The organism is Stenotrophomonas sp. 704A1, from assembly GCF_030549525.1.
Lineage (GTDB): Bacteria > Pseudomonadota > Gammaproteobacteria > Xanthomonadales > Xanthomonadaceae > Stenotrophomonas > Stenotrophomonas tuberculopleuritidis.
In genome coordinates this window covers 3,656,410-3,713,094 of sequence record NZ_CP130831.1, presented here as the reverse complement: position 1 = coordinate 3,713,094, position 56,685 = coordinate 3,656,410, and the positions used below count along the sequence as shown (strand labels likewise).

At 67.9% G+C, this 56,685-nt stretch carries 47 protein-coding genes (2 of these 47 cut by a window edge); 29 read left to right on the top strand and 18 right to left on the bottom strand.

Annotation, left to right across the window (positions count from 1 at the left end; translation table 11 throughout):
- Together Q5Z10_RS17030 and pilB are read left to right on the top strand one after the other, a co-directional pair.
- Window positions 1-1,475, top strand: the 3' portion of a protein-coding gene (locus Q5Z10_RS17030) for a sulfatase-like hydrolase/transferase (protein WP_303636557.1). Its footprint begins 640 nt before the window's first position; 1,475 of the gene's 2,115 nt are visible here — the last part of the coding sequence; its start codon lies beyond the left edge, outside the window; the stop codon is at window positions 1,473-1,475.
- 64 nt (window positions 1,476-1,539) lie between these two features.
- Complete coding sequence (gene pilB, locus Q5Z10_RS17025) at window positions 1,540-3,267, top strand: type IV-A pilus assembly ATPase PilB (protein ID WP_303636556.1); 1,728 nt, start codon at window positions 1,540-1,542, stop codon at window positions 3,265-3,267.
- Between the two features lie 69 nt (window positions 3,268-3,336).
- Here pilB and Q5Z10_RS17020 read toward each other — a convergent pair whose 3' ends face one another.
- Window positions 3,337-4,710: a sigma-54-dependent transcriptional regulator gene (locus Q5Z10_RS17020; protein ID WP_303636555.1), complete on the bottom strand. Its 1,374-nt coding sequence runs from the start codon at window positions 4,708-4,710 to the stop codon at window positions 3,337-3,339.
- A 54-nt stretch (window positions 4,711-4,764) separates the two neighbouring features.
- Window positions 4,765-6,378 (bottom strand): sensor histidine kinase, encoded by a 1,614-nt coding sequence (locus Q5Z10_RS17015; RefSeq protein ID WP_303636554.1) that lies wholly within the window; start codon window positions 6,376-6,378, stop codon window positions 4,765-4,767.
- Window positions 6,379-6,774: 396 nt separating this feature from the next.
- On the opposite strand from Q5Z10_RS17015, the gene sucC reads away from it, so the two are divergent.
- The 3 genes from sucC (at window position 6,775) to Q5Z10_RS17000 (ending at window position 10,689) form a co-directional block, all read left to right on the top strand.
- Window positions 6,775-7,944 carry an ADP-forming succinate--CoA ligase subunit beta gene (gene sucC / locus Q5Z10_RS17010; RefSeq protein ID WP_004154430.1) on the top strand — a complete coding sequence of 390 codons (1,170 nt, stop codon included), beginning with the start codon at window positions 6,775-6,777 and terminating at the stop codon, window positions 7,942-7,944.
- A gap of 20 nt (window positions 7,945-7,964) precedes the next feature.
- Window positions 7,965-8,840, top strand: a complete 876-nt coding sequence (gene sucD, locus Q5Z10_RS17005; RefSeq protein WP_005410793.1) for a succinate--CoA ligase subunit alpha — start codon at window positions 7,965-7,967, stop codon at window positions 8,838-8,840.
- A 214-nt stretch (window positions 8,841-9,054) separates the two neighbouring features.
- Entirely contained in the window at window positions 9,055-10,689 is a 1,635-nt protein-coding gene (locus Q5Z10_RS17000) for an NAD+ synthase (RefSeq protein ID WP_303636553.1), read from the top strand.
- A gap of 64 nt (window positions 10,690-10,753) precedes the next feature.
- Here the strand turns inward: Q5Z10_RS17000 and Q5Z10_RS16995 are convergent, their stop codons facing one another.
- Window positions 10,754-11,956, bottom strand: coding sequence for a lipase family protein (locus Q5Z10_RS16995; RefSeq protein WP_303636552.1), 1,203 nt, complete (start codon window positions 11,954-11,956; stop codon window positions 10,754-10,756).
- Window positions 11,957-12,144: 188 nt separating this feature from the next.
- Window positions 12,145-13,029 (bottom strand): outer membrane protein assembly factor BamD, encoded by an 885-nt coding sequence (locus Q5Z10_RS16990; protein WP_303636551.1) that lies wholly within the window; start codon window positions 13,027-13,029, stop codon window positions 12,145-12,147.
- A gap of 113 nt (window positions 13,030-13,142) precedes the next feature.
- Here Q5Z10_RS16990 and rluD point away from each other — a divergent pair, with 113 nt between their 5' ends.
- Genes rluD through Q5Z10_RS16975 form a run of 3 tightly spaced genes read left to right on the top strand, consistent with a single transcriptional unit; the run spans window position 13,143 to window position 15,303 of the window.
- Window positions 13,143-14,132 (top strand): 23S rRNA pseudouridine(1911/1915/1917) synthase RluD, encoded by a 990-nt coding sequence (gene rluD, locus Q5Z10_RS16985; protein ID WP_303636550.1) that lies wholly within the window; start codon window positions 13,143-13,145, stop codon window positions 14,130-14,132.
- Window positions 14,132-14,899, top strand: coding sequence for a peptidoglycan editing factor PgeF (gene pgeF / locus Q5Z10_RS16980; RefSeq protein WP_303636549.1), 768 nt, complete (start codon window positions 14,132-14,134; stop codon window positions 14,897-14,899). Before rluD ends, pgeF begins: the two co-directional genes overlap by 1 nt.
- Window positions 14,896-15,303, top strand: a complete 408-nt coding sequence (locus tag Q5Z10_RS16975; protein WP_303636548.1) for a thiol-disulfide oxidoreductase DCC family protein — start codon at window positions 14,896-14,898, stop codon at window positions 15,301-15,303. The genes pgeF and Q5Z10_RS16975 overlap by 4 nt, the downstream gene beginning before the upstream one ends.
- Window positions 15,304-15,338: 35 nt before the next feature.
- On the opposite strand, the gene otsA is transcribed toward Q5Z10_RS16975, so the two are convergent.
- The 4 genes from otsA to Q5Z10_RS16955 form a co-directional block, all read right to left on the bottom strand.
- Complete coding sequence (otsA, locus tag Q5Z10_RS16970) at window positions 15,339-16,703, bottom strand: alpha,alpha-trehalose-phosphate synthase (UDP-forming) (RefSeq protein ID WP_303636547.1); 1,365 nt, start codon at window positions 16,701-16,703, stop codon at window positions 15,339-15,341.
- Window positions 16,700-18,481, bottom strand: a complete 1,782-nt coding sequence (locus Q5Z10_RS16965) for a glycoside hydrolase family 15 protein (RefSeq protein WP_303636546.1) — start codon at window positions 18,479-18,481, stop codon at window positions 16,700-16,702. The genes otsA and Q5Z10_RS16965 overlap by 4 nt, the downstream gene beginning before the upstream one ends.
- A 41-nt stretch (window positions 18,482-18,522) precedes the next feature.
- The gene (gene otsB / locus Q5Z10_RS16960; RefSeq protein WP_303636545.1) at window positions 18,523-19,281 is read right to left on the bottom strand and encodes a trehalose-phosphatase; all 759 of its coding nucleotides are present in this window, start codon (window positions 19,279-19,281) and stop codon (window positions 18,523-18,525) included.
- Between the two features lie 151 nt (window positions 19,282-19,432).
- Complete coding sequence (locus Q5Z10_RS16955; RefSeq protein WP_303636544.1) at window positions 19,433-21,868, bottom strand: TonB-dependent receptor plug domain-containing protein; 2,436 nt, start codon at window positions 21,866-21,868, stop codon at window positions 19,433-19,435.
- 216 nt (window positions 21,869-22,084) lie between these two features.
- On the opposite strand from Q5Z10_RS16955, the gene Q5Z10_RS16950 reads away from it, so the two are divergent.
- Together Q5Z10_RS16950 and Q5Z10_RS16945 are read left to right on the top strand one after the other, a co-directional pair.
- Window positions 22,085-22,561 (top strand): DUF3574 domain-containing protein, encoded by a 477-nt coding sequence (locus Q5Z10_RS16950; protein ID WP_303636543.1) that lies wholly within the window; start codon window positions 22,085-22,087, stop codon window positions 22,559-22,561.
- A 36-nt stretch (window positions 22,562-22,597) separates the two neighbouring features.
- Window positions 22,598-23,467 (top strand): SH3 domain-containing protein, encoded by an 870-nt coding sequence (locus Q5Z10_RS16945; RefSeq protein WP_303636542.1) that lies wholly within the window; start codon window positions 22,598-22,600, stop codon window positions 23,465-23,467.
- A 10-nt stretch (window positions 23,468-23,477) separates the two neighbouring features.
- Here the strand turns inward: Q5Z10_RS16945 and Q5Z10_RS16940 are convergent, their stop codons facing one another.
- Window positions 23,478-23,810, bottom strand: a complete 333-nt coding sequence (locus tag Q5Z10_RS16940) for a hypothetical protein (RefSeq protein ID WP_303636541.1) — start codon at window positions 23,808-23,810, stop codon at window positions 23,478-23,480.
- Window positions 23,807-24,094, bottom strand: a complete 288-nt coding sequence (locus Q5Z10_RS16935; protein WP_303636540.1) for a hypothetical protein — start codon at window positions 24,092-24,094, stop codon at window positions 23,807-23,809. Before Q5Z10_RS16935 ends, Q5Z10_RS16940 begins: the two co-directional genes overlap by 4 nt.
- 113 nt (window positions 24,095-24,207) lie before the next feature.
- On the opposite strand from Q5Z10_RS16935, the gene Q5Z10_RS16930 reads away from it, so the two are divergent.
- Together Q5Z10_RS16930 and Q5Z10_RS16925 are read left to right on the top strand one after the other, a co-directional pair.
- Entirely contained in the window at window positions 24,208-25,926 is a 1,719-nt protein-coding gene (locus tag Q5Z10_RS16930; protein WP_303636539.1) for a thiamine pyrophosphate-dependent enzyme, read from the top strand.
- A gap of 298 nt (window positions 25,927-26,224) precedes the next feature.
- On the top strand, window positions 26,225-27,835 hold the full coding sequence (locus Q5Z10_RS16925) for a SulP family inorganic anion transporter (protein ID WP_303636538.1): 1,611 nt from the start codon (window positions 26,225-26,227) through the stop codon (window positions 27,833-27,835).
- Window positions 27,836-27,861: 26 nt separating this feature from the next.
- On the opposite strand, the gene Q5Z10_RS16920 is transcribed toward Q5Z10_RS16925, so the two are convergent.
- Window positions 27,862-28,572 carry a glutathione S-transferase gene (locus Q5Z10_RS16920; protein WP_303636537.1) on the bottom strand — a complete coding sequence of 237 codons (711 nt, stop codon included), beginning with the start codon at window positions 28,570-28,572 and terminating at the stop codon, window positions 27,862-27,864.
- A gap of 162 nt (window positions 28,573-28,734) precedes the next feature.
- On the opposite strand from Q5Z10_RS16920, the gene Q5Z10_RS16915 reads away from it, so the two are divergent.
- The 3 genes from Q5Z10_RS16915 to Q5Z10_RS16905 all read left to right on the top strand — a co-directional run bounded on the left by Q5Z10_RS16915 (window position 28,735) and on the right by Q5Z10_RS16905 (window position 32,963).
- Entirely contained in the window at window positions 28,735-29,556 is an 822-nt protein-coding gene (locus tag Q5Z10_RS16915) for a DUF3014 domain-containing protein (RefSeq protein ID WP_303636536.1), read from the top strand.
- 181 nt (window positions 29,557-29,737) lie between these two features.
- The gene (gene clpB / locus Q5Z10_RS16910) at window positions 29,738-32,323 is read left to right on the top strand and encodes an ATP-dependent chaperone ClpB (protein ID WP_303636535.1); all 2,586 of its coding nucleotides are present in this window, start codon (window positions 29,738-29,740) and stop codon (window positions 32,321-32,323) included.
- A 94-nt stretch (window positions 32,324-32,417) separates the two neighbouring features.
- Complete coding sequence (locus Q5Z10_RS16905; RefSeq protein WP_303636534.1) at window positions 32,418-32,963, top strand: hypothetical protein; 546 nt, start codon at window positions 32,418-32,420, stop codon at window positions 32,961-32,963.
- Window positions 32,964-33,003: 40 nt separating this feature from the next.
- On the opposite strand, the gene Q5Z10_RS16900 is transcribed toward Q5Z10_RS16905, so the two are convergent.
- The 3 genes from Q5Z10_RS16900 to Q5Z10_RS16890 all read right to left on the bottom strand — a co-directional run bounded on the left by Q5Z10_RS16900 (window position 33,004) and on the right by Q5Z10_RS16890 (window position 35,974).
- Window positions 33,004-33,804, bottom strand: a complete 801-nt coding sequence (locus Q5Z10_RS16900) for a MipA/OmpV family protein (protein WP_303636533.1) — start codon at window positions 33,802-33,804, stop codon at window positions 33,004-33,006.
- Between the two features lie 140 nt (window positions 33,805-33,944).
- On the bottom strand, window positions 33,945-35,240 hold the full coding sequence (locus Q5Z10_RS16895) for an ATP-binding protein (RefSeq protein WP_303636532.1): 1,296 nt from the start codon (window positions 35,238-35,240) through the stop codon (window positions 33,945-33,947).
- Window positions 35,237-35,974, bottom strand: a complete 738-nt coding sequence (locus tag Q5Z10_RS16890) for a winged helix-turn-helix domain-containing protein (RefSeq protein WP_303636531.1) — start codon at window positions 35,972-35,974, stop codon at window positions 35,237-35,239. The genes Q5Z10_RS16895 and Q5Z10_RS16890 overlap by 4 nt, the downstream gene beginning before the upstream one ends.
- A 175-nt stretch (window positions 35,975-36,149) precedes the next feature.
- Between Q5Z10_RS16890 and Q5Z10_RS16885 the strand changes: the two genes are divergently transcribed.
- Window positions 36,150-37,436: an O-acetylhomoserine aminocarboxypropyltransferase/cysteine synthase family protein gene (locus Q5Z10_RS16885; protein WP_303636530.1), complete on the top strand. Its 1,287-nt coding sequence runs from the start codon at window positions 36,150-36,152 to the stop codon at window positions 37,434-37,436.
- A gap of 198 nt (window positions 37,437-37,634) precedes the next feature.
- On the opposite strand, the gene ybaL is transcribed toward Q5Z10_RS16885, so the two are convergent.
- Window positions 37,635-39,335 (bottom strand): YbaL family putative K(+) efflux transporter, encoded by a 1,701-nt coding sequence (gene ybaL, locus Q5Z10_RS16880; protein WP_303636529.1) that lies wholly within the window; start codon window positions 39,333-39,335, stop codon window positions 37,635-37,637.
- 178 nt (window positions 39,336-39,513) lie between these two features.
- Window positions 39,514-41,901 carry a TonB-dependent receptor plug domain-containing protein gene (locus tag Q5Z10_RS16875; RefSeq protein ID WP_303636528.1) on the bottom strand — a complete coding sequence of 796 codons (2,388 nt, stop codon included), beginning with the start codon at window positions 41,899-41,901 and terminating at the stop codon, window positions 39,514-39,516.
- Between the two features lie 333 nt (window positions 41,902-42,234).
- On the opposite strand from Q5Z10_RS16875, the gene Q5Z10_RS16870 reads away from it, so the two are divergent.
- Window positions 42,235-44,100, top strand: coding sequence for an ABC-F family ATP-binding cassette domain-containing protein (locus Q5Z10_RS16870; RefSeq protein ID WP_303636527.1), 1,866 nt, complete (start codon window positions 42,235-42,237; stop codon window positions 44,098-44,100).
- Window positions 44,101-44,160: 60 nt separating this feature from the next.
- Here Q5Z10_RS16870 and ampR read toward each other — a convergent pair whose 3' ends face one another.
- Complete coding sequence (gene ampR / locus Q5Z10_RS16865) at window positions 44,161-45,033, bottom strand: LysR family transcriptional regulator AmpR (RefSeq protein WP_303636526.1); 873 nt, start codon at window positions 45,031-45,033, stop codon at window positions 44,161-44,163.
- A 175-nt stretch (window positions 45,034-45,208) separates the two neighbouring features.
- On the opposite strand from ampR, the gene blaL2 reads away from it, so the two are divergent.
- The 4 genes from blaL2 to Q5Z10_RS16845 all read left to right on the top strand — a co-directional run bounded on the left by blaL2 (window position 45,209) and on the right by Q5Z10_RS16845 (window position 49,774).
- Window positions 45,209-46,114: a L2 family extended-spectrum class A beta-lactamase gene (blaL2, locus tag Q5Z10_RS16860; protein ID WP_303636525.1), complete on the top strand. Its 906-nt coding sequence runs from the start codon at window positions 45,209-45,211 to the stop codon at window positions 46,112-46,114.
- An 83-nt stretch (window positions 46,115-46,197) separates the two neighbouring features.
- Window positions 46,198-47,421: a cation:proton antiporter gene (locus Q5Z10_RS16855; RefSeq protein ID WP_303636524.1), complete on the top strand. Its 1,224-nt coding sequence runs from the start codon at window positions 46,198-46,200 to the stop codon at window positions 47,419-47,421.
- A gap of 105 nt (window positions 47,422-47,526) precedes the next feature.
- On the top strand, window positions 47,527-49,071 hold the full coding sequence (locus Q5Z10_RS16850) for an ArnT family glycosyltransferase (protein ID WP_303639208.1): 1,545 nt from the start codon (window positions 47,527-47,529) through the stop codon (window positions 49,069-49,071).
- 61 nt (window positions 49,072-49,132) lie between these two features.
- Window positions 49,133-49,774 (top strand): hypothetical protein, encoded by a 642-nt coding sequence (locus tag Q5Z10_RS16845; protein ID WP_303636523.1) that lies wholly within the window; start codon window positions 49,133-49,135, stop codon window positions 49,772-49,774.
- Between the two features lie 102 nt (window positions 49,775-49,876).
- On the opposite strand, the gene Q5Z10_RS16840 is transcribed toward Q5Z10_RS16845, so the two are convergent.
- Window positions 49,877-50,608, bottom strand: a complete 732-nt coding sequence (locus Q5Z10_RS16840; RefSeq protein WP_303636522.1) for a DUF3011 domain-containing protein — start codon at window positions 50,606-50,608, stop codon at window positions 49,877-49,879.
- Between the two features lie 158 nt (window positions 50,609-50,766).
- Between Q5Z10_RS16840 and aspS the strand changes: the two genes are divergently transcribed.
- The 8 genes from aspS to Q5Z10_RS16800 form a co-directional block, all read left to right on the top strand.
- The gene (gene aspS / locus Q5Z10_RS16835) at window positions 50,767-52,518 is read left to right on the top strand and encodes an aspartate--tRNA ligase (RefSeq protein ID WP_303636521.1); all 1,752 of its coding nucleotides are present in this window, start codon (window positions 50,767-50,769) and stop codon (window positions 52,516-52,518) included.
- A gap of 16 nt (window positions 52,519-52,534) precedes the next feature.
- Window positions 52,535-52,861, top strand: coding sequence for a DNA primase (locus tag Q5Z10_RS16830; protein WP_303636520.1), 327 nt, complete (start codon window positions 52,535-52,537; stop codon window positions 52,859-52,861).
- 31 nt (window positions 52,862-52,892) lie between these two features.
- Window positions 52,893-53,414 carry a GNAT family N-acetyltransferase gene (locus Q5Z10_RS16825; protein ID WP_303636519.1) on the top strand — a complete coding sequence of 174 codons (522 nt, stop codon included), beginning with the start codon at window positions 52,893-52,895 and terminating at the stop codon, window positions 53,412-53,414.
- Window positions 53,415-53,493: 79 nt separating this feature from the next.
- On the top strand, window positions 53,494-54,126 hold the full coding sequence (locus Q5Z10_RS16820; RefSeq protein WP_303636518.1) for an esterase/lipase family protein: 633 nt from the start codon (window positions 53,494-53,496) through the stop codon (window positions 54,124-54,126).
- Window positions 54,127-54,279: 153 nt separating this feature from the next.
- A complete protein-coding gene (locus tag Q5Z10_RS16815; protein WP_303636517.1) occupies window positions 54,280-55,011 on the top strand; it encodes a YebC/PmpR family DNA-binding transcriptional regulator in 732 nt (243 codons plus the stop codon).
- A gap of 129 nt (window positions 55,012-55,140) precedes the next feature.
- Window positions 55,141-55,662 (top strand): crossover junction endodeoxyribonuclease RuvC, encoded by a 522-nt coding sequence (ruvC, locus tag Q5Z10_RS16810; protein ID WP_303636516.1) that lies wholly within the window; start codon window positions 55,141-55,143, stop codon window positions 55,660-55,662.
- A gap of 13 nt (window positions 55,663-55,675) precedes the next feature.
- Window positions 55,676-56,269: a Holliday junction branch migration protein RuvA gene (gene ruvA, locus Q5Z10_RS16805; RefSeq protein ID WP_303636515.1), complete on the top strand. Its 594-nt coding sequence runs from the start codon at window positions 55,676-55,678 to the stop codon at window positions 56,267-56,269.
- 49 nt (window positions 56,270-56,318) lie between these two features.
- Window positions 56,319-56,685, top strand: partial view of a potassium transporter Kup gene (locus Q5Z10_RS16800; RefSeq protein ID WP_303636514.1) — the beginning only. Its footprint extends 1,553 nt past the window's final position; 367 of the gene's 1,920 nt are visible here — the first part of the coding sequence; its start codon is at window positions 56,319-56,321; the stop codon falls past the right edge of the window.

The following is a 56,685-nucleotide window of genomic DNA, read 5'->3' as shown; positions in this document are numbered from 1 at the left end:
CCTATGGCGAGTTCCCCGCTGGGTTGGCACCGACCATCGAGCGGACACTGGCCCAGTCGGTGATCATGAAGGATGTCCGGACGCCGCTGGCGCGCACCTTCGTGTCCTACAACAGCACCCTGACCGGAATGAATCCGATCAGGCACGGCGCGCGCTTCAACCTCTACCCGCGCTCGGAATTCCGGCGCGACCAGAATCTTGCCTGGCAACTGAAGCAGCAGGGCTACTTCACCCTGCTGGCCATGGACGAGTCGCGCTTTGCAAATTTCGACCAGAGTTTCGGCTTTGATCGAACGGTCGTCCCCACCGTGGGAGGACTGGATTTCGTTGTTGGCGGAAGCTTCGATTTCTTTGCGACCAATCTCCTGCTGGCGGCACTGCCCGCCTCGGAACCGCTGAGCGTGGTGCAGGGCAATCGTGCGGCCTACCGCAGTTATCGGACCGTTGACCATCCCGAGCGCCTGATCGGAGAATTGAGGCGTGCGCCGGGGGATGCGCCCCTGTTCCTGCTCAGTCACCTGTGCCTTCCGCATTGGCCGTACCTGCCCGGCGATCTGTCCGGTGACACCTCGCTGGGCTGGGCGACCAGGGTCAAGGGCTACGAAGACTCCTCGTCGCAGTACCTGAACGCGATCAGGGCAGTCGATGGTCAGTTCGATACCCTGCTCGAAGAGCTGCGTCGCCTGAAGCGCCTGGACAACGCGATCCTGATCGTCATGTCCGACCACGGCGAAGACTTCGCGATGCACCGTGACCGGTTCGTGGACAGCCGGACCAACCAGCGATTGGGCGCGTACGGCCATGGCAGCTTTGCGCTGTCGGACGTGCAGAATCATGTCGTGATGGCGGTGCAGCGCTTCCGCGATGGCAAGCCGGTCTGGTCGCCGCGCCAGGTCGCCGGCTCGGGTTCGGTGATCGACGTCGCACCGACGGTCGCCGAAGCGGTGGGGCTGCAGGGCAGCCACTACGAGGGCATCTCCTGGTTGCCGGCGATACGCGGGCGCCGGGATCTGCCGGCGAATCGTATCCGGTTCATGGAGAACGGCCTGCGCTCCACAGGGGTGGAACGGGCGCATATCAATGAAGGACAGGTGGCGCAGGAAATGTCCTACCTGTACCGTCTGACCGACGATGGACGATTCGAGGTGCGCCCGGATCTGCTACCCGAAAAGCTTCGCGAGAAGCAGCGCGGTGCGGTGCTGGGGCGTTGGGGTGTCATGACCGATCCGGCATCCGACAATGCCCCCGGGGCACAGGATTGCTGGCGGGTGGTGGACTACGAACGGCGCACCATCGCCTGCACCGCATACCCTGCACCGGAGCCTGCCATCGCGGAGCTGCAGCGCGAGGTCTGCAACTACTATCGTGAAGACGGGGATTTCCACGCCGCCTGGTGTGCTACGGCGGTGACTGCGGAGGGGCGCCGATCTCTTGACCCGCCAGGAAAGGCGGGGCGGCAAACCGGTAACATGTGATCGGCCCCCGGCGCGTGCGGTGAGCTGCAGCGCGCGGGCAGGCCAAACGAATCAAGAGGGCACTATGAACACCGTAACCACCGCCAACCTCGTCGGCATCACCGGCCTGGCCCGCCGTCTGGTCCAGGATGGGGCCCTGGACGAGGCCGCCGCCCGCGACGCCATGGCCAAGGCCACTGCCGCCCGCCAGCCGCTGCCGACCTGGTTCGCGCAGAACAAGGTGGTCGGCGCCGCGCAGCTGGCGGCCGCCAATGCGGTCGAGTTCGGCATGCCGCTGTTCGATGTCTCCACGTTCGACAGCAGCCAGAACGCGATGGGCCTGGTCAGCGAGGAACTGCTGCGCAAGCACAACGTGCTGCCGCTGTTCAAACGCGGCGGCAAGCTGTTCGTGGGCACCAGCAACCCGACCCACTCGCTGGACGAGATCAAGTTCCATACCAATCTGGTGGTCGAGCCGATCCTGGTCGATGAGGATCAGATCCGCCGCACCCTGGAGCAGTGGCAGTCCAGCCACGATACGCTCGGCGATGCGCTGGGGGGCGACGACGACGGCCTGGGCAACCTGGATGTCTCCGGCGGCGACGATGACATGGCCGGCGGCGACAGCGGCATCGACGCCAAGGGCGACGACACCCCGGTGGTGAAGTTCGTCAACAAGGTGCTGATCGACGCGATCCGCAAGGGCGCCTCGGACATCCACTTCGAGCCCTACGAAGACGACTACCGCGTCCGCCTGCGCATCGACGGCCTGCTGAAGATGGTGGCGCGTGCCCCGGTGAAGTTGAACCAGCGGGTGGCGGCGCGACTGAAGGTGATGGCGCAGCTGGACATCGCCGAGAAGCGCGTGCCGCAGGACGGTCGCATCAAGCTCAACCTGTCCAAGACCAAGCAGATCGACTTCCGCGTCAGCACGCTGCCGACGCTGTTCGGCGAGAAGGTGGTGCTGCGTATCCTGGATGGCAGCGCGGCCAAGCTGGGCATCGACAAGCTGGGCTACGAGCCGGACCAGCAGAAGCTGTTCCTGGAGGCGATCCACAAGCCCTACGGCATGGTGCTGGTGACCGGTCCGACCGGCTCGGGCAAGACGGTGTCGCTGTATACCGCGCTGGGCATCCTCAACGACGAGACCCGCAACATCTCCACCGCCGAAGACCCGGTGGAAATCCGCCTGCCGGGCGTCAACCAGGTGCAGCAGAACAACAAGCGCGGCATGACCTTCGCTGCGGCGCTGCGTTCGTTCCTGCGCCAGGATCCGGACATCATCATGGTCGGCGAAATCCGTGACCTGGAGACGGCCGAGATCGCGATCAAGGCCGCCCAGACCGGTCACATGGTGCTGTCCACGCTGCACACCAACGATGCGCCGCAGACCATCGCGCGCCTGATGAACATGGGCATCGCGCCGTACAACATCACCAGCTCGGTGACCCTGGTGATCGCCCAGCGCCTGGCCCGACGCCTGTGCTCGAACTGCAAGCGGCCGACCGATCTGCCGGCCCATGCGCTGCTGGCCGAGGGCTTCACCCAGGCGCAGCTGGATGCCGGCATCCAGCTGCATGAAGCGGTGGGGTGCGACGAATGCACCGAGGGCTACAAGGGCCGTACCGGCATCTACCAGGTGATGCCGATGACCGACGAGATCGCCACGATCGTGCTGGCTGGCGGCAACGCGCTGCAGATCGCCGAGGCCGCGCAGGCACTGGGCGTGAATGATCTGCGGCAGTCGGCCCTGAAGAAGGTGGCGGCCGGCGTGACCAGCCTGGCCGAGATCAACCGCGTCACCAAGGATTGATGGGGATCCACGCCATGCGGGGGTCGGGCCGAACCGCCGGCAGCGACCCGCGCAGGGCGGCCCGGGGCGCTACTCCATCCCCAGCTTCTTCAGCTTGTAGCGCAGCGCGCGGAAGGTGATTCCCAGCTGCGCGGCGGTGCGCGTCTTGTTCCAGCGGTTCTCTTCCAGCGCGCGCTGGATCGCACTGCGCTCGAGCTGCTCGATGTACGAGGGCAGTGCGGCGCTGCCGGGCTGCAGGTCGACCACGGCTTCGGCGGCGGCGCCGCTGCCGGGCGCACGCGGGGCATGCTGCGGCAGGCGCAGGTCGTCGGCGCCGATGCGGTCTTCCTCGGCCAGTGCCAGTGCACGCTCCAGGATGTTCTCCAGCTCGCGCACATTGCCCGGGAACGCGTACTGCGCCAGCGCATCCAGTGCCGACGGCGCCAGCAGCGGGGTGGTGCGGCCATGGCTGCGCGCCAGCCGTGCCAGGATCGAGGCGGCCAGCGCCGGCAGGTCCTGGCGGCGCTCGCGCAACGGCGGCACGCGCAGTTCGATGACGTTGATGCGGTAGTACAGGTCGTGGCGGAAGCGTCCGTCTTCGACCAGCTCGGCGAGATCCTTGTGGGTGGCCGAGAGGATGCGCACGTCCACCGGTTCCTCGGCCGGCGCGCCGACCGCGCGCACCGACTTCTCCTGGATCGCGCGCAGCAGCTTCACCTGCATCTGCAGCGGCAGTTCGGCCACTTCATCCAGGAACAGCGTGCCGCCATGCGCGGCCTGGAACAGCCCGGGCTTGTCGGCGTGGGCGCCGCTGAAGCTGCCCTTGCGGTGGCCGAAGAACTCGCTCTCCATCAGCTCGCTGGGGATGGCGCCGCAGTTGACCGGCACGAACGGGCCGGCTGCGCGCGCGCCCTGCGCGTGGATGGTGCGTGCCACCAGTTCCTTGCCGACGCCGGATTCGCCGAGGATGTAGACCGGTGCCTGGCTGCGCGCGACCTTGCCGATGGTGGCGCGCAGCACATCCATCGCCGGCGAGTCGCCGAGCAGGCGCGCGGCCTGTTCGGCGGCGGGACCGGGGGCCGGGCGCTCGCTGTTGTTGAGTTCCAGTGCGTGCTTGACCAGGCCGCGCAGCACGCCGATATCCACCGGCTTGCTGACGAAATCGAAGGCACCGGCCTTCAGCGCTTCCACCGCCAGGTCCATGCTGCCGAAGGCGGTGATCATCGCCACCGGCGTGCGCGGGTAGTGCTGGGCGATCTCACTGACCAGTTCGATGCCGTTGCCGTCGGGCAGGCGCATGTCGGTGATGCACAGGTCGTACGGGTTGCTGGCCAACAGCTCGCGCGCTTCGGCCAGATTGGCGGCGGTGCTGATGCGCAGGCCCATGCGGCCAAGGGTCAGCACCAGCAGTTCGCGGATATCGCGTTCATCGTCGACGACGAGGGCGCTGCGGGTTTCGTTCATGGGGGGAAAAGATAGCCGAGGGGGTCGAAAGCGACAAATGTTTGACGCGGCGGATCAGTTCGGAAGCAGGGTGTGGGGGCCCGGCAGGACCAGCCGGAAACAGGAGCCCCCGGCTGGCACCGGGATGTAATCCAGCCGTGCCTGATTGGCCCGGCACAGCTCGCGGGCGATGTACAGGCCCAGCCCGGTGCCGTGCTCGGAGGTGGTGAAGAAGGGGCGGAACAGCTGCGCGGCGACGGACTCGGGAATGCCCGGGCCACGGTCCATCACGTCGATGACCGCGCTGCGTTCGTGCTGGGCCACGCGCAGCCGTACGCGCGCGGGCTGCTGGCCGATGCGCCCGTACTTCAGTGCGTTGTGCACCAGCACCGTCAGCACCTGGTAGAGGTGGCGCGGGTCGACCTGGGCCGGTACCGAGGTCTCGTTGATGATCGGCTCGATGCTGTCGGTTTCCAGCGTCTGGCCCTGCTTGTACTCCAGCACGAAGCGGCGCACGAAGGCGGCCAGGTCCACGTTCTCCGGGTTGGCGCGTTCGCGCCGGGCCAGCCCGAGCACGCTTTCGACGATGCCGTTGGTGCGCTGGCACTGCTGGTGGATGATCTGCAGCAGGCGGCGATCGCTTTCGTTGAAGCCGCTGCCTTCTTCCAGCAGTTGCACGGCGTAGTTGATCGCGGCGAGCGGGTTGCGGATCTCGTGGGCGAGGCTGGCCGAGAAGCGTCCCATCGCCGACAGGGTGAGTGATTCGGCGCGGCGCGAGACCACGCTGGAGTCGTCCAGGAACACCAGCACCAGGTCGCTGCCGGCCAGCAGCCGCGCAAATCGCGGCTGCACTTCCGGCTGGTCGGGATTGAGCTGCAGCGGCATCTCGTCCTGCGCCCAGCCGTTGCGCCAGCGCTGCAGGCGGCGCGCCAGTTCGGGCGAGGCGCTGGACAGGTCCAGACGGCCGCTCTCACCGCTGCCATCGCTGTCGCCGAGCAGCAGCGCGGCGGCTTCATTGGCCAGGGTGATGCGGTTGTCGGCGTCCACCACCAGCACGCCGGTGCGCATGCGGCGGATGATCAGTTCGTTGATCTGGAACAGGTTGGCGACTTCATCGCCGCGCTGGTTGGCCAGCTGCTGGTTGCGCCGCGCGCGGTTGCCGACCTGGTAGCTGATGAACGCCAGCGCCAGGTAGCTGGTCGCGAACATGGCCAGCTCGGCCAGGGTGCGGGTCGGGTCGCCGCCTTCCAGCACTTTCCACAGGTACTCGGCCGCGGTGGCCACGCTGGCGGCCAGGGCCAGCGACAGGCCCCAGCTGAGTGGCAGCAGGGTGGCGGCGGCAGCGATGTTGAACAGCAGCGACATCGAGATGCCGGCACTGGCGCCGGGCAGGGCATGCGCGAGCAGGCTGGCGGCGACGATGTCCAGCAGCACGCCGCCGACCACGATCTGGCGCAGCCAGCGTTCGTTGCGGCCGATCACCAGCCACAGCAGCGCCAGCAGCAGGTAGGCCGCGCCCACGCTGTTGGCCAGGCGCGGGTGGTGCGCTTCGCCGACCATCGCCGACAGCGGGCTGTACAGCAGAGCGGCGATGACGGCGGCGATCAGCACCCGGTACAGGGCGAAGAAATACAGCTCGCGCCGCGGTATCGATTCGATGCGGTCGATCAATGAAGCACTGGGTGACACGCCGGAACTCCCCTTCTGGCTGCCTGGTTCTGGGTCCTGCGGCGGGCACGCCCGACCACGTCACGCCCGTAGTGCGGCGCATCGTACCGGCCCCCCGGGGCCCGCCGATGTGCTCGACCCTACCGGTCGCAGGTACCCAGTATAGGGGCGGGGGGCGGCGGCCGCGGGTGCTGCCGGTCGCGCATTTGGCAGCGCGCCCGCGCCCGGTCGCTACTGCGGCCCTGCCGCAACTGCCTGAATGACCGTGGAAAACTGGCCGGGTCTGGCCGTTTGTCCCGACGTCTTTGCGCCCCGGCGCCGGCTCGGCCACAATAGAGGGCCCGCCGCGGTCCATGCCGGCGCCCCGCCGGGGCCCTGAGGAATTGCGTGCGGTCGTTCCTATTCCCACGGTGACGCATGAATTTCCACGAATACCAGTCAAAACAGCTGCTTGCCGAGTACGGCATCCCGGTCCCGGCCGGCAAGGTCGCGGCTACTCCGGACGAGGCAGTTGCAGCGGCCAACTCCCTGGGCCAGGGCCCCTGGATGGTCAAGGCGCAGATCCACGCTGGCGGCCGCGGCAAGGCTGGCGGCGTCAAGTTCTGCAAGACCACCGACGACGTCAAGGCCGCTGCGGCCAAGATGCTCGGCACCAAGATGGCCACCTACCAGACCGCCGGCGTCGAGCTGCCGGTCAACCTGGTGCTGGTGACCACCGCCGGTGAGATCGTCAAGGAACTGTACCTGTCGGTGCTGGTTGACCGTGGCACCAAGACCATCACCTACATCGCCTCTTCGGAAGGCGGCGTGGAGATCGAGCAGGTCGCCGCTGAAACCCCGGAGCTGATCCACTCGCTGAACGTCGACTTCGTCGAAGGCGTGCAGGGTTACCACGGCCGTGATTTCGGCTTCAAGCTGGGCCTGACCGCCAAGCAGGCCGGCCAGTTCGCCAGCATCATGGTGAACCTGTACCGCCTGTTCAACGAAAAGGACCTGGCGCTGGTTGAAATCAACCCGCTGGCGATCCTGGACGACGGCAACCTGTACGCGCTGGACGGCAAGTTCGACAGCGACGACAACGCCGCGTTCCGCCAGAAGGCGCTGGTCGCCATGCGCGACAAGACCCAGGAAGACCCGACCGAAGTGATCGCGTCGGAACTGGACATCAACTACGTCACCATGGACGGCAACATCGGCTGCATGGTCAACGGCGCCGGCCTGGCCATGGCCACCATGGACGTCATCAAGCTCAACGGCGGCGAGCCGGCGAACTTCCTGGACGTGGGCGGCGGTGCCAACAAGCAGCGCGTCATTGAAGCCTTCAAGCTGATCCTGTCCTCGGACAAGGTCGAAGGCATCTTCGTCAACATCTTCGGCGGCATCGTCCGCTGCGACATGATCGCCGAAGGCATCATCGCCGCCGTGAAGGAAGTGGGCGTCAAGGTTCCGGTCGTGGTGCGCCTGGAAGGCACCAACGTGGAAGAAGGCAAGCAGCTGCTGCGCGACAGCGGCATGGCCATCATCCCGGCTGACAACATCAACGATGGCGCCAAGAAGATCGTTGAAGCTGTCAAGAACGCTGCCTGATTCGACACCAAGGAATTCCCATGTCTGTTTTGATTAACAAGAACACCAAGGTGATCGTGCAGGGCTTCACCGGCCAGCAGGGCACCTTCCACGCCACTCAGATGATCGAGTACGGCACCCAGGTTGTCGGCGGCGTGACCCCGGGCAAGGGTGGCACCACCCATATCGACCTGCCGGTCTTCAACACCGTTGCCGACGCCGTGCAGAGCACCGGCGCCAACGCGTCGGTCATCTACGTGCCGCCGCCGTATGCGGCCGATGCGATCCTGGAAGCCGCTGCTGCCGGCATCAAGGTCATCGTCTGCATCACCGAAGGCATCCCGGTGCTGGACATGCTGCGCGTGAAGAACGTGCTGACCCGTTCGCATCCGGACACCGTGCTGATCGGGCCGAACTGCCCGGGCGTCATCACCCCGGGTGAGTGCAAGATCGGCATCATGCCGGGCCACATCCACCAGCCGGGCAAGATCGGCATCGTGTCGCGTTCGGGCACCCTGACCTATGAAGCGGTCAAGCAGACCACCGAAGTCGGCCTGGGCCAGTCCACCTGCATCGGCATCGGCGGTGACCCGATCAACGGCCTGAACTTCGTCGACTGCCTGAAGCTGTTCAACGAAGACCCGCAGACCGAAGGCATCATCATGGTCGGCGAAATCGGCGGCGACGCTGAGGAAGCCGGTGCCGAGTACATCAAGAACCACGTGAAGAAGCCGGTCGTCGGTTTCATCGCCGGTGCGTCGGCTCCGGCCGGCAAGCGCATGGGCCACGCCGGTGCGATCGCCTCGGGCGGCAAGGGCACGGCAGAAGGCAAGTTCGCTGCCATGGAAGCTGCAGGCGTCGTCACCGTGCGTTCGCCGGGCGACCTGGGCGCTGCCATCGCCAAGCTGGTGAAATAAGATCGACTGCCTCCGGCAGACGTTCTTGTAGCGTCGAGCCAAGCTCGACGTGCTTGGAAAAGCCGCCTCCGGGCGGCTTTTCTGCGTCCTGGCATCGCGAGCTTGTCCGCCGGGCATGGCCCGGCGCTACCGGGACGGGGCGCACGGTCGTCCGCCGATGGGGCGCACGGCGCGGCGTTACAATGTGGCCATTGCAACCACAGGCTGGATTCCCATGGCTTCGATCCGCATCGCGATGGCGCAGTTCGACTTCCCGGTCGGCGACGTCGCCGGCAATACCGAGCGCATCATCGAGATGATCGGCCAGGCGCGCGACGAGTATGGCGCCGAGCTGGTGATGTTTCCCGAGCTGGCCGTGAGCGGCTATCCGCCGGAGGACCTGCTGCTGCGCCCGGGCTTCCTGTACGAATGCGAGCAGGCGATGATGCGCATCGCCGCCGCCTGCCGTGGCATCACCGCCGTGGTCGGCTGGCCGCAGGCATCCGGCGCGGTGGTCTACAACGCCGCCAGCGTGCTGCGCGATGGCCTGGTCGAACAGACCTACCGCAAGCGCGAACTGCCCAACTATGCGGTGTTCGACGAACGCCGCTACTTCGACGTGGACCCCGACGGCGGCAGCTGCGTGTTCGACGTCAACGGCGTGCCGGTCGGCCTGCTGATCTGTGAGGACCTGTGGTTCGCCGAACCGCTGGCCGACACCGTGCGCGCCGGTGCGCAGCTGGTGGTGGTGCCCAATGCCTCACCGTACGAGCGCGGCAAGCATGCCCAGCGCGATGCGGTGCTGGCCGCGCGGACCCGCGAGAGCGGTGCGGCGATTGCCTATCTCAACGTGGTGGGCGGGCAGGACGCACTGGTGTTCGATGGTGCCTCGGTGGTGGCCGACGGTGATGGCACGGTGCATCCGGCTGCGGCGGCCTTCGTCGACCAGTGGCTGGTGGTGGAGTACGACGGCGAGCACCGCCGCTTCATGCCACACGTGTGGATGGACGATGGCGACGAGAGCATGGATGCGCTGGCCTGGCGCGCGGTGACCCGCGGCATCCAGGACTACTGCGGCAAGAATGGCTTCAGCAAGGTCTGGCTGGGCCTGTCCGGCGGCATCGATTCAGCGCTGGTGCTGGCATTGGCGGTCGACGCGCTCGGCGCCGAGAACGTCACCGCGGTGCGCCTGCCGTCGCGCTACACCGCCGGCATGTCCAACGATCTGGCCGCCGAGCAGTGCGAGGCGCTGGGGGTGAAGCTGGAGGCGGTGTCGATCGAACCGGCGTTCAAGGGCCTGATGGAAGCGCTGGCGCCGATGTTCGAGGGCACCACGGCGGACGTGACCGAAGAGAACCTGCAGTCGCGCAGCCGCGGCGTGATCCTGATGGCGCTGGCCAACAAGTTCGGCGGGCTGCTGCTGACCACCGGCAACAAGAGCGAGTACGCGGTGGGCTACGCGACCATCTATGGCGACATGTGCGGTGGCTACGCGCCGCTGAAGGACCTGTACAAGACCGAGGTGTTCGGGCTGTCGAAGTGGCGCAACACCGTGGGCGGTGCGCCGGTGATTCCGCCGGCGGTGATCAGCCGTCCGCCGTCGGCCGAGCTGCGCGACAACCAGACCGACCAGGATTCGCTGCCGGCCTATGACGTGCTCGATGGCATCCTGTACCGCTACATCGACCAGGAGCAGTCGCGCACCGAGATCGTGGCCGCCGGCTACGACGCGGCCGTGGTGGACCGGGTGCTGCGACTGGTGCGGATCAGCGAATGGAAGCGGCACCAGGCCGCGCCCGGCCCGAAGGTCTCGCGGCGCGCCTTTGGCCGCGAGCGCCGCTACCCGATCAGCAACGGCTACAAGGGTTGAACCGGGTGGGTGCGGACCCTGGTCCGCACCGCCGCTGCCGCCTGCAACCACGCCTCGCGTAGCGCTACGGGGCGTCGTCCAGCAACCGCTCCAGCGCCGTGGCTTCGGCCCCTTCATTGAACCGCCCATCCCCCAGCCGCGCACGCGCGAACGCCAGCCCATCGGCGGCGGCCGCATCCAGCGTGCCGCGGTGGTCGACCGGATAGCGCCGGAATGCGACCGGTTCGCCGCGCACGGCAAGACCGGCGGCATACAGCAGGGTGGTCAGATAGGGCACATCGCGGTCCTGGCTGCCATGGCCCAGCATCAACGGTTGGCTGAACCCGCGGCGGGGGACGCCCAGATAGTCATGCAGCAGGGCCCAGATGCCGGGCACCGTGGTCAACGGCGCACGGAACATGTCGCCGGTCGTGGCACCTTCCAGAGTGATGGCCAGCTCGCCCAGGCATTGCTGGCGTGCCACTGCGATGCGGGCGCGGCCGTTGTCGCTGAGCACCCGGTCGATCTGCGGGGCGACCTGCAGCAGTCCGTCCAGCAGGTAGGCGTGGTAGGCATTGATCGCGCCCGGGTTGGCGGTGCGGTTGTCCGGCCTCATCACCAGCGCGGTGAGCTCGACGGCGGTGGGCGTGCCGGTGGTGAAACTGCCACGGTACTGCAGGGTGGGCCCGCCATGGGACGTCGCCAGATGGCCGGCGGTGAGCGCCGCCGCGCCGCCCTGCGAATGGCCGATCGAGACCCAGCGCGGTGACAGGGTGGCGCTGCCCAGGTACTGGCGGCTGGCCTTGACCAGGTCGATGGCGTTGCGCGCCGCGCTGCGCACGTGCAGGTAGGCGTGGTTGCCCGGGCTGCCCAGCCCCTGGTAGTCGGAGGCGGTGACGGCGTAGCCCTGTTCCAGGAACCGGTCGAGGTAGCGGCCATCGCGCTCGGGCTGGTACGGACCGGACACCGAGGGGGCGCACTGGTCGGCGACGCCCTGGGTGCCGTGCGCCCAGGAAACGACCGGCCAGCCACCGGCCGGTGCGGCCCCGGCCGGCAGGTAGAGCAGGCCGGTGCTTTCCGCCAACCGGTCGTGGGCATCGGGGGTGCGGTAGGTCAGCTTGTAGGCCTGGGCGGCCTTGGACGGGACCCAGCTGGCGCGATAGGGCGCTGCGGAGACCAGATCGCCCGGGGCAGGCGGCGCTGCGGATGCCGGGCCTGCTGCCTGGCCGAGGAGGACGGCGGCGATCAGCGCCGGGACGCGCCGGACGGGGCGGGAAAGGTAGGGCATGCGGGCTCCTTGCCGGCCGGGATGGCCGTTGCGCCGCAGTGTGGAGGTGCCAGGCCGGTGCCGGCAGCGAACGACGTCGCACTGGCCGGCAATTCGTAGAACTCCTAGGTGGCCGGTCCACCCGGCCGGAAGCAGTCGAGCATGGCGCGACTCTACAAAAGGAAAGGGCCCCGTTCGGGGCCCTCTTCTTATTTCTTTTCCAGTCGCGCGTTGCGCTGGCCGGTGGCGGCGGACTTCTCGCCGGCAAACGGGTTCAGCTTGCGGATCATCCACGGGTACTTCGGCCACTTGCCCTCCAGCCACGGGTGATCCGGCTGGTTCAGCTGCAGGACGCGGCGGGCGTCGTCGGCCAGGGTCTTGTTGCCCAGGTGGGTGTAGGAATCGGCCAGCACCGCCACCGCGTCGTTCTGGAACGCGCTCTGCGGGTAGGTCTCCAGCAGGTAGTTGGCGCGACCGGCGGCCGAGACCCAGGCGCCACGGCGCATGTAGTACAGGGCGTTGTCGAGCTCATGCTGGGCGAACACGTCACGCAGCACCAGCATGCGCTGACGCGCATCCGCGGCGTAGCGGCTGTTCGGGTAGCGGTCGACCACCACGTTGAAGTCTGAATACGCCTGATGCGGCGTGGACAGATCGCGACGGCTGGCGTCCAGGGACCATACGCGGCGCAGGAAAACCGTATTGCGGTTGGAGTTGGCCAGGCCGCGCAGGTAGTACAGGTAGGCGATGTTGCGATGGGTCGGGTAGGTGCGGATGAAGCGGTCGATGCTGGACACGGCGTCATCGTGCTTGCCGGCCTTGTACTGGGCATAGGCCGATTCGATCATCGCCTGCTCGGTGTACGGGCCGTAGGGGTACTGGGCCACCAGGCGACGGAAGCTGGCTTCAGCGCCGCTCCAGTTGCCACCTTCCATCAGCTTGTGGCTCTTTTCATAGAGCTGTTCAACCGGGGTGCCTTCATCAGGGCGATCGCCCTTGGTGCCGCGGTTGCAGCCGGTGGCGACGATGACCAGCACCAGCAGCAGGGCGGTGAGGCGGACGGGCGCGGAGAGCAGGGCGGAGCGTCGGATCATGGGGTCAAGGCGGGACGCGGCTGGAATACGAAGGGTCGATGATAGCCTAGTGTCCTGTCCAGCGACTGAAACCGGTCCGCCGGGACCCCAAAATTTCAAAGATGCCCCCTGCCATGTCTGAACAACCCTCCGAATCGGCCCGCCAGGCCGTAGTCCCCGACACCTCTGCCGGTCGCCGTTTCGACGCGGTCGTGGCCGAACTGTTCCCCGAGTACTCGCGCTCGCGCCTGACCGAGTGGATCAAGGCCGGCGACGTCCTGCTGGACGGCGCCCAGGCCCGTCCTCGCGATCCGCTGCGCGGCGGCGAGGTGGTCACCCTGCAGGTGGTGCTGGAAACCCAGACCACCGCCGAGCCGGAGGACATCGCGCTGGACGTGCTGTTCGAGGATGAGCACCTGCTGGTGATCAACAAGCCGGTGGGCCTGGTGGTCCATCCCGGCGCCGGCAACCACAGCGGCACCCTGGTCAACGCGCTGCTGTACCGCGACCCGTCGGTGGCCGTGCTGCCGCGCGCCGGCATCGTGCACCGCCTGGACAAGGACACCAGTGGCGTGATGGTGGTGGCGCGTACGCTGGAAGCGCAGACCGCGCTGGTCGAGCAGCTGGCCGCGCGTGACGTGCACCGCCAGTACCTGGCCGTGGTGATGGGCGCGCTGGTGGCGGGCGGAACCGCCGATGCGCCGATCGACCGCCATCCGCGCGACCGCCTGAAGATGGGCGTGCGCGAAGACGGCAAGGAGGCGGTGACCCATTACCGCCTGCGTGAGCGCTTCCGCGCGCATACCGCGCTGGAATGCCGGCTGGAAACCGGCCGTACCCACCAGATCCGCGTGCACATGGCGCACCTGCGCCACCCGATCGTCGGTGACCCGCTGTACGGCGGCGCGTTGAAGCTGCCCAAGGGCGCCAGCGATGAGCTGGTGGCCGCGCTGCGTGGCTTCAAGCGTCAGGCCCTGCATGCGGAAACCCTGGAGTTCGTGCATCCGGTGACCGGCGAGCAGGTGCGCAACAGCGCACCGGTGCCGGCCGACATGCTGCACCTGATGAAGGTGCTGCGCGAAGACAGCGCCGCCTTCGCCGAACGCGAGCGGGACCGCTGGTGATGACCACCGCACTGCCGCTGCTGGAGGCTGACTGGCCGGCGCCCGCGGGCGTGCGCGCGCTGACCACGCGGCGCCACGGCGCGGGCATTTCGCCGGCGCCGTTCGCGCAGTTCAACCTGGGCAACCGGCATGCGGCCGATGGCGATACGCCGGCCAACGTCGAGCACAACCGGCAGCTGCTGCGCCAGGGGCTGTCACTGCCGTCGGCGCCGCACTGGCTGCGCCAGGTGCACAGCGCCACCGTGCTGCGTTTCGATGCTCCACCGGTGGAGGGGGCCAGTGAGCCGGTGGCCGACGCTGCGGTGACATCGGTGCGCGGCGTGGTGCTGGCGATACTCACCGCCGATTGCCTGCCGGTGGTGTTCGCCGCTGCCGATGGCAGTGAAGTGGGAGCCGCGCACGCCGGCTGGCGTGGCCTGGCCGACGGCATGCTGGAGGCGGCGGTGGCTGCGATGCAGACGCCGCCGGCGCAGCTGCGCGCCTGGCTGGGGCCGGCAGCGGGCCCGGCCGACTACGAGATCGGCGAAGAGGTGTACCACGCCTTCGTCGGCCACGATCCGGCTGCCGCAGCAGCCTTCGTGGCGACCCGTGCCGGGCACTGGCGCGTGGACCTGTTCGCACTGGCGCGGCAGCGCCTGCAGGCGGCAGGCATGGATCCGGCGGCGATCCACGGCGGCACGGTGTCGACGATGGCGGATCCGGATCTGTATTCGCACCGCCGCGACCGCCGCACCGGTCGCATGGCAACGCTGGTGTGGATGGAATGAACCTGGCTGCGGGCCCGGTGATCGTCTTCGACGGCGCCTGTGCGCTGTGCAGCCGATGGGTCCGTTTCCTGCTGCGGTTCGACCGTCAGCGCCGCTACCGTTTCGCGGCGATGCAGGGCGCGCAGGGCAGTGCGCTGCTGCGCGCGCATGGGCTGGACCCGTGCGATCCCAGCTCGTTCCTGCTGCTGGATGCGCGCGGCGCGTGGACCGATACCGAGGCGATCCTGCGCGTGCTGGCCGGGTTGGGCGGTGGGTGGCGCCTGGCCGCCGTGCTGCGGCTGCTGCCGCGCGCATGGCGGGATCGCGCCTATCGGCTGCTGGCACGCAATCGCTATCGCTGGTTCGGGCGCCACGACGCCTGCCTTCTGCCCAGTCCGGAACAGGCTGCGCGATTCCTGGACTGAGCGGCGCCGGGCAGGGCACGGCGCTGCCGCCGGACTCAGCCCTCCAGCGCCTCCAGATAGCTGCGGCGCCAGTGGTTGATGTCGTAGGTGCGCAGGTGGTCCATCATTGCGTGCCAGCGTTCCTGGCGTTTGCGCAGCGACATCGTGGCGGCCGTGGCGATGGCGTCGGCAACGCCGTCCAGGTCATGCGGATTGACCAGCAGCGCCTGCTTCAGTTCATCGGCGGCACCGGCCAGCAGGGACAGCACCAGCACCCCGGGATCGTCCGGATCCTGCGAGGCCACGTACTCCTTGGCGACCAGATTCATGCCATCGCGCAGCGGCGTGACCAGTCCGACCGCAGCGGCGCGGTAGAACCCGGTGAGCGTGGCGTGGGTGAAGTTCTGGTTGACGTAGCGCAGCGGTGTCCAATCGGGTTCGGCGTGGCCACCGTTGATGTGCCCGGCGATCTGCTCCAGCTGGCTGCGCAGCTGCCGGTACTCGGTGACGTCGCCGCGCGAGACCGGGGCGATCTGCAGGTAGGTCAGCGAACCGCGCTGGTCGGGATGGCGCTGCAGGTAGCGCTCGAAACCGAGGAAGCGCTCCGGCAGGCCCTTGGAGTAGTCCAGCCGGTCCACGCCGATGGCCAGCTGGCGATCGCGCAGGCTGCCGCGCAGGTTCTTCACCGCCGCCTTGCTGGCGGCGGTGCTGGCCTGGCGGGCGATCAGCGCGGTGTCGATGCCGATCGGGAACGCTGCGGCCCGGAACCGGCGCCCGCCGGGCGCTTCCAGTTCCCCGTTGTCGTGCACGCGGCCGCCGCCGAACAGGCGCAGGTAGGTCTGGAAGCGGTCGGCATCGCGTTGGGTCTGGAAGCCGACCAGATCGTAGGCATACAGCGCGGAGAACAGGCGCAGGTGGTCGGGCATCGCCTGCAGCAGGTCGGCCGAGGGCATCGGGATGTGCAGGAAGAAGCCGATGCGGCAGCCGATGCCGCGCTCGCGCAGCATGGCGCCTAGCGGAATCAGGTGGTAATCGTGGATCCAGACGATGTCGTCTTCGCGCAGCAGGGGCGCCAGCTTGTCGGCGAACAGGGCATTGACCTTGTGATAGGTCTCGCGGGTGCCGCGGTCGTAGTCGACCAGGTCCAGGCGGAAGTGCAGCAGCGGCCACAGCGTGCGGTTGGCGAAGCCGTTGTAGTAGCCGTCGACATCACGCTTGGCCAGGTCCATCGTGACGTACTGGATATCGCCATCGCGCTGCTCATGCAGCGTGCCACTGCCCTCGCGTACGCTCTTGCCGCTCCAGCCGAACCACAGGCCGCCGCGTTCCTTCAGCGCCGCCAGCAGGCCGACGGCGAGGCCACCGGCGCGGTTTTCGCCGGGCACCGCCACGCGGTTGGAAACCACCACCAGACGGCTCATGATGCCTCCTGCCAGGAACGCGACAGACGCATCGCTGCGGTGATCAGGCCGACATGCGAATAGGTCTGCGGGAAGTTGCCCCAGGCCTCGCCGCCATCAAAGGCGAGGTCTTCGGACAGCAGGCCCAGATGGTTGCGCTGCTGCAGCAGGGCCTCGAACATGTCGCGCGCTTCGTCCAGGCGCCCGATCGCCGCCAACGCGTCGATGTACCAGAACGTGCAGATGGTGAAGCTGGTTTCCGGCTCGCCGAAATCATCCGGGGCGATGTAGCGGTAGAGCGCGTTGCCATGCTTGAGGTCGCGGCCGATGGCTTCGACGGTGGCGACGAAACGCGCATCGGTGGCATCGATGAAGCCGATGTCAGCCAGCAGCAGCAGGGAGGCATCCAGGCGATGCCCGCCGAAGGTATCGGTGAAGTGGCCGAGCTCCTCGCTCCAGGCCTTTTCCATGATGCGTGCGTGGATGGTGTCGGCACGCCCGCGCCAGTACTGCGCGCGGTCGTCGCGCTTGAGGCGCACGGCGATCTTGCACAGGCGATCGCACGCGGCCCAGCACATCGCACTGGTATAGGTGTGCACTTCGGTGCGGCCACGGAACTCCCACAGGCCAGCGTCGGGTACGTCGTGCAGGGCGAACGCCTGTTCACCCAATGGCTCCAGCCGGGCGAAGGTGTGGCTGTCGCCCGGGTCCTGCAGGCGGCGGTCGAAGAACAGCTGCGTGGAGGCCAGCACCACGCTGCCGTAGACGTCGTGCTGGCGCTGCACCCAGGCCAGATTGCCGCGACGCACCGGTCCCATGCCGCGGTAGCCGGACAGCGAAGGCACTTCGTCCTCGTCCAGCCGGGCCTCGAAGCCGATGCCGTACAGCGGCTGCAGCGTGCCGTCGGTGGTGGCCAGGTTGAAGATGTAGCCGAGGAACTGCTCCATCGTGCGGGTGGCGCCGAGCCGGTTCAGCGCGCGCACCACGAACGCAGCGTCGCGCAGCCAGCAGTAGCGGTAATCCCAGTTGCGCACGCTGCCGGGCGCTTCCGGGATCGACGTGGTCATCGCAGCGATGATCGCGCCGCTGTCTTCGTACTGGCACAGTTTGAGGGTGATCGCGCTGCGGATCACCGCGTCCTGCCATTCCAGCGGGATGGACAGGTAGCGCACCCATTCGCGCCAGTAATCGCGGGTACGCTGGAAGGCTTCCTGCACGTAGCCGCTGATGGAGCGGTTCAGCGATTCATCCACGCCCAGGATCAGATGGATCGGATGGTTGAGCACGAACGGCAGGCCGTCACGCACGAAGCGCACCGGAACATCGGTGGTCAGGCGCAGGACATGCTCGGGCAGGATCCAGCGCACGTGGTTGCTGCCCCAGGTGGATTCGGGAACGCGCGCGCCCCAGTCGGCCAGCGGCCGCGCGCGGATCACGATGCGGGGGCTGCCGGCCAGCGGCCGCACCTGGCGGATCAGGCTGACGGGCCGGTAGAAGCGGTCGTTCTGGCGCCAGCGCGGCGCGAAATCGATGATCTCCAGCGCGCCACCGTGCGCATCGCGCAGTACGGTGCGCAGGATCGCGGTATTGCTCAGGTATTCCTGCTCGCTGTCGACCAGGTCTTCCAGCTCGATGGCGAAATCGCCGCCGGTCTGCTGGTTGGGGCCGAGCAGTGCACAGAAGGTCGGGTCGCCGTCGAATGTCGGCAGGCAACTCCAGACAACACGGGCATGTTTGTCGACCAGGGCGCCGAAGCTGCCGTTGCCGACCACGCCCAGATCAAGATCGGGTTGGGTCATCACACGGGAAATCTCGGTTGCGGCCGTGGGGGCGGCCGGGGTCAGTACGCATTCTCACGCAACCAGGCGTGCACGCTGCGTATGTCGGGCAGCGCGAACACCGCCGCGCTGGATTCACGTTGGCCGACGAGCACGCTCCAGCCGTGCAGGCCGTTGGCTGCCTCGAAGCCGAATTCATCGGTCAGATCGTCGCCGAGAAACACCGGCAGGCGTCCGCGGAAGGGCAGGTACTGCATCAACCGGCGTACCGCACGGCCCTTGTCGGTGCCGACCGGGACGAACTCCACGACGTGGTCGCCGGGCTGCAGGCGGTAACTGCTGCGTCCGCGCACGTGACGGTCGGCAAACGCACGCACCTCGCTGGCGGCATGCGGTGCACCGCGCCAGTGCAACGCCAGGCCCACGCCCTTGTCTTCCACCAGCACGCCCGGATGGCCATGCGCGAATCGCATCGCCTGCTGGTGCAGAGCGTGCAGCCAGTCGGCGGTATCGTCATCCTGTTCATCACGCAGCACCCGCCCTTGCTGTGAGCGCAGTTCATGCCCGTGCAGGCCAGCGGCGGGGAGCTGCAGCGGCGCGAACAGCTGGTCCAGCTGCTCCAGTGGCCGGCCACTGACCAGTGCCACCGCGCCTTCCAGGCGATCACTGATGCGGCCGATGGCCTCACGCACATCGGGCAGGAGCTGCACGGCATCCGGGCGTGCGGCGAATTCAATGAGGGTGCCATCCACATCGAGGAACAACGCACAGGCGTCGTCCAGCAATGGAGGTGGCGGACGCAGGGGGAGCGGTTCAGCCATGACGCCCAGCTTGCCAGCGCGGGCGTGTACGTGGGGTCGAGGGCAGGCTACGGCCTTGCTTCGGTGGGTGCCGCGCGTGGGCGGCACGGCAGGCCAGCGCTGCATCGAACCCCGGCAGTGCGGACCCACGGTCCGCACCCACCCGGAGCGATCAGAACGTATAGCGGACGCGGCCGTAGTAGTACGCACCGTTGCTGCCGATCGGGGACAGCACGTCGTACGGCAGGTTGCCGAAATAGTGGATGTCCTCGTTGGAGCGATCCGGGTAGTTGTCGGTCAGGTTCTGTCCGCCGATGGCCACGCTCCACTGCGGGCTGATCCGGTATTCCACTTCGGCATCCAGCTGCCACTCGGCCTGGTAGGTCTGGCGCGGGATGTAGCCATCGCCGAAGTTGAACACGCGGGTGACGCTGCCGTAGCGGTTCACGCGGCTGCTCAGCGACCAGCGGTCGTTGCTCCAGCTGGCCGAGAAACTGCCGCGGGTGCGCGGGGTGGCATCGGTGAGGGTATTGGTCTCTTCGATGCCGAACAGCACGTAGTCCGGGTCGAGCGCCTGCAGCTGCGCGGGCGTGGCCAGCACGTTCTTCAGTGTGGTCCTGGTATACGCATAGGTGCCGGTCAGCAGCAGCTGGCCATCGCCCAGCGACTGGCGCCAGTTGCCCACCAGTTCGGCACCGCGGGTGCGGGTGTCGGCGGCGTTGACGAAGAAACTGGCGCTCTGCAGGCCGCTGACGCCGTAGTTGGTCGCCACGTAATCGGTCAGTGCATCGCCGGTGATGCTCTCCGACAGCGCGATGCGGTCGTCGATGTCGATCTGGAAGAAGTCCAGCGACAGGTCGAAGTGTTCGCCGATGCGGCTGGTGAAGCCCAGCGAGGTGTTCAGCGATTTTTCCGGCTTCAGGCCCTGCGCGCCCAGGCCACGGGCAATGGGATTGTTCACCGACAGCAGGCGACCCTGCACCAGCTGGCCGGCGGCGTTGTAGCCGGTGGAGGTGGATTCGTAACCGATCTGCGCCAGCGACGGTGCGCGGAAGTTGTTGGAGATGGCACCGCGCAGCGCGAAGGCCGGGGTGAACGCGTAGCGCAGGCCCAGCTTGCCGGTCAGCTCGCCACCGAAATCGTCGTTGTGCTCGTAGCGCGCGGCCAGATCGGTGGAGAATTTCTCGCCGAACTGGCTGGACAGGCTGGCGTAGGCACTGGCCACATCGCGCGACAGGGTGGCCGCATCCTGCGGGGTCAGGCCACCGCCGGCCTGCGAGCCGGTCGGGCGATCGGTGTACGGGCCGGCCGCATAGCTGGACGGATCACCCGGACGGGTCTGGTAGCGCTCGTGGCGCACTTCCGCGCCCAGTCCCAGGGTGTGGCTGATGCTGTCGCTCTGCGAGAACACGCGGCTCAGGTCGAGGTTGCCCACCGTCTGTGCGTACTGGTAATCAGCGGTCTTGAAGCGGGTCGGGCTGGTCGGGCCCAGCGAGGCGTTGAGCGAATCCCGCAGGCGGTAGGTGAAGTCGTTCTGGCCGTAATCCAGGCTGCCGTCATAGCTCCACTCGCCCCATTGGCCGCGCAGGCCGGCCACGGCCTGCACATCGCGGTTCTCGCCTTCGGAGATCGGCCGGTAACCGTTGGGATAGACCTCCTTCCAGTTGGCATCGCCATCGGGATAGCGGAAGTAGTTCGCGCCTTCGGTATCCCGCTGGTTGAAGGTGCCGAACGCGTAGAACGTGGCGGTCTTGCCGACCGGGATTTCGGTGTTCAGCCACAGGTTGATGTCCTTGCTGGCCCCATCACCGAGCACATAGTTGCGCTTGCCCTGCAGGGCCAGATTGGCCTCGGTCTGGTCCCACGGCGGAATCAGGTCGAAGCCGGCGCGGTTGGTGCCATTGCGCTTCTTGTACTCCAGGCCCACGCGCAGGAAGCCGCCGTCCTCACCCAGCGCGGTGCCGACCTTGGCGCTGAGGTTGCCGGCCTGGCCATCGGTCAGGGTGCGCCCGATCGGCTTCAGATCGGTGTGGTTGGCGCCGTAGCTGGCTTCGATCTCGCCACCGTCGCCGCCGTTGTCCAGGATCACGTTGATCACGCCGGCCACCGCATCGGAGCCGTACAGCGCGCCGGCACCGTCGCGCAGCACTTCGATGCGCTTGATGGCGCTGACCGGGATCGAATTGAAGTCGACCGGGGTGGTGCCCTTGCCGATCTTGCTGTCGGTGTTGACCAGCGCGGTGTGGTGGCGGCGCTTGCCGTTGACCAGTACCAGCACCTGGTCTGGCGACAGGCCACGCAGCTGCGCCGCGCGCACATGGTCGGCGCCGCCGGAGTTGGACTGGCGCGGGAAATTGAACGACGGCAGCAATGCCTGCAGCGCACTGCCCAGCTCGCCGTTGACCACGCCGGCCTTGCGGATGTCCTCGGCACTGAGCACATCCACCGGCGAGGTGGATTCGAGCACGGTGCGGTCGGCGGCACGGGTGCCGGTGACGATCACGGTGTCGAGGTTGGTGGCGTCCTGGGCCAGGACCGGGACGGCGGTGGAGGAAAGCACGAGGGCGATGGCGACGCCGAGCGGCGACGCGGGCAGGCGGACGGACATGGGGGCTCCAGCAACAACGACGACGGGGAAGGGGGGGAGATGGTTTCACTTACATCCATCCGGATGAAGCGATATATTATCTTCGCGTGATGACCGATGCCGATGCAAGCCCCTGCCGGTGCGGCATGAGCTGATACCGCGCCGGCATCAGCACGCCGGGCCGGTGGCGCTGTACGCTGCCGGCTCGCCTTGTCCCCCTTCCCCGGAGCTGTACCAATGAAACACCTTGGTCTCGTCCTTGCCGCGTTGCTGGCCACCAGCGGCTGCGCCAGCCTGTCCTCGCAGGCACCCAGCGCCTATGCCACCACCGCCGAGCTGAAGGGCGATGCCGCGCGCCCGTCCAGCGGCCACGGCTGGGTGCGCAGCGAGCTGTACTTCGGCGTGGGTGAAGAGCAGGGCGCGGGTGACCGGCCGCAGGCGGACACGATCAGCGAAGCGCAGTGGCGCAGCTTCCTGGACAAGGAAGTGACCCCGCGCTTTCCGGATGGCCTGACCGTGTTCGATGCCTACGGGCAGTGGCTGTTCCGTGGCGATGCCGCGCCCAACCGCCTGCGTACCAAGGTGCTGGTGGTGCTGCACGCGGACACCCCGCAGCGTCGCGCCGACATCGAAGCGATCCGGCTGGCCTGGAAACAGCAGACAAAGCACCAGTCAGTGCTGTGGTCGCGGCAGGCGGTTGACGTATCGTTCTGACCTGGAGGCGCCACGGTGGCGCCGCAGGGAACGACGATGAAACACAGGGATCCTGTGCCTGGCCTGCTGCTGGCAGGCCTGCTGGCGAACCTGCTGCCGGGGGCGGCACAGGCGGCCGGCGACGATGCGCCGCTGCGGTTCGAGGCCGCGCCCGGCGTTCACGTTCAGGCCGAGGCGACGGAGGACGGCCGCATCGCCGTCCTGCTTTCGCCTCCGGGCAGGCGCCTGACCCTGCCGGGCGCCGCCGATGCCGATGGCAAGTCGCGGCTGTCCGCCGAAGACGTGGATTTCGATGGGCTGCCGGAACTGGTCGCGCGCGCGCCGGTGGGCATGGTCAATGAAGCCGTGGCGGTGTATCGGTTCGACCCGACCAGCGGCGGTTTCCGCGCGCTGCAGGCTGAAACCCACGGGCGTGACAACTGCGGCGGCCTGATGGGCCTGACCGTTGATGCGGCCACGCGCACGCTGACCAGCAGCTGCCGCAGCGGGCCGATGTGGTACACCGACCAGTACCGGTTCAGCGGCACGCAGCTCTATCTGTACCGCTCCGAGGACGTGCTGCAGCTGGGCGACACGTTGAACGCCGCGCTGCAGCCGGATCGCAGCGACGAGAACGGCCCGCTGGCGGTCTGGCGCACCCACGATGCTGCCGGCGGCGTGCTGGAAAGCGCCATCGGCGATGGATTGAGCGCACCGGCCAGTGGCGAACCGCTGCGCGGCCAGCAGGCCACGGTGCTGCCCGCGCGCCTGTTCCTGTTTGAACGCCCCGGTGCTGCAAGTACCCGGCGCTATCTGCTGCAGGGCGATCGCGTGGAGATGCTGGATGAGCGGGACGGCTGGGTGAAGCTGCGCTACCGCAACCCGAAACAGGGCGTGGTTGAGGGCTGGATCAACGTCAACGACTGAAGGCCCGGGGTCAATCGCCGCAGCAATGGATGGTGGCGCCCTGGCGACGGGCCTGGTCGAACAGCAGCAACAGGCGCAGACCTGCCGCTGCCAGGGGGGAGTCCGCGCCCAGCGGCTCCTCGAGGAGGCGGCCGATGATCTCCTGCACGAGCGCCTGCGACTGTTCCGGCGATATCTCCTGCCGCCCATGGACGTCCTGCATCAACCGGCACAACTGCGGGTACCGCCGCGTGCCGGCGCTGAGGAGGGCCTGTTCGTCAGGCGCGATCCAGGCGTGCCGGCCCGGGCCGGGGCCATCGTCGAGATGAAGATCGAATGCCATATCGGTCGCGGTGCCGGTCAACGGATCTGCCAGGTTGCGGCCTGGCCTGCGTGATGGGCTGCGGCAAACGCCAGCAACAGGCGAAGGCCGCTTCGGCGCTGGACCGTGTCATCGCCTACTGCGGCCAGGCAGGCCAGCACTTCGTCCACTGCATCGGCGAGCTGCGGCGCGTTGAAGCTTCCACGCGGCTGCTGCAGCAGCTGGGACAGGTGCGGATGCTGGGCCGCGTCGAGCGACCTGAGCCATTGCAGCTCGTGGTAGTCCAGGATCTGGCGCTGTGCCGCGTGGTGCACGATGAGCTGCATGATCGATCCCGTGGCAACTGCCGGCAATGTAGCGGATCGGCCGGACGATGCCCACGGAGACATCACCTCGCCGGGTCTAGCCTCGTACGTTCCCCCGTTCGAGGATGTATCCGATGAGCAAGCGCGTGGCAGAGATTGTGGTGGACACCCTGCAGCAGGCCGGCGTCCGTCGTTGCTACGGCATCGTCGGCGATACGCTCAACCATGTGACCGACGCGCTGCATGGCAGTGAGATCGCCTGGGTGCACGTACGCCACGAAGAAGTGGCCGCGTTCGCGGCAGGCGCCGACTCGCTGGTGAGTGGCGAACTGACGGCGTGCGCCGGATCCTGCGGCCCCGGCGGCCTGCACTTCATCAACGGCATCTTCGAGAGCAACCGCAACCGCGCGCCGATGGTGCTGATCGCCAGCCAGGTGGTGACCAGCGAGCTGGGCATGGAGTTCCCGCAGGAAGTGGATTTCAAGGCGGTCTATGGCTGCTGCACCGTGTTCTGCGAGCAGGTGCACAGCCCCGCGCAGGCCCGTCGCGTGGTGGCGCTGGCCTGCCAGGCCGCGATCAGCCGGCGTGGCGTGGCGGTGGTGATCCTGCCGGCCGACATCAGCGAGGCCGAGGTGAAGCACGATGTGCCGTTCTCGGTGCATTACACCCAGCCGGTGCTGCGCCCGTCCGACGCCGAGCTGCAGCAGATCGCCGAGCTGCTGGGGCAGGGCAAGCGCGTCGGCATCTATGCCGGCGCCGGCTGCCAGGGGGCGCACGCGCAGCTGCTGGAACTGGCGCGGCGACTGCAGGCGCCGGTGGCACACACCTCGCGGGCGAAGGATTTCGTCGAGCCCGACAACCCGTACAACATGGGCATGACCGGCATCTTCGGCATCGAATCCGGCTTCCATACGCTGATGGAGTGCGACACGCTGCTGCTGCTCGGCGCCGATTTCGCCTGGGGCCAGTTCTATCCGGACAAGGCGACGATCATCCAGGTCGACCGCGATGGCAGCCACCTGGGTCGTCGCCATCCGGTGAACCTGGGCGTGGTCGGTGACATCGCGCCGACGCTGGACGCCCTGCTGCCGATGCTGCCGCCGCGCGAGGACAGCAGCTTCCTGGACGAGTGCATCGAGCGCCGCGACAAGGCATTGAAGAAGCGCGAACAGGAGGAACAGCCGGGTGAGGGCGAGCTGATCCATCCGCAGCACCTGACAGCGCTGCTGTCGAAGTACGCAACGGATGACGCGCTGTTCACCGCCGACGGCGGCTCGCCGATGGTGTGGGTGCTGCGGCATGTCCGGGTGAACGGCCGCCGTCGCACCCTGACCAGCCTGCTGCACGGCACGATGGCCAATGCGATGCCACAGGCGCTTGGCCTGCAGAAGGCGTTCCCCGGGCGCCAGGTGATCTCGCTGTCCGGCGACGGTGGCCTGGCGATGCTGCTCGGTGACCTGCTGACAGCGGTGCAGGAGAACCTGCCGATCAAGGTGGTGGTGTTCAACAACGGCTCGCTGAACTTCGTCGAGCTGGAGCAGAAGGTGGAAGGCCTGCTGGACAACTACACCGACCTGAAGAACCCGGATTTCGGCCGCCTGGCCGAGGTGATCGGCTTCCACGGCCGTACCGTCACCCGCAGCGAGGATCTGGAGGACGCCGTGCAGGATTTCCTGGCCCAGCGCGGTCCGGCGCTGCTGGACGTGCACACCAGCCGTGCCGAGCTGGTGATGCCGCCGCAGATCGAGGCCAAGCAGGTGGCCGGGACGGCGCTGTATGCGGCCAAGGCGGTGTTGAACGGCCGCTTCGACGACGTGAAGCATCTGCTGGTGGACAACTTCCTGAAGAAGTAAGGGGTTGGTCGAGGCAGGGCTGCGCCCTGCACCCGCTACGAGGCGGAGCCAGAGCAGAAGCGGGTTTCCTGAGCGATGGCGGGGTGGGGCCGGTTGCGGGGGGCACTTCAGGGGTGGGTTTACGGCGTGTCCTGCGCAGCCCACCCCGCACGGCCCCCTCCGATGAACCCGCTTTCGGCGACCAACCCAGTCACGAGGGGCCCCGCCGTTGGCTGGAACCCATCATTCCACGACGGAATTGGCGCGCCGGGCCGGCTGGGCCTACCATCGGCGGTCCCCACCCCCCACCGCCCCTTCCATGTCCGTTCCCGCTTCCACTGCGCCGCGCCGCTGGTTCGTCGCCGGCGACTTCAATGGCTTCTTCGGCCTGGTCGTCGACAACCTCTCCATCCTCGGCTTCATCGCCATGGCCCTGGTCGGGATTTTCCAGTTTCCCGCCGAGGTGGTGTTCGGCCGCATGTTCCCCGGTACCGCCTTCGGCGTGCTGGTCGGCAACCTGCTCTACACGCTGATGGCACGCCGCCTGGCCGCGCGCACCGGCCGCGACGATGTCACCGCCATGCCGCTGGGCCTGGATGCACCGACCAGCATCGGCATGGCGCTGCTGGTGCTCGGCCCGGCGTTCATCGCCTTCAAGCAGCAGGGCATGGACCCGCATGCCGCCGGCATCGCCACCTGGCAGCTGGGCATGGCCGCGCTGGTCATCATGGGCCTGCTCAAGTTCGTGCTGTCGTTCTTCGGCGAGGCGGTCACCCGCGCGCTGCCGCGTGCCGCGCTGCTGGGTTCCATCGCCGGCATCGCCTTGGTGCTGATGGGGCTGCTGCCGCTGCTGGAGACCCTGCGTTCGCCGCTGGTCGGCTTCACCACGCTGGGCCTGCTGCTGTACGTGCTGATCGCCAAGGGCAGGCTGCCGGTGCGTGGCCCCGGCGTGCTGCTGGCCTTCGTGTTCGGCACCGTGCTGTATTACGGCCTCGGCCTGGCCGGGCTGGGGGCACCGGGCTTCCATGTGCCGGCCTGGGTACCGCCACAGATCGTGCTGCCGCTGCCGACGCTGGGCTTCCTCGAGGGCCTGCCCACGGCGATGACCTACCTGCCGCTGCTGCTGCCGTTCGGCCTGTTGATGGTGGTGGGCGGCATCAACGTGTCCGAGAGCGCACGTGCGGCCGGTGATGATTACCGCACCCGTGACATCCTGCTGGTGGAAGCGGTGGCCACGCTGGTCGCCGGTGTCTGCGGCGGCGTGGCGCAGACCACGCCCTACATCGGCCAGCCGGCGTACAAGCACATGGGCGCGCGCAGCGGCTATACGCTGCTGACCGGCCTGTTCGTCGGCATCGGCGGCATGCTGGGCATCATTTCCGGTCTGGTGCAGTGGCTGCCCCTGGCCGTGCTGGCACCGATCATCGTGTACGTGGCCATCGACATCACCACGCAGGCCTTCCAGGCCACGCCGCGCCAGCACGCCGGTGCGATGGTGTTCGGGTTCCTGCCATCGGTGGCCTATCTGCTGGCGATCAAGGCGCCGGGCTGGATCGCACCGGACCAGTTGCCGCAGCTGCTGACCAGGCTCGATGGCCATGGCCTGCCGGAACTGGCGGTGATCTTCACCCTCGGCAACGGCTTCATCATCACCTCGATGCTGTGGATCTCGGCGGTGGCCGCGATGGTCGATGGCCGCCTGCGCCGCGCCTGCGGCTTCCTGCTGGTGGCGGCGCTGCTGACCCTGTTCGGCCTGATCCATTCGGTGGACCCGCGCGGTGGCATCTACCTGCCGTGGGATCTGCAAGGGCTGGCGCGGATCATCAGCTGGCAGTTCGCGGGGGCCTATGTGGCGCTGGCCGTGCTGCTGGGGCTGCTGTCGTTGCAGAAACAGCCGGTGAAGCCGCCGGCTGATCGCAGCGATCATTGACCCGGGATGCCGGGCAGGGCCCGGCGCTACCGTTCGGAATCCAGCTCCGGGTAATGGCGGAAGATGCCCTGGGTGTTGAACGGCAACCGGCGCTTCGAAGCCAGGTAGGCGGCGATGGTCGGTCGTTTCGCCACCCGCTCCTGCACCGCGCGCAGCAGGGGCAGGGTGGGCGCCAATGCCTGCATGCGGCGCGGGAACATGTAGTCCAGCCCGCTCAGCAGCTGGAACAGCGACAGATCCACGTAGGAATGCTCGCGCAGTGCATGGCGGCCGCCATTGGCTGCCAGCACCTGCTCGAAGTAACCCAGGTACTTCGGCAGCCGTTCGCTGCGCAGTGACGCGGCGCGTGCGCTGGCTTCGCTCTTCTGATCCTCGTAGTACTTCGAGGCGGCGATCGGGTGATGGGTGTCGTGCACCTCGGCCACCAGGTCGGCGATGGTCAGCTGCAGCTGCAGCGCCTGCATTCGCCGCGAGGCCGCCTGCGGCACCAGGTCCAGCGTCGGGCCGAGGAAATCGAGGATGGCCGCGACCTGCGCGATGACCTGGCGGCCCGCCTTCAGGAACGGTGGCGCGAAGGGCCGTGGTCCTTCGCTGCTGCCATCGAGAAACGGCTGTATCACCGCATCGCCGTGCACCCGCGCCATGTCGATGTAGTCGGCGCCGGCATCTTCCAGTGCCAGGCGCACGAATTCGCCACGGCCCTGGATGCCGGTCCAGTAATACAGCGCGTACTGCATGGCTGGGTCTCCAGACGATGAGATCCACAGCCTCGCGCAGCAGGTGCAAAGCAGGCGTGAGTGCACGGGCTGAACCCGAACGCCAGCGGAACACGCGGGGAACCGGCTGCCATCGGCAGGGTCACACCCTTTCCATGCAGGTGAAAAACGAGGGACTGCATCATGCAGAGTGGAAAGGCGGTTTGGCCGTGGGTGTTGGGCGTGGTGGTGATCGGTGGCGCGGGCGGTTGGCTGTTCCGCGATCAGCTGAAGAGCCTGACGGACAGTGTCCCGGTGCCGATGCAATCCCCCCCTGCCAGTACTGGCGCACCGCCACAACCGAAGGCCGTCGCGGAGCCCACCCCGACACCGCCCGCGATCAAGCATCCGCTGGATACCGAGGCTGCCGCCGACCCGGCGCTGCCCACGCTGGCTGACAGCGATGCCGCGGCCTGGGGCGCATTGAGCCGGTTGTTCCAGGGAGAGGGCCCGCTGACCCTGCTGCTGCGTGATCACCTGATCCAGCGCCTGGTTACCCAGATCGACAACCTGGACAAGCCCAGCGTGCCGCCGACCGCGCTGGCCGCGCGGCCGCTGCCAGGCAGCCTGCGGGTGGAGCCCGGCGAGGGTGGCGAGCGCATCGCCGCCGGCAACGCGGCGCGCTATGCGCCCTACGTGCAGGCCTTCACTGCGCTCGACCCGGCGGCGACGGCCACTGCGTACAAGCGCTTCTACCCGCTGATCCAGCAGGCCTACGTCGACCTCGGCCGGCCCGAGGGCTATTTCAACGACCGCCTGGTTGCAGTGATCGACCATCTGCTGGGCACCCCGGACCTGGCCCAGGCGCCGGCGGTACAGCGCGATGAGCGCGGCCGCTACCGCTTCGTCGATGCCACCCTGCAGTCCCGTTCGATCGGCCAGAAGGCCCTGCTGCGCATGGACCCGGCGCAGGCGCGGGCGGTCAAGCAGCAGCTGCGGGCCATCCGCAGCGCGATCAGCCGTTGAGCCGCGCCGCCCTGCCTGACTGATCGGGATCAACGCGTCGAGCACACCCGCTCCGGCATGCTGGCCGTGGGCTGACTGGCCTCGCGGTGCAGTCGCAGCCACCCTTGAAACGGGGTGGGGCAACCGCATCTTTCCAGCATCGCCGGCGCGGGCCGGCCCTGACGACCGATGAGGTTTCGCAATGCGGATGGACAAGCTCACCTCGCGTTTCCAGCAGGCGCTGGCAGACGCACAGTCGCTGGCCGTGGGCCGCGACAACAGCATCATCGAACCGGCTCACCTGTTCAGCGCGCTGCTGGACCAGCAGGGCGGCAGCACGCGCCCGCTGCTGGCGCAGGCCGGCGTCAACGTGCCGGTGCTGCGCGAGCGCCTGAGCGAGGCGCTCGACGCACTGCCGAAGGTGTCCGGCCAGGCCGGCAATGTCTCGATGGGCAATGACCTGGGGCGGCTGCTGAACCAGACCGACAAGCTGGCCCAGCAGCACGGCGATGCCTTCATCGCCAGCGAGTGGTTCGTGCTGGCGGCACTGGAGGACGGCGGCACGCTGGGCATGGCGCTGCGCGCCGCCGGTGCCGACAAGACCCGCCTGCAGGCGGCCATCGACAAGCTGCGGGGCGGCGAGAGCGTGCAGTCGGAGAATGCTGAAGAGCAGCGGCAGGCGCTGGAGAAGTACACCATCGACCTGACCGCGCGTGCCGAGAGCGGCAAGCTGGACCCGGTGATCGGGCGCGACGAAGAGATCCGCCGCACCATCCAGGTCCTCCAGCGCCGCACCAAGAACAACCCGGTGCTGATCGGCGAGCCCGGCGTGGGCAAGACCGCGATCGTCGAAGGCCTGGCCCAGCGCATCGTGAACGACGAAGTACCCGAAGGCCTGCGTGGCAAGCGCGTGCTGTCGCTGGACATGGGCGCGCTGATCGCCGGCGCCAAGTTCCGCGGTGAGTTCGAGGAGCGGCTGAAGGGCGTGCTCAGCGACCTGGCCAAGAGCGAAGGGCAGATCATCCTGTTCATCGACGAGCTGCACACCATGGTCGGCGCCGGCAAGGCCGACGGTGCGATGGATGCGGGCAACATGCTCAAGCCCGCGCTGGCACGCGGCGAACTGCACTGCGTAGGTGCCACCACCCTGGACGAGTACCGCAAGTACATCGAGAAGGACGCCGCGCTGGAGCGCCGTTTCCAGAAGGTGTTCGTGGGCGAGCCGACGGTGGAGGACACCATCGCCATCCTGCGCGGCCTGAAGGAAAAGTACGCGGTGCACCACGGTGTGGAAATCACCGACCCGGCCATCGTCGCCGCTGCCACGCTGTCCAACCGCTACATCACCGACCGCCAGCTGCCGGACAAGGCCATCGACCTGATGGACGAGGCGGCATCGCGTCTGCGCATGGAGATCGACTCCAAGCCGGAGGAACTGGACCGCCTGGAGCGTCGCCTGATCCAGCTGAAGATCCAGCGTGAAATGCTGAAGAAGGAAAAGGACGACGCCTCGCGGCAGCGCCTGGCCGATCTGGAAAATGACATCGATGCGCTGGAGCGCGAGTTCTCCGATCTCAACGAGATCTGGAAGTCGGAGAAGGCGGCGCTGCAGGGCACGACCAGGATCAAGGAGCAGGTCGAGCAGGCCAAGGTCGAGCTGGAGTCGGCCCAGCGCCGGCAGGATTTCGCGCGCATGAGCGAGATCCAGTATGGCGTGCTGCCGCAGCTTGAGAAGCAGCTTGCCGCCGCGCAGGAAGCCGAGAACAACGACTTCAAGCTGGTGCAGGACCGCGTCACCGACGAGGAGATCGCCGAAGTCGTTTCGCGCTGGACCGGCATCCCGGTCAACAAGATGCTCGAAGGCGAGCGCGACAAGCTGCTGCGCATGGAAGAGGTGCTGCACAACCGCGTGGTCGGCCAGGAAGAGGCGATCAAGGTCGTCTCCGATGCCGTGCGCCGCTCGCGTGCCGGCCTGTCCGATCCGAACCGCCCGGCCGGGTCGTTCCTGTTCCTCGGCCCGACCGGCGTCGGCAAGACCGAGCTGTGCAAGTCGCTGGCCGAGTTCCTGTTCGACAGTGCCGACGCGATGATCCGCATCGACATGAGCGAGTTCATGGAGAAGCACAGCGTGGCGCGCCTGATCGGCGCCCCCCCGGGCTATGTCGGTTACGAGGAAGGGGGCTACCTGACCGAGGCGGTGCGTCGCCGTCCGTACTCGCTGATCCTGCTGGATGAGGTGGAGAAGGCGCATCCGGATGTGTTCAACATCCTGCTGCAGGTGCTCGACGATGGCCGCCTGACCGATGGCCAGGGCCGCACCGTGGACTTCCGCAATACGGTCATCGTGATGACCTCGAACCTGGGCTCGCACCAGATCCAGGACATGAGTGCCGACGACAGCCCGGAGGCCTACACGCAGATGAAGGCGGCGGTGATGGGCGTGGTGCAGGCGCACTTCCGTCCGGAATTCATCAACCGCCTGGACGACATCGTGGTGTTCCATCCGCTGGACAAGCAGCAGATCAAGCAGATCGCGCGCATCCAGATGCGCGGCCTGGAGAAGCGCCTGGCCGAGCGTGGCCTGAAGCTGGCGGTGTCCGATGCGGCGTTCGACCTGCTCGGCAACGTGGGCTTCGACCCAGTCTACGGTGCGCGGCCGTTGAAGCGTGCGATCCAGTCGCAGCTGGAGAATCCGCTGGCACAGCAGATCCTGTCCGGCGCCTTCGTCAACGGCGACACCATCGAAGTCGGCAACGACGGCGGCCATCTGGTGTTCGCCAAGGCCTGACCCCGCAAGCGCCCCCCTTTTCGGGGGGCGCCACCGTGGGCCTTCCCGGTGCAGAATCGCCTGGCTGCACGTTTGCCCGGACAAGGAGAACCGCATGGACGTCACACCGCTGGCTTCACTCTGCATCGCACTGGCCCTGGCCACGCCGCTCACCGCTGCCGCCGCGGCGGAGCAGGTACAGCTGCCGCCGATGAAGGGCTACCACCAGGCGCACCAGAACACCGATGCGCAGGGCAACCGCATCACCGAGTACGTGCCCAACGGGCAGACGGTGCAGGACTGGACCGACATGGTCACCGTCAACGACGCGCCGGGCAGTGGCCACGCGAGTCCGCGCGAGTTCCTTGGCATCATCGAAGCCGGTTGGCGCATTGCCTGCCCCGACGCACAGAGTCACTGGATCCGCGAGGGGGAGGAAGCTGGCCGCCCGTTCGCGCTGCTGATGCTCAGCTGCCCGCAGAACCCCGGCACCGGCAAGCCCGAGTTCACCTGGATCAAGGGCATCCAGGGCACCGAGGGCTTCCACACCGTGCAGAAGTCGTTCCGCTCCGAGCCGGAGAACAACGACGTCGTGCAATGGATCGGCTGGCTGCGCGAGGTCGAGCTGTGCGGCAGCGGGCAGGCACCGGCCTGCCGCTGACCGTAGCGATGAAGGCGCGCCGAGAGGCGCCACTGCTGCATCAGAAACGCTGCGTGTAGCCGCTCATCAGGCCGAACTGGTTGGGCTTCTGCACGATCGGGCTGTCGGCGGCGTCGCCGAGCAGGCGCGTGCCCTCGACCGAGAGGTACCAGTTGCCGTTGCGGCCCACACGGTGGCTCCATTTCAGGCCAAGCCCGGCACTGACCAGGCCGGCCTTCGGCGTGTGCTGGGCGAAGCCGGTGCGCACGGCCTGTTCGGGGCTGACGCCGTACCAGGTCTGCAGATACCCCCGATTGCCCCAGTCGGCGGCCACGCTGCCGCTGACCACGCCACCGGCCAGATCGAACAGCGGCAGGCTCAGGTTCAGATGGATCTGCTGGGTCGCCAGGCCGTTCTCGGCTTTGTCCTCATCCTTGCGGGTGAACTGCCAGGCGCCGCTCAGCACGGCTTCGCCCAGCGTATACCCCGCCGAGACGCCGAGCAGGGGACGGCTGTCGATATCCCCCATGCCGCGCAGGAAATCCGAACCGCCGAGCAGGGAGTCCTTGTCCCTGCGGATACCGCTGGCGCCGACGTAGGCACGCACGCGGGTGTGCTCACCCAGGGCGGTGCCCCAGCCGATGCCACTGGTGCCCAGAAACCATCCTCCCGGCGAGGTCACATCGAACGACAGCGATGGCGTCGCACGGTACTCCTCGCTGCCGCTGTAGCGTGGGGTCACGCCACCACCGGCGGCGACTTCGAAGCTCCAGTGGTCCTCGCCGGCATGGGCGATCGGCGCGGCGAACAGGGGCAGCAGGGCCAGGCAGAACAGGGACGGGGGCAGGTGACGCTGGGACATGGGCACTCTCGACAAGGGGAGGAATGCAGCACGCGCAACCGGCGCGTGCTGCAGGGTCGCCAGCGTGGCGATATGCCGGCGACCGATCCGTCCGCAGTTGTGCGGGAGTTGTAAGCAACTGTAAGCGCGGCCCGCAGCGTTCAGCTGGCAGCCAGCGGCCAGTGCATTTCCAGGCGCGCGCCGCCCAGCGTGGCGCGGCTGATGCGCAGTTCGCCACCGTGGCGCGCTGCAATGCGGTTGACGATGGCCAGGCCCAGGCCGAAGCCGCCGGTATCGCGGCTGCGGCTGTCATCCAGGCGGGTGAATGGGCGCATCACCTTTTCATGGTCGGCTTCGGCGATGCCGGGACCGTCATCCTCCACGCGCAGGCAGGCGCAGCCAGCCACAGCGACCAGTGAGACGTCGACCTGCGAATGCGCATGACGCAGCGCATTGCCGACCAGGTTGCTCAGCGCCAGCTGCAGCAGCCGCGGCTCGGCGTCCACCCGTGCCAATGCACTGGGCTGCACGCGCAGTACCACGCCGGAACGTTCGGCGTCACGGCGCGCATCGGCCAGGCAGTCCTGCAGCCAGTCGTCGGCCTCGATGCGCTGCATCGGCTCGCCATCGCTGGGGTGTTCCAGGCGTTCATAGGCCAGCAGTTCGCTGACCAGCCGGTTGAGCTCGGCCAGGTCGCCATGCAGGCCGTGAGCCAGCCGTGTGCGGCGGTCGCGATCATCGCTGTCCTGCAGCAGGTCCAGGCCGAACGCCACGCGTGCGATCGGCGTGCGCAGTTCGTGCGAAATCGCGTGGGTCAGGTCGCGCTGGCGCTGCACCAGCTCGGCCACGCGTGCGGCCATGCGGTTGGAATGGTCGACGATGACCCGGATCTGCGAGCGCGGCGAGACCTGCGCGCGTGCCTGCAGATCGCCGGCGCCGATGCGGTCGGCATGCACGCGCAGGGCGTCCAGATCGCGCCAGAGCACGCGCACCCAGGCGCACAGGCACAGCCCGAACAGGGCCAGCATCACCGAATAGGCGATCAGGGTGAGATACAGGGTCATCGACGGCTCGCCTGGCAGGTGCAGGCGCAGCCAGGGACCGTCGGGATGGAGGGGATCAAGCGGCGCCAGTACGATCTCGAACGCCTGCCGGGCGATGAGCCCGTTGCGTTGCAGCTGTTCCTGTTCGCCCGCCTTGAGCGCCGGCGCTGACGGCAGCAGTGCCAGCGCAATGCCATAGTGGGGCTGCCACTGCGCCAGCTGATCCTGCTGGGCGGCGGGGTCCTTGCCGTGCAGTCCCTGCCGCAAGGCATACAGCTGGCCGCGCACCTGCTCTGCGAACACACCCTGCTGGAACGGCAGGTAGATGCGATCGAAGATCACGTTGATCAGCAGCAGGGTGATCAGGAAGCTTGCGCCGACCACCAGCCACAGGCGCAGGAACAGCTGCTTCATGCCGACCAGGATGAGGGGTTGAACTGGTAGCCGCGGCCCCAGACCGTCTTGATCCGCCGCGGTTCGCGCGCGTCATCGCCCAGCTTGCGGCGCAGCTTGCCGATGCAGACATCGACACTGCGATCCAGACCGTCGAAGCCGATGCCGCGCACCGCCTGCAGGATCTGGTCGCGCGAGAGGATCTGCCCCGGCTGGCTGGCCAGCAGCCACAGGATCTCGAATTCGGTGGTGCCCAGGTCCACCGGCTGGCCCTGCAGGTGCACCTCGCGCTGCATGCGGTCGATCAGCAGCTGGCCATGCATCAGCCGCCCGGGCGTACCGGATGGGCCGCTGCCATGGCGACGGCGCAGCAGCGCGCGCAGGCGTGCCAGCAGCAGGCGCGGTTCGATCGGCTTGTGCACATAGTCGTCGGCGCCCGATTCCAGCCCCAGTACCTGCTCGATATCGTCCTCGCAGGCCGTCAGCATCAGGATCGGCACGTCGGAGAAGCTGCGGATCTGCCGGCAGACGTCGATGCCACCCAGGCCGGGCAGCATCAGGTCCAGCACCACCAGGTCGGGCGCGTGCTGGCGGCAGGCGGCGCCGGCCTGATCGCCGCGGGCCACGTGCCGCACGGTGAACCCATGCGCGTGCAGATAGTCGCTGACCAGCTCGGCCAGGCGTCGGTCGTCCTCCACCAGCAGCACCGGTGTGAGGCCGCCGGCGGCGGTGGGGGTCCACGGGGATGACTGCACGATAGGCCTCCTTGCCCGAGCGGCGCCCGGCGGCGAAGCCTAGCAACGGCCCGTGGCAGCTGCCTGAATCGCCGCCAACCTGATAACCGCGGGTACGGGCGTCATCGCCAGCCGCTCTCAGTGGCCGCCCGGTACTGGCCTAAGGTGGCTGTTTCCCCGGATGGAGCCTGGCGCAATGAGCGATCCGCAGTGGCAACTGGAAACCCTGGCCGTGCACGGCGGCTATCGCCCGGATCCGACCACCCGTGCGGTGGCGGTGCCGATCTACCAGACCGTGGCCTACGCCTTCGATGACACCCAGCATGGCGCCGACCTGTTCGACCTGAAGGTGCCGGGCAACATCTACACCCGCATCATGAACCCGACCACCGATGTGCTCGAGCAGCGCATCGCCGCGCTGGAAGGTGGCATTGGTGCGCTGGCGCTGGCGTCCGGGCAGGCGGCGATCACCTACGCGATCCAGACCATCGCCGAAGCCGGCGACAACATCGTTGCCGCCAGTGCGCTGTATGGTGGCAGCCTCAACCTGCTCGCCCACACGCTGCCACAGTATGGAATACAGGCGCGCTTTGCCGACCCGGCCGATCCGTCCGCGTTCGCCGCGCTGATCGACGAGCGCACCAAGGCGGTACTCGTCGAATCGATCGGCAACCCGCGCGGCAACGTCACCGACATCGCCGCCCTTGCCGGGGTTGCCCACGCGGCCGGAGTGCCGCTGATCGTCGACAACACGGTGGCCACGCCGTTCCTGCTGCGTCCGTTCGAGCACGGTGCCGACATCGTGGTGCACTCGCTGACCAAGTACCTGGGCGGCCATGGCACCAGCCTGGGCGGTGCCATCATCGATTCGGGCCGCTTCGACTGGGCGGCGCACCGGCAGCGCTTCGCCCGCCTCAACCAGCCCGACCCCAGCTACCACGGCGTGGTCTACACCGAGGCGCTCGGTGCGGCTGCCTACATCGGGCGCGCGCGGGTGGTGCCGCTGCGCAACACCGGCGCGGCACTGTCACCGTTCAACGCGTTCCTGATCCTGCAGGGCATCGAGACCCTGGCGCTGCGCATGCAACGGATCAACGCCAACGCGCTGGCCGTCGCGCAGTTCCTGCAAGCACATGCGAAGGTGGCCTGGGTGCGCTATGCCGGCCTGGAAGGCGACCCCGAGCATGCTGCCGCGCAGCGCTACCTCGGCGGGCAGGGCTCGGGCGTGCTGACCTTCGGCCTGCCCGGTGGCCGCGAGGCCGGCGCGCGCTTCCTCGACGCGCTGCAGTTGTTCACCCGGCTGGTGAACCTGGGCGATGCGAAGTCGCTGGCCACGCACCCGGCGTCGACCACCCATCGCCAGCTGGATGCGGCCGAACTGGCCAGGGCTGGGGTCAGCGAGGACACCGTGCGGCTGTCGATCGGCATCGAGCATATCGGCGACCTGCGCGCGGACCTGGAGCAGGCGCTGGCCCAGGCCTGATAGCCACGCGCTTGGTCGTCATCGCCAGCGGCGATCACCGTTGGCGGCGCAATGCGCTACGGTGGAACCGCCTCTCCAAGGCGTGGCAACTGGCGATATGGATCCCCGGTCGATGCGGGTCGACCGGGGATTTTTTTGTGGCACGCAAACCGGGTCGACCCCGCCCGGTTGATCCACGCCACCCTGCCGCAGCCCCCCTCACACCACCGGGATGCTGTGCTGGCCAAGGTTCCGGTAGGGCGGGGTGGCCATCACCATTTCCGCCAGCGAATAGGCCAGCTCGCGTTCGGCCATCACCGTGCCGTCGGCGCCGTGCTCCAGCAGGTGCTTCACTTCGGCATCGCTGTGCGCCCGCGCCAGCAGGGTCAGCTCGGGATTGAGCGCTCGCAGCTTGGCCAGCGTCTCGCCGGCCTCCAGCGGCTGCGGAATCGCCAGCACCGCGATCTTGGCGCGCTCGGGATGGGCTTCGGCCAACACCTTGTCCGAGGCCGCGCTGCCGCGGATGCCGGGCAGTCCGGCGGCATGCGCGGCCGCGACGTGTTCCTTGTTGTCATCGATGATCATCACCGGCACGCCGCGGTCGCGCAGCACCTGCGCCAGCGCGCTGCCGACGCGGCCATAGCCGATGACGATGGCGTGGTCGTGCAGGTCCAGCGACGGCCCGGGCGGCAGTTCGGTCTCCACCGCCGTGGGCGTGGTTTCCTGGTGCTTCAGCAACCAGCGGTCGAGCAGGCCGAACACCAGCGGGTTGAGCATGATCGAGATCAGCGCGCCGGCCAGCACCAGCGCCTGGCCGGTCGGCGGCAGGATCTTCAGGGTCACGCCCAGGCCGGCGATGATGAAGGCGAACTCACCGATCTGCGCCAGGCTGGCGGAGATGGTCAGCGCCGTGCCGGTGGGGTGGCCGAACGCGCGCACGATGAAGAACGCGGCGGCGGACTTGCCGAACATGATGATGGCCGCGGTCGCCAGCACCTGCCACGGATGCTCGATCAGGATGCTGGGATTGAACAGCATGCCCACCGACACGAAGAACAGCACCGCGAATGCATCGCGCAACGGCAGCGAATCGTTGGCCGCCTTGTGGCTCAGTTCGGACTCGTTGAGCAGCATGCCGGCGAAGAAGGCGCCGAGCGCGAAGGACACGCCGAACAGCATCGCCGAGCCGAACGCCACGCCCAGCGCGATCGCCAGTACCGACAGGGTGAACAGCTCGCGTGAGCCGGTTCCGGCAATGCGTTCCAGGATCCAGGGGATGACCCGGCGGCCGACCACCAGCATCACCGCCACGAACAGGCCCAGCTGCACGAAGGTCCAGCCGATGCTGGCCAGCACGCTGCCGACGGTATGGGTCTCGTTGGCCGCGTCGGCGCCGAACACCCCGGCCAGCACCGGCATCATCACCAGCGCCAGCACACAGGCCAGGTCTTCCACGATCAGCCAGCCGACCGCGATCTTGCCGCGCTGGGTTTCCAGCAGGCGCCGCTCCTCCATCGCCCGCAGCAGCACCACCGTACTCGCCGTGGCCAGCGCGAAGCCGAACACAATGCCATGGATGACCGGCCAGCCCATCAGGGTGGCCAGGCCCCAGCCGAGCAGGGTGGCGACCAGGATCTGGCCGATGGCACCGGGAATGGCGATGGCCTTGACCGCCATCAGGTCCTTCAGCGAGAAGTGCAGGCCGACGCCGAACATCAGCAGCATCACGCCCAGCTCGGCCAGCTGGTTGGCCAGCGCCTGGTCGGCGACGAAGCCGGGGGTGAACGGGCCGACGCAGATGCCAGCAACCAGGTAACCGACCAGGGGAGACAAGCGGAGCTTGTTGGCCAGCGCGCCGAAGATGAAGGCGAGCCCCAGGCCAACGGCAACGATGTTGATCAGGTCGGTGTCATGGTGCATCGGCACTCGCAGAAAATGGGGGGTACCCGATTTTCACCGATGCGGCCAGATACGGCAAACCCGCCGGCCAGGTGCCGTGGCCGGCGGGTTTGCCCCCGCATTTCTGCTCTCCCCCCGCCTTCGGCGCGCCCCTTCAACAAGAAGGGGCTCTCCTGCAGATGCGGCCCGGCGCTACCACTTACCAGGTGTACTTGATCCGCCCGTACACATACGCACCGTTGAAGCCGAACGGCGAGTAGTTGCTGTACGGCAGCATGCCGAAGGTCGAGTTCTGCAGGTCTTCGGTGCGGTCCGGGTACTTGTCCAGCAGGTTGTCGGCGCCCACGGTCAGGGTCCAGTTGCTGCTCGGCTTGTAGCTGGCCGAGGCATCCACCACCCAGGCGTCGCCGTAGGTCTGGTCACGCAGCGCGGTGGCCGAGTTGCGCACGGTGAATTCGCCGTAGCGGGTGGCGGCCAGGCCGAGTTCCCAGTGGTCCGAACGCCAGGTGCCGCTCAGCACGGTCTTGTCGCGCGGGTAGCTGTCCTCGATGCGGCCGATCTCATCACGGCCGATCAGCGACTGGGTCAGACCCAGCGTGCCGAATACCGCCGGGGTGCCGCCGACGCGGCGCACTTCGGTGTCGTTGTAGCTGTAGGCGGCAGTCAGTTCCAGGCTGCTGGCGCTGAACGGCACGGTGTAGCTGGAGACGAAGTCCACGCCACGGGTGCGGGTATCCAGGCCGTTGGTGAAGTACGAGAACGCGGTCACCTGCGGCAGGCCCAGGCTGCCCAGCAGTGCGCTGGTGGCGGCGTTGGTGGTGATGCTGGACGACAGCGCGATGCGGTCATCGATGTCGATCTGGTAGGCATCGACGGTGATGTACAGGCGGTCGACCGGCTGCAGCACCAGGCCCAGGCTGTAGGAGGTGGAGGTCTCGGCCTTCAGCGGCGAGGCGCCCAGTGCCTGCGCCGCCGGGCTGGTGGTCGGGAAGGTGCCGCGCTCGACGAACACGCCATTGAGGAACTGGCTGGTGACTGCCTGGTAGCCCTGCTGGGCCAGCGACGGTGCACGGAAGCCGCTGGACGCGGTGGCCCGCAGCGCGACCTTGTCGGTGAACGCATAGCGCGCCGACAGCTTGCCGGAGAAGCGGTCGCCGAAGTCCGAGTAATCCTCGTAGCGGCCGGTGATGCCGGCCGAGAACTTCTCGGTCAGGTCCGCTTCCAGGCCAGCGTAGACCGCGTAGTTGTGGCGGTCGGCATGCACTTCATTGGTCGGGGTGAAGCCGGCGAAGCCCTGTGCGCCACTGCCGGTGTACGAGTTCAGTTCGCCCGGGTTCTGGTCCCACTTTTCCTTGCGGTATTCACCACCGAAGGACAGCGTGACCGGGTAGGCCAGTCCCCAGTCCAGCGACTTGGTCAGGTCGGCGTTGAAGATGTCCTGCTGGTACTTCAGCGTGCCGTCGTAGAACGAGCGCGGGCTGGTCGCGCCCAGGCTGTAGTTGATGCTGTTGCGGGTGTGGAAGTCGAGGGTGTTCTCGCCGTGGTTCAGGCTCAGGTCCCAGGTCCAGCCGCTGTCGGTGTTGCCCTTGACGCCGGCCACCAGCGAGCGGTCCTTGGAGTACTGGTTGATCTCCGGCACGAAGCCGTCCGGGTAGGTCTGCGCCAGCAGCGCGCTCTGCCCGCTGTGGTTGCGCGAGCGGTAGAACGCGAACGAGGTGATGTCGCGGTTGCTGAGCAGTGCGCTGGCATAGCCGGTCACGCGGTCGCTGAAATCGAAGCTGGCATTGACCGACGCGGCGGTGGCGTCCACCCGCGGATCGCCGACCACGAAGGTCGTTTCACCCACGCTGGGGAAATTGCCGGTGTTCGGCGTGGTGCCGCGGTACGGGCCGGCGCGGTCGCTCTCGTCCTGCTGGCTGATCTGGCCGGCCACGTGCACGCGGCCCCGGCCGTTGCCGAACGCCACGCCGGTATCGCCGGACAGCTGGTACTTGTTGCCATCGCCGGCCGAGTACTGGCCGTAGTCCACGGCCAGGCTGCCACCGCTGCCGCTGCCCTTCAGCACGATGTTGATCACCCCGGCGATCGCATCGGAGCCGTACTGCGCGGAAGCGCCGTCACGCAGCACTTCCACGCGTTCGATGGCGGCGATCGGGATGGCATTGATGTCCACTGCCGACGAGCCACGGCCGATGCTGCCGTTGACGTTGATCATCGCCGAGGTATGCCGGCGCTTGCCGTTCACCAGCACCAGCACCTGGTCCGGCGACAGGCCGCGCAGCTGTGCCGGGCGCACGCCACTGGTGCCGTCGGTCAGCGCCGGGCGCGGGAAGTTCAGCGAGGGCAGCGCGCGCGACAGCGCGGTGGCCAGCTCGCTGGTACCGGTGGACTGCAGCACTTCGGGGGTGATGATGTCGATCGGCGACTGCGACTCGGCCACGGTGCGGTCGGCCACCCGGGTGCCGGTGACGATCACGGTATCCAGGGTGTTGGCGGCGGTGCCGGGCTGCTGGGCAGCGGCGATGAACGGAGAGCCACCAAGGGCGACGGCGACGGCGGCGGCGATCAGGCGGGGCTTGCGGGTCATCGGGGAGAGGCTCCGGTTGGCGGGATGGCACCGGAATCGACATCACCAGGTGAGGCGGACGACGGTTGTTGCGGTGCGCAATACAGCAATTAACGGGATATTCAGTGCCTGTCAAATCCCCGCCGTCGGAAAAAACGTTGCAGCAGCAACCATTTAGCGGTGGCCGGGGTTGACCGGGGAGGGGCCCGGGAAGCGCGCGGAGAGGACGTGGGAGAGAGGAACGTCGGCCGGCGCGCATCCCGGGGCGCGTCAAGTATTCGTTAACGCTAGAATTGCGTCGCAGGAACAGTGCTCACCAGCACATTCCATTCGGTTATATGGACGCCTCCCCCCATGATTTCGCTTCGTAATTTCGCCTTGCGCCGCGGCGAGCGGCTGCTGTTGTCCAATGTCGACCTCACCCTGCATGCCGGTTACCGGGTCGGCGTGGTCGGCCGCAACGGTGCCGGCAAGTCCAGCCTGTTCGCGGCGGTGAAGGGCGAGCTGGAGGCCGACAAGGGTGATGTCGATCTGCCCGGCAAGATCCGCATCGCCAGCGTGGCCCAGGAAACCCCGTCGCTGCCCGACCCGGCGCTGAGCTTCGTGCTCGGCGGCGACATCGAGGTGGCCGCGGTGCTGGCCGCCGAAGCCGATGCGACCGCCCGCGAGGACTGGGAAGCGGTGGCGGAAGCGCATACGAAGATGGCCGAGCTCAATGCCTACGACGCCGAAGCGCGTGCCGGCAAGCTGCTGCACGGCCTCGGCTTCCCGGCCGAAACGCACCATCGCGCGGTGTCCTCGTTCTCCGGCGGCTGGCGTGTGCGCCTCAATCTGGCGCGCGCGCTGATGATGCCCAGCGACCTGCTGCTGCTGGACGAACCGACCAACCACCTCGATCTGGATGCGGTGTACTGGCTGGAACAGTGGCTGCTGAAGTACCCCGGCACGCTGCTGCTGATCTCGCATGACCGCGAGTTCCTCGACAACGTGGCCACCCACACCCTGCACCTGCACGGTGGCGGCGCCAAGCTCTACCCGGGCGGCTACACCGATTTCGAGCGGCAGCGCGCCGAGCAGCTGCGCCAGCAGCAGATCGCGCACGAGAAGGAGCAGGCCGAGCGCGCCCACCTGCAGAGCTTCATCGACCGCTTCAAGGCGCAGGCCAGCAAGGCCGCACAGGCACAGAGCCGGATGAAGCGCCTGGCCAAGCTGGCCGGCACCGAAGCGGTGCGCGCCGAGCGCGAGTTCCGCATCGAGTTCGCGCCGCCGGCCAAGCTGCCGTTCTCGCTGATCCGCCTGAATCATGTCGAGGCCGGCTACGGCAGTGATGCGGTCATCCTGCACAACGTGGGCTTCGGCCTGGAGGCCGGCCAGCGCATCGGCCTGCTCGGCCCCAATGGCGCCGGCAAGACCACCCTGGTCAAGACCCTGGTGGGCGAGCTGGCCCCGATCGCCGGCGAGCGCGCCGCCCATCCGGACCTGCGTATCGGCTACTTCGCCCAGCACACGGTGGAATCGCTGCATGAAGGCCAGTCGCCGATGGAGCACTTCCGCGAGATCGCCCCGGACGCACCGAACCAGGCGTTCCGCGATTTCCTCGGCAAGTGGAATTTCCCGGGGGATCGCGCATTCGAACCGGTCGATGGCTTCTCCGGTGGCGAGCGCGCACGCCTGGCGCTGGCGCTGATCGCCTGGCAGCAGCCGAACGTGCTGCTGCTGGACGAACCGACCAACCACCTTGACCTGGAAATGCGCGAAGCGCTGGCCGAAGCACTGGCCACCTTCGAAGGTGCGATCGTGATGGTCTCGCACGATCGTCACCTGATCGGCCTGGTCTGCGATACCTACTGGCGCGTGGCCGATGGCGTGGTCGAGCCGTTCGATGGCGATCTGGATGCCTACGCCGCGTGGCTGCGCACCCGTCCGCAGGCGCAGGGCACCAAGGCGCGCATGGAGCAGGTGGAGGAGCCGGTGGTGGTCAAGACCGCGCCGGTCGCCCAGGTGGTGCAGAAGAAACCGGTCAATCCGCACAAGCTGGCCAGTGCCGAAGCCAAGGTGGCCGAGCTGGAAGCTTCGTTGGCGGAGCTGGACCGGCAGTTGGCCGATCCGGGCAACTACGCGGATGCAACCCGCATGGCGGTGCTGGGCCGTGACCGCGAAACCACCGCTGCGCAGCTGGAGAAAGCCGAAGCCGCGTGGATGGAACTGCTGGAATCCTGATCGGTCATCGGCAGCGCCGGGCCCTGCCCGGCGGCTTCACTCGCCGGGCATGGCCCGGCGCTACCCCATCACCCCTTGCGCCTCCAGCCACTCGCGGAAGCGGCGGGCCGGTTCGCGTTCGGCGCGCGATCGCAACCGCGTCAGCCAGTAGCGGCCCAGTTCCAGCGTGGTAGCGAACGGCTGCAGCAGGCGGCCTTCGGCCAGTTCCTGCTCGAACATCCGCAGTGGCAGCAGTGCCACCCCGGCACCGCCGACGGCGGCCATCGCCAGTGTCAGCGAAGAATCGAACACCGGCCCCCGTGCTTCCACGCCGCTGACCCCGGCGCTCTGCAGCCAGCGCGTCCACTCGTCGCTGCGGAACGAACGCAGCAGCGGCACCGTGGCCAGATCACGCGGCTGCTTCAACCGCCGCGCCAGCGCCGGCGCGCACAACGCTGCGAACGGTGCCTCCAGGATGGCCGTGCAGGCCTGCCCCTGCCAGTCGCCTTCGCCAAACCGGATGGCCAGGTCCAGGCCTTCACCGGCCAGGTCGATGCGGTTGTTGTGGGTCTGCAGGCGCAGTTCGATATCAGGATGGGCGGCCTCGAACGCGGCCAGCCGCGGCAGCAGCCAGCCGGTGGCGAAGGTGCCGACTACGCCGATCGTCAGCACCTCACGGGCCGGCCCCCCGGTGTAGCGCGCGATGCTGGCCGAGATGCGCTCGAAGGATTCATTGAGCACCGGATACAACGCCGCGCCTTCCTCGGTCAGCGCCACCCCACGCGGCAGCCGGTGGAACAGGCGGATGCCCAGCCGATCTTCCAGCCCACGGATCTGATGGCTCAAGGCCGCCTGGCTGACGCAGAGCTCCAGCGCGGCACGGGTGAAGTTCTGGTGGCGGGCGGCCGCCTCGAAGGCACGCAGCGCGTTCAGGGGCAGGGTAGGGTGCAGCATGCGGAGACGTGAGGTGGGGTGATGGTTGATCCTAGCCTGACGCCAGTATCTGCCGCCAGCGCGCTGGGTCGCGTGCCAAAGGTATGAGTAAAGTTCATGGCTGGCCCAATATTTTCCCGCTGGTGTGCCGGCGCCCTGCTTTCAATAATCGGGGCCCGCTACCCGGAGTCTGCCCATGTTCGGCCGTCGACAGTTCCTCCAGTTCAGTGGTGCCGCTGCAGCCAGCGCACTGTTCGTACCCGCGCTGGCACAGGCAGCCACCGCGCCCTCCGCCGTACCTGCGGCCATTGCCGCCGCTGCTGATTTCAGCGCGCTGGAGAACGCCAGCGGCGGGCGCCTGGGTGTGACGGTGCTTGATGCCGGCAGTGGCCGTCGCGTCGGCGGGCACCGCCAGGACGAGCGCTTCCCGATGTGCAGCACCTTCAAGTCGATGCTGGTCGCCCACGTGCTCAGCCTGGCCGACGCGGGCCGCGTATCGCTCGATACCCGCCTGCCGATCGCCGAGAAGGACCTGTTGTCCTACGCACCGGTGGCCCGGCGCCACGTCGGCAAGGACCTGAGCCTGCGCGACCTGTGCCGCGGCACCCTGACCACCAGCGACAACACCGCGGCCAACCTGCTGCTGGGAGCAACCGGCGGGCCGGCGGCACTGACCGCCTTTCTGCGCGGCCACGGCGACCGCGTGACCCGCAACGACCGCTACGAGCCTGACATGAACCGCTTTGCCGCAGGCGATCCGCGCGACACCACCAGCCCGGCTGCGATGGCCGCCAGCCTGGCCCTGTTTGCGGTGGGCGATGGCCTCTCCGCCGGGTCGCGCCAGCAGTTTGCCGATTGGCTGATCGACAACCAGACCGGCGACGCCTGCCTGCGCGCAGGGCTGGGCCCGCGTTGGCGGGTGGGGGACAAGACCGGCAGCAACGGCGAGGACACCCGCAACGACATTGCCGTGCTGTGGCCGCGCGCGGGTGGCGCGCCCTGGGTGATCACCGCCTATCTGCAGGGCGCTTCGGTGGATGAGGAGCAGCGCGCGGCCGTGCTGGCGCAGGTGGCGCGCATCGCCGATCTTCTGATCGGCTGAGGCATCGGGTTCTTCATCGGCGGCTTGCCCGATCCGGCGTGGACGCGCATCCTGCGCGCGTTCAATCCACACGGAAGTCGCCGATGAGTCACGAACTGGTCTACCTGCTGCTGATCTTCGCACTGCTGGTGATCCCACGCGCGCTGCAGCGGTTCTGCCTGCCGGCGCCGCTGACCTGCCTGCTGTTCGGCATCATCGGCATGCTCTGGCTGGGGGACCAGGCCCATGACGCAGTGATCGGCCTGCTGGCCACGCTGGGCATTTCCTCGCTGTTCCTGTTCGCCGGCCTGGAAGTGGATCTGCAGGCGCTGCGACGTGGCATGTGGCCGCTGCTGGCGCACCTGCTGATCCGCACCGGCACCCTGTTCGGCGTCGGCTGGCTGGCCTGGCGGTACGCTGGATTGCCGTGGCAGGCGGCGGGCCTGCTGGCCTTGGCATTGCTGACCCCGTCCACCGGTTTCATCATGGATTCGCTGTCACGGCTGGGCCTGAGCGAGGACGAGCGGTTCTGGGTCACCAGCAAGGCCATCGCCGGCGAACTGCTGGCGCTGGCGGCATTGTTCATCGTGCTGCAGGCCGGCGATCCGGGCCACATGGCGCTGTCCAGCCTGGCCCTGCTGGCGATGATGGTGGGCCTGCCGCTGCTGTTCATCGCGTTGGGACGCTGGGTGGCGCCGCACGCACCCGGCTCGGAGTTCTCGCTGCTGGTGATGGTGGGCATGGTGGCGGCCTACATCACCTACCTGCTGGGCGTGTATTACCTGGTGGGCGCGTTCATCGCCGGGCTGGTCGCGCGCCTGCTGCACCAGCGCATGCCGCTGCTGGCCTCGCACGAGAACCTGCACGCGCTGCGCCTGTTCGCCTCGTTCTTCGTGCCGTTCTATTTCTTCAATGCCGGCACCAAGGTGCCCAGCGAAGCGCTCAGCTTCGAGGCGCTGGGGCTGGGCATCGTGATCACCCTGGTGGTGCTGCCGCTGCGCATCGGCGTGGTCTGGCTGCAGCGCCGGGTGATGTTCGGCGAAAGCTTCCGCAGCAGCCTGCGGGTGTCGCTGGCGCTGGCGCCCACGTTGATTTTCACCCTGGTGCTGGCGGCCATCATGCGCGAGCGCTTCCAGATCCAGCCGGTGCTGTTCGGTGCGCTGCTGCTGTACGCCGCATTGACCACCCTGCTGCCGTCGCTGGTGTTCCGCACGCCCTTCGACGTGGATCCGGTGGAGCAGGAGCCGGCCGGCGACGGCGAGGACGCTCCGGTCGCGGCAACGGAATCGCTGCCGGTGCAGAGCGCGCAGGACGGCGTCGTGCGCTAGCGCGCACGGCTTGCACTGGCGTCGCACAGCACGGACACTGCGCGCCCGGTCGCGCCGCTTCGGGCGCGGAGGGTATCTACAGGAGCAACACGCGTGAACCAGGATATGCATCGCAACCGGGATCTACTGCCCGCCAGGATCCTGTTGGGGTATTCGGCGGCCGCAATGCTGCTCATGCTGGTGTGCAGCTGGTCGATGCCTCCCATCGATGCATCCGGGTTCCGGCAGACGCAGACCGCGCTGAGCATCGACTGGATGCAGCGTGGCGGGCCCTTTCTGGCCTACCTGACCCCGATACTGGGCGCGCCGTGGTCGATCCCCTTCGAACTGCCGCTGTTCCAGTGGCTGGCCGCGCTGCTGGGCAAGGTCACCGGGATGAGCGCCGACAACAGTGGCCGCCTGCTGTCGACGATGTTCCATGCCGGCTGCATCTGGCTGGTCTATCGCATCGTCCAGCAGGTGCGCCCCGACCGCATGCTGGCGCTGTGCGTTGCCGGTGCCTTCGCGGTTTCGCCGCTTGCCCAGTTCTGGGGGCGGTCGGTCATGATCGAATCCACGGCGGTGTTCGCCAGCCTGGTGTTCATCTGGGCGATGGCGCGGCTGTATGTGCAGCCACGGGCCTGGCAGGGCGCAGTGGCGGTCATCGCCGCGGTGCTGGCGGCGATGATCAAGATCACCACGTTCTTCGGTTTCGCGGCATTTGCGGTGCTGGCGCTTGCGTGGGTGGTGCTGCGTGAGCATGGCTGGCGCCCGCAGTGGCTGGCAGCGCACTGGAAGCTGCTGCTGTGGGGTGGGGTGGCCGCACTGGCCGCCCTGGCCGCGCTGCTGCTCTGGCTGCAGCATGCCGATGGGCTGAAGGCGCAGTCGGCACTGGGCCAGCAGGTCACCTCCGATGGCCTGTCCGCATTCAACTACGGCACCCTGCAGCAGCGCCTGGACCCGGCCACCTGGTGGGGCGTGCTGTTCAAGAAGCGCTTCTCCGGGCCGGTGGGTTCCAACTGGGTGTTCCTGCTGTTCGTCATCGCGGGCCTCTCGATCCGCCGGATCCGGGCTGCCGTGCTGGTGCTGCTGCTGGCCTATCTGACGCCGATGGTGGTGTTCACCAACCTGCAGGTGGTGCACCCGTACTACCAGGCCGCGCAGATCGTGTTCGCCACCTCCATCGTCGGCCTGGTGCTGTGGTGTGTGGTGCAGCGGGGCGAGGCCGCCGGCAAGCCGGGGCGTGGCATCGCGCTGGCGGTCTTCCTGTGCCTGCTGTCACTCGGCTTCGGGCTGGTCAGCGCGCTGAAGAACATGAAGGAGGCGCGTGAGCCGACGCCGATCTCGATGATCGCCCAGCAGATCCGTGCGGAAACGCCGGAGCAGGGCGTGGTCGTGGCCTTCGGTGACGACTGGTCCTCGGAGCTGGCGTACCGGTCGGGCCGGCGGGCGGTGATGATTCCCGACTGGGCATCGGACCAGGCACTGGCGTCACTGGCCGGCACCGATGCCGCGCTGGGAGGATTGCCGTTGGCCGCGCTGGTCAACTGCCCCAACAAGGTGGACAGCACCCCGCAGCGCGCGCAATGGCGTTCGCAGATGCTGCAGCGCTATGCCGAAGGCGCGCAGAAGCAGGCCATCGGCGGATGCGAGTTCTGGCTGCACCGGTAAGCCGCTTGCCTCGAGGCCGGCACGGTTTGCGCGTGCCGGCCATGGCCGTTAGGGTTGGGGCATGAAACCGATTGCCGCTGTTGCTCCCGCCCTCGTCCTGCTCGGCCTCGCCGCCTGCTCGCAGCCCTCGCATGAGGTCAACCATGATCTGGCAACGGCCCCGGCCGACGCCTTCATGGCCGCCATCGCCGCCCACTGCGGCCAGGCCTACGAGGGTCGGGTGGTGGAGGACGTCCCGGCGCCGACCGGTGAGGATCCCTTCGCCGGGAAAAAGCTGGTGATGCACGTGCGCGGTTGCGCCGACCCGGGCCATGAGCTGCGGATTCCGTTCCATGTCGGGCAAGACCATTCGCGGACCTGGATCCTGACCCGCACCGAGCACGGCCTGAGGCTCAAGCACGACCACCGCCATGCCGACGGCAGCCCGGATGCGATCAGCCTGTACGGTGGCGACAGCAAACCGCCCGGTACTGCCGAACGCCAGCAGTTCCCTGCCGATGCCGACTCGGTGGCGATGTTCCGGCGTGCCGACATGCTGGCGTCCACCCATAACACCTGGGCGATGGAAATCCAGCCCGACCAGCGCTTCATCTATGAGCTGACCCGCCCGGACGGGCGCCGTTTCCGCGTGCAGTTCGACCTCAGCCGGCCGGTCGCGCTGCCGCCGGCGCCGTGGGGCGAGGAGAGCGCACCCGCGCGCTAGATCCACGCCCTGCAGGGAGGGGCGGGCAGCGCCTGCCCCGCCCGGCGGCCCTTGTTCTGCCGCGGCGCTCGCCCTTGGGGGGCGAGCCCCGCGCCCAGTCCCTCAACGCGTACCGAAGCGCGCGCGGCAGCCGTTGCTGACCCACAGGTTGCCACGCGCATGCCCCCAGCTGCGGCCTTCCTGGCATGGGCTGCCGGACAACTGCTGCTGCAGCACCGGCCGGCCCTGGCGCTCATCCCAGCTGCAGCTCTGCTGGCGGTTGTTGTTGCTGCTGCAGGTCACGGTGTAGTTGCTGTTGCCGCCACCCCAGCCGCCGCCATTGCCGCCGCCCCAGCCGCCGCGGGATTCGGCGAATTCGGCCCGGCAGCCGCGGTTGACCCAGATCGCGCCGTTGCGCACGCCCCAGTTCTGGCCCTCCACGCACGGGGTGCCGGAGATCTGCCGGACCAGGCGCGCATTGCGCCAGCCCACCGGGCAGCTGCGCTCGCGGTTGTCCTGGCTTTCGCAGCGCACGGTGCTGCCGTTGCCGCCGCCCCAGCCGTTGCCGCCGCCCCAGCCGCCGCCGCGGCCCTCCACGAACTCGGCACGGCAGCCGTTGTTGACCCAGATGCTGCCGTTGCGGGTGCCCCAGGTACGGCCCTCCACGCAGGCCGAGCCGGACAGCTGGCGGACCAGCCGGGCATCGCGCCAGCCGGTGCTGCAGACACGTTCGCGGTTGCTCTGGCTTTCGCAGCGGATCACCCCGTCCTGCGCGGCGGCAGGGGCGGCGGGCAGGGTGAGCGCGGTGAAGGAGCCCAGGATCACGGCCAGGTTGGCCAGGCACAGAGGTTTCATGGCGACATCCCCATACGGGAGTAGGTGCGCGACTATAAGGACGGGACGGATAAAGCCCGCGTGACCGTCCACATTTGCCCCGGCCGGGGCCTCGGCCGCAGAATACGGGGCTTTCCGGCCCCGATCGGGCGCCGGCGTTCTCCAGCGGAGCTTCCCCCATGCGTACCCACTTCTGCGGCCTGGTCGATGAGACCCTGATTGGCCAGACTGTCACCCTCGCCGGCTGGACCGACGTGGCCCGTAACCAGGGCGGCGTCTGCTTCATCGATCTTCGCGATCATGAGGGCATCGTGCAGGTGACGGTGGAGGTCGACAACGCCGAGGTGTTCGCCGTGGCCGCATCGCTGGGCTACGAAGACGTGCTGCAGGTGGAAGGCGTGGTGCGTGCCCGCCACGCGGTCAACGACAAGATGCGCACCGGCAAGGTGGAAGTGATCGCCACCGCCATCACCGTGCTGAACAAGGCCGCGCCGCTGCCTTTCCATGCCCACGAGAACCCGGGCGAGGAAACCCGCCTGAAGTACCGCTACCTGGACCTGCGCCGCCCGGAAATGCAGCGCATGCAGCGCACCCGCATCAAGCTGGTGCAGGCGCTGCGCCGCCATCTGGACGAGAAGGGCTTCCAGGACATCGAGACCCCGATCCTGACCAAGGCCACCCCGGAAGGCGCACGTGACTTCCTGGTGCCGGCGCGCATGCACCCGGGCGAGTTCTACGCCCTGCCGCAGAGCCCGCAGCTGTTCAAGCAGATCCTGATGGTGGCCGGCTTCGACCGCTACTACCAGATCGCGCGCTGCTTCCGCGACGAGGCCCTGCGTGCCGACCGCCAGCTCGAATTCACCCAGCTGGACATGGAGTTCGCCTTCGTGCGCGAGCGCGACGTGCAGGACTTCGTCGAAGACATGATCCGCGCCATCTTCAAGGAAGTGGTCCAGGTCGAACTGGACGCCAGCTTCCCGCGCATGACCTGGGCCGAGGCGATGCGCCGCTACGGTTCGGACAAGCCGGACCTGCGCATCGCGCTGGAACTGGTGGACGTGGCCGAGCTGGTCAAGGACAGCGAATTCCCGGTGTTCACCGGCCCGGCCAATGATGCCGAAGGCCGCGTCGCCGCGCTGCGCATTCCGGGCGGCGCCAGCCTGTCGCGCAAGCAGATCGACGAGTACGCCGCGCACGCCGCCAAGTACGGCGCCAAGGGCCTGGCCTACATCAAGATCGCCGACAACGGCGAAGTCAGCTCGCCGATCCAGAAGTTCTTCAGCGAAGCCTCCTTCGCGGCGCTGGTCGCGCACGTCGGCGCCGGCAATGGCGACATCGTGTTCTTCGGCGCCGGTGGCTACAACAAGGTCTCCGACTTCATGGGCGCGCTGCGCCTGAAGGCCGGCAAGGACTTCGGCCTGGTTGCCGACGGCTGGGCGCCGCTGTGGGTCACCGACTTCCCGATGTTCGAATGGGACGAGGAAGAACAGCGCTACGTCGCCCTGCATCACCCCTTCACCGCACCGGCGGTGGACGACATCGACGACCTGCACGCCAATGCCCGCACCGCTGTCTCGCGCAGCTACGACATGGTGCTCAACGGCAATGAGATCGGCGGCGGCTCGATCCGTATCCATCGCCCGGACATGCAGAGCGCCGTGTTCGAACTGCTGGGCATCGGTGCCGAAGAGGCCCGTGCCAAGTTCGGCTTCCTGCTCGACGCGCTGAACTACGGCGCGCCGCCGCACGGCGGCATCGCCTTCGGCATCGACCGCATCGCCGCGCTGATGGCCGGCACCGAGTCGATCCGCGACGTCATCCCGTTCCCGAAGACCACCGGTGCGCAGGATCTGATGACCGATGCGCCGTCGCCGATCGTCGACACGCAGCTGGCCGAAGTACACATCCAGGTTCGCCCCAAGACCAACTGATCAGGAGATCCAGGCAATGACCGAGTTTGCGTTTTCGCTGGAGTGGGAAAAGCTGGGCAATGAAGGCTCCGAGGCCAACCTGGTCACCGAGCGTGCACGCGTATTCGGTGGCTGGCTGGTCCGTGTCGGTACCAACCCGGCGGCGATGGCCCTGACCTTCGTCGCCGACGGCGAAGGCCGTTGGGACGGCGAAGACTTCGGCGTCGAGGATTACGAGGACGACGAAGAGGAAGAGTACGACGAGGACGAGGACGGCGAGGAAGCAGAGGACGAGGACGAAGAGGAATACGAGGAAGAGGACGAGGACGAGGAAGAAGAAGCGGAATCGCCGGAAAAGGCTTGACCCGCCCTTCGCCCTGACGTCAACTTCCTGCATGTATTCCATCCGCCGTGCCACTGTGGACGACGCGCCGACCCTGTCGGCGCTGGCTGCCCGCACGTTCACCGAAACCTTCGGCCATCTGTATCCGCCGCAGGACCTGCAGGACTTCATCGAAGCGTCCTACACGGTCGAGCGCCAGCGCACGATCCTGGCCCACCCCGACTATGCGGTGTGGCTGCTGGAGCTGGACGGGGAGGCGGTCGGCCATGCCGCCGCCGGCCCCTGTGGCCTGCCGCACCCGGACGTGCAGCCGGGCGATGGCGAGCTCAAGCGTCTGTACCTGGTGAAGACGCAGCAGAGCTGCGGCTGGGGCAGCCGGCTGCTGGAAACCGCGCTGGCCTGGCTGGAGCGCGACGGTCCGCGCACGCTGTGGCTGGGGGTGTGGTCGGAAAACTTCGGTGCCCAGCGCTTCTACGCCCGCTACGGCTTTGAAAAGGCCGGCGAATACCTGTTCCCGGTAGGGGACACCAACGATCTCGAATTCATCCTGCGCCGTGCACCGCGCGGGGCCTGAGGTTGTTCACCGCCGCTTGCCCCTGGCTTCGGTTCAATTGCTCCAGGTTTCCACCCCGCTGACCGCCAGGCTGTAGTGCATGACTCCCCCCGTTCTGTTGTTGCATGGCATCTGGAATGCCCGAGCCTGGGTCGGGCCACTGGCCTGGCGCCTGCGCGCGCGCGGCTTCCAGGTCCACACCTTCGGGTATTCATCCGTATTCGGTGGCCCCGACGTGGCGGTTCCGCAGCTGCTGGAACGGCTGTCCGGTACCGGGCCGCTGTCGCTGGTCGGGCACAGCCTGGGCGGCCTGCTGGCGCTGGAAGCGCTGCGCCGGCAACCGCAGCTTCCGGTACAGCGCGTGGTCTGCCTGGGGTCGCCCCTGCTCGGCAGCGGCACCGCCCGTTCGCTGTCCGAGCACGGCTGGGGCCTGGCCCTGGGCCGCAGCAGCGACCTGCTTCTGGACGGCCTGCCGGACTGGCAGGGCCGGGCGGCGGTCGGCCTGATTGCCGGCTCGGTGCCGCACGGGCTGGGCAGCCTGCTCGGCGCCATCGATGACGCCTCCGACGGCACGGTGGCGCTGGCCGAGACCCGTCTGCCGGGCCTGACCGATCACTGTGTGGTGCGTACCAGCCACAGCGGGCTGGTGGTGTCGCCGGATGCCGCGCGGCAGACCGCGCATTTCCTCCGCCATGGCCAGTTCGACCACGGCCGCGACGCCGCCGCCGCGTAGGTTCGCCGGGCATGGCCCGGCGCTACCGTGCGGGCATTGCTCCTGGTAGCGCCGGGCCATGCCCGGCGGCATCTGCCCACCCTCGACACGGTCACAGGGCCCGATCAGGTAGAATCCGCGGCCTTATCCATCAACGCACGTACGGAAAGACCCATGGGTAGAGGCCCCTCCATCGAAAACCGCAAAAACGCGTCGGACGCGAAGCGCGGCAAGATTTTCACCAAGATCATCCGCGAGATCGGCGTTGCCGCGCGCGGCGGTGGAGGCGACCCCAACAACAACCCGCGGCTGCGCGTGGCGATGGACAAGGGCCTGGCTGCCAACATGTCCAAGGATGTGATCGAGCGCGCCATCAAGAAGGCCACCGGTGAGCTGGAAGGGGTGGAGTACGAGGAAATCCGCTACGAAGGCTATGCCCCGGGCGGTGTGGCGGTCATCGTCGATTGCCTCACCGACAACCGCGTGCGCACCGTGGCCGATGTCCGCCATGCGTTCAGCAAGTGCGGCGGCAACATGGGCACCGAAGGCTCGGTCAGCTTCATGTTCAAGCGGGTGGGCGTGCTGCATTTCGCTGCCGGTGCCGATGAGGAGGCCATCTCCGAGGCGGCCATCGAGGCCGGTGCGGACGACATCGTCGTCTATCCCGAAGATGGCGCGATCGACGTGATCACCGCCTCGGACAGCTACCACGCGGTCAAGGAGGCGATGGAAGCCGCCGGCCGCACGCCGGACCATGCGGAACTGACCTTCCGTGCCGACAACGACATCAAGGTCGAAGGCGACACCGTCCTGCAGGTCAAGAAGCTGCTGGACATGCTGGAAGACCTCGACGACGTGCAGGACGTGTACTCCAACGCCGATCTCGGCGCAGACGCGTACGCCTGAACGGACGCATCGCCGGTCGCCTTTGGCGGCCGGTGAGCGGACAATGCGGACCATGATGACCCCAGCCGTTTCCTCCCATTGCCGCTGCCAGCGTCCGCCCCGGACCTGCCACGCCCGCGCGTGTGCCGCATGACCCGCATTCTTGGCATCGACCCGGGTTCGCAGCGGACCGGGGTCGGCATCATCGATGTCGATGCCAGCGGTCGGGTGAGCCATGTGCATCACCAGCCGCTGGTGCTGCTGGGGGCCGATGATTTCCCGCAGCGCATGAAACTGCTGGTGCTCGGCCTGGCCGACCTGTGCCGCGAGTACGAACCGCAGGAGGTGGCCATCGAACGGGTGTTCATGGCGCGCAATCCTGATTCGGCCCTGAAGCTGGGCCAGGCCCGTGGCGCGGCGATTTCCGCCGTGGTGCTGCGCGACCTGCCGGTGCACGAATATGCCGCCAGCGAGATCAAGCTGGCGGTGGTCGGGCGGGGTGGCGCCGAAAAGCAACAGGTTCAACACATGGTCGGGCTCATGCTCAACCTGAAAACCAAGCTGCAGGCCGACGCGGCCGACGCGTTGGCGGTGGCGATCACCCATGCCCACGTAAGGGCGACGGCCAACCGCCTGGGGCTCAGTACCCGCCAGGCCTGGGGCCGCAAATGAGGAGCAGCACGCAATGATCGGTCGACTGCGCGGGATCGTCGCCTACAAGGCGCCACCGTGGCTGGTGGTGGATGTCAACGGAGTGGGGTATGAGCTGGAGGCGCCGATGAGCACCTTCTACGACCTGCCCGAGCTCGGCCGCGAGGTGACCCTCTACACCCATTACACGCAGAAGGAAGACAGCGTCTCGCTGTATGGCTTCCTGCGCGAAGGTGAGCGCCGGTTGTTCCGCGATGTGCAGAGGGTCAGCGGCATCGGCGCCAAGATCGCGCTGGCCGTGTTGTCCGGCGTCACTGTCGAAGAGTTCGCGCGGATGGTCCAGGCCGGCGACATCACCGCGCTGACCCGCATCCCGGGTATCGGCAAGAAGACCGCCGAGCGCATGGTGCTGGAGCTGCGCGACCGCGCGGCGCAGTTCGGTGCCGGCGGCGCGCTGCCCACCGGCAGCGGCCCGGCCCCGGCCGACCCGCTGTCCGACGCCACCGTCGCCCTGCAGCAGCTCGGCTACAAGCCGGCCGAAGCCGCGCGCATGGCCCGTGACGCCTTCAATGAAGGCGACGAAGTGGCTACCGTGATCCGCAAGGCCCTGCAGTCGGCGCTGCGCTGAGCCGCGCCGTTTTCCTCCTTCATCCCGCCTGAGCTTCGCCAGGAGTCCCATGTCCAGCAGTCAAACCCCGCACGCAGCCGCCCCTGGCGGTCACGGTCACGCGCCCCCGGCCGGGGGACTGGCGCTGATCATCGGTGCGATCGGTGTGGTCTTCGGCGATATCGGCACCAGCCCGCTGTACACCCTGAAGGAGGCGTTCTCGCCGCACTATGGGCTCAACAGCGACCATGACACCGTGCTGGGCGTGCTGTCGCTGGCGTTCTGGGCGCTGAACATCGTGGTCACGCTGAAGTACGTGACCATCATCATGCGCGCCGACAACGACGGCGAGGGCGGCATCATGGCGCTGATGGCCTTGACCCAGCGCACGCTGCGCAACGGCTCGCGATCCGCCTACGTGGTCGGCATCCTCGGCA

Excerpts from the sequence above, each read along its gene's own strand:
- pilB (WP_303636556.1), top strand. The coding sequence starts at position 1,540 with ATGAACACCGTAACCACCGCCAACCTCGTCGGCATCACCGGCCTGGCC.
- Q5Z10_RS17020 (WP_303636555.1), bottom strand. The coding sequence starts at position 4,710 with ATGAACGAAACCCGCAGCGCCCTCGTCGTCGACGATGAACGCGATATC.
- sucC (WP_004154430.1), top strand. The coding sequence starts at position 6,775 with ATGAATTTCCACGAATACCAGTCAAAACAGCTGCTTGCCGAGTACGGC.
- sucD (WP_005410793.1), top strand. The coding sequence starts at position 7,965 with ATGTCTGTTTTGATTAACAAGAACACCAAGGTGATCGTGCAGGGCTTC.
- Q5Z10_RS17000 (WP_303636553.1), top strand. The coding sequence starts at position 9,055 with ATGGCTTCGATCCGCATCGCGATGGCGCAGTTCGACTTCCCGGTCGGC.
- Q5Z10_RS16995 (WP_303636552.1), bottom strand. The coding sequence starts at position 11,956 with ATGCCCTACCTTTCCCGCCCCGTCCGGCGCGTCCCGGCGCTGATCGCC.
- Q5Z10_RS16990 (WP_303636551.1), bottom strand. The coding sequence starts at position 13,029 with ATGATCCGACGCTCCGCCCTGCTCTCCGCGCCCGTCCGCCTCACCGCC.
- rluD (WP_303636550.1), top strand. The coding sequence starts at position 13,143 with ATGTCTGAACAACCCTCCGAATCGGCCCGCCAGGCCGTAGTCCCCGAC.
- pgeF (WP_303636549.1), top strand. The coding sequence starts at position 14,132 with ATGACCACCGCACTGCCGCTGCTGGAGGCTGACTGGCCGGCGCCCGCG.
- Q5Z10_RS16975 (WP_303636548.1), top strand. The coding sequence starts at position 14,896 with ATGAACCTGGCTGCGGGCCCGGTGATCGTCTTCGACGGCGCCTGTGCG.
- otsA (WP_303636547.1), bottom strand. The coding sequence starts at position 16,703 with ATGAGCCGTCTGGTGGTGGTTTCCAACCGCGTGGCGGTGCCCGGCGAA.
- Q5Z10_RS16965 (WP_303636546.1), bottom strand. The coding sequence starts at position 18,481 with ATGACCCAACCCGATCTTGATCTGGGCGTGGTCGGCAACGGCAGCTTC.
- otsB (WP_303636545.1), bottom strand. The coding sequence starts at position 19,281 with ATGGCTGAACCGCTCCCCCTGCGTCCGCCACCTCCATTGCTGGACGAC.
- Q5Z10_RS16955 (WP_303636544.1), bottom strand. The coding sequence starts at position 21,868 with ATGTCCGTCCGCCTGCCCGCGTCGCCGCTCGGCGTCGCCATCGCCCTC.
- Q5Z10_RS16950 (WP_303636543.1), top strand. The coding sequence starts at position 22,085 with ATGAAACACCTTGGTCTCGTCCTTGCCGCGTTGCTGGCCACCAGCGGC.
- Q5Z10_RS16945 (WP_303636542.1), top strand. The coding sequence starts at position 22,598 with ATGAAACACAGGGATCCTGTGCCTGGCCTGCTGCTGGCAGGCCTGCTG.
- Q5Z10_RS16935 (WP_303636540.1), bottom strand. The coding sequence starts at position 24,094 with ATGCAGCTCATCGTGCACCACGCGGCACAGCGCCAGATCCTGGACTAC.
- Q5Z10_RS16930 (WP_303636539.1), top strand. The coding sequence starts at position 24,208 with ATGAGCAAGCGCGTGGCAGAGATTGTGGTGGACACCCTGCAGCAGGCC.
- Q5Z10_RS16925 (WP_303636538.1), top strand. The coding sequence starts at position 26,225 with ATGTCCGTTCCCGCTTCCACTGCGCCGCGCCGCTGGTTCGTCGCCGGC.
- Q5Z10_RS16920 (WP_303636537.1), bottom strand. The coding sequence starts at position 28,572 with ATGCAGTACGCGCTGTATTACTGGACCGGCATCCAGGGCCGTGGCGAA.
- Q5Z10_RS16915 (WP_303636536.1), top strand. The coding sequence starts at position 28,735 with ATGCAGAGTGGAAAGGCGGTTTGGCCGTGGGTGTTGGGCGTGGTGGTG.
- clpB (WP_303636535.1), top strand. The coding sequence starts at position 29,738 with ATGCGGATGGACAAGCTCACCTCGCGTTTCCAGCAGGCGCTGGCAGAC.
- Q5Z10_RS16905 (WP_303636534.1), top strand. The coding sequence starts at position 32,418 with ATGGACGTCACACCGCTGGCTTCACTCTGCATCGCACTGGCCCTGGCC.
- Q5Z10_RS16900 (WP_303636533.1), bottom strand. The coding sequence starts at position 33,804 with ATGTCCCAGCGTCACCTGCCCCCGTCCCTGTTCTGCCTGGCCCTGCTG.
- Q5Z10_RS16895 (WP_303636532.1), bottom strand. The coding sequence starts at position 35,240 with ATGAAGCAGCTGTTCCTGCGCCTGTGGCTGGTGGTCGGCGCAAGCTTC.
- Q5Z10_RS16885 (WP_303636530.1), top strand. The coding sequence starts at position 36,150 with ATGAGCGATCCGCAGTGGCAACTGGAAACCCTGGCCGTGCACGGCGGC.
- ybaL (WP_303636529.1), bottom strand. The coding sequence starts at position 39,335 with ATGCACCATGACACCGACCTGATCAACATCGTTGCCGTTGGCCTGGGG.
- Q5Z10_RS16875 (WP_303636528.1), bottom strand. The coding sequence starts at position 41,901 with ATGACCCGCAAGCCCCGCCTGATCGCCGCCGCCGTCGCCGTCGCCCTT.
- Q5Z10_RS16870 (WP_303636527.1), top strand. The coding sequence starts at position 42,235 with ATGATTTCGCTTCGTAATTTCGCCTTGCGCCGCGGCGAGCGGCTGCTG.
- ampR (WP_303636526.1), bottom strand. The coding sequence starts at position 45,033 with ATGCTGCACCCTACCCTGCCCCTGAACGCGCTGCGTGCCTTCGAGGCG.
- blaL2 (WP_303636525.1), top strand. The coding sequence starts at position 45,209 with ATGTTCGGCCGTCGACAGTTCCTCCAGTTCAGTGGTGCCGCTGCAGCC.
- Q5Z10_RS16855 (WP_303636524.1), top strand. The coding sequence starts at position 46,198 with ATGAGTCACGAACTGGTCTACCTGCTGCTGATCTTCGCACTGCTGGTG.
- Q5Z10_RS16850 (WP_303639208.1), top strand. The coding sequence starts at position 47,527 with ATGCATCGCAACCGGGATCTACTGCCCGCCAGGATCCTGTTGGGGTAT.
- Q5Z10_RS16845 (WP_303636523.1), top strand. The coding sequence starts at position 49,133 with ATGAAACCGATTGCCGCTGTTGCTCCCGCCCTCGTCCTGCTCGGCCTC.
- Q5Z10_RS16840 (WP_303636522.1), bottom strand. The coding sequence starts at position 50,608 with ATGAAACCTCTGTGCCTGGCCAACCTGGCCGTGATCCTGGGCTCCTTC.
- aspS (WP_303636521.1), top strand. The coding sequence starts at position 50,767 with ATGCGTACCCACTTCTGCGGCCTGGTCGATGAGACCCTGATTGGCCAG.
- Q5Z10_RS16830 (WP_303636520.1), top strand. The coding sequence starts at position 52,535 with ATGACCGAGTTTGCGTTTTCGCTGGAGTGGGAAAAGCTGGGCAATGAA.
- Q5Z10_RS16825 (WP_303636519.1), top strand. The coding sequence starts at position 52,893 with ATGTATTCCATCCGCCGTGCCACTGTGGACGACGCGCCGACCCTGTCG.
- Q5Z10_RS16820 (WP_303636518.1), top strand. The coding sequence starts at position 53,494 with ATGACTCCCCCCGTTCTGTTGTTGCATGGCATCTGGAATGCCCGAGCC.
- Q5Z10_RS16815 (WP_303636517.1), top strand. The coding sequence starts at position 54,280 with ATGGGTAGAGGCCCCTCCATCGAAAACCGCAAAAACGCGTCGGACGCG.
- ruvC (WP_303636516.1), top strand. The coding sequence starts at position 55,141 with ATGACCCGCATTCTTGGCATCGACCCGGGTTCGCAGCGGACCGGGGTC.
- ruvA (WP_303636515.1), top strand. The coding sequence starts at position 55,676 with ATGATCGGTCGACTGCGCGGGATCGTCGCCTACAAGGCGCCACCGTGG.